This is a genomic window from Streptomyces sp. NPDC045967, from assembly GCF_056430495.1.
In genome coordinates, this window is sequence record NZ_JBWKLE010000004.1 from 509,252 (window position 1) to 564,725 (window position 55,474).

The window sequence follows — 55,474 nt, forward strand, 5'->3', positions numbered from 1 at the left end:
CATCATCATGCCGAGGCCGAGTCCGGTCAGCGCCATGTAGACCGCGATGTGCCAGTACGGGGTGTCGTACCGCAGGGTGCCCAGCAGGCCGAGTCCGGCGCTCAGCAGGACGCCGCCGGCGATGAGCCATGCCTTCCACTTACCGGTCTTGGTGATCACCTGACCGGAAACGGTGGAGGAGACGAAGAGTCCGCCGATCATCGGAATCGTGAGGATTCCGGACATCGTGGGGGACTCGTTGCGGGCCAGCTGGAAGTACTGGCTGAAAAACACCGTGCCGGAGAACATCGCGATGCCCACGAACAGCGAGGCGGCCGAGGCGAGCGTGATGGTCTTGTTGCGGAACAGGCGCAGCGGGATGATCGGGTCGCCGGCACGGGACTCGACGAGGACGAAGAGCAGACCGAGCACGACGGCGCCGCCGGTCATCGCCCAGGTCTGCCAGGAGACCCACGCGTAGGAGTCGCCGGCCTGGGTGACCCAGATCAGCAGCAGCGAGACGGCGCCGCTGATCAGGAAGGCACCCAGCCAGTCCACCTTGACGTCGCGGCGCACGACCGGAAGGTGCAGGGTGCGCTGGAGGACGATCAGCGCGATGATCGCGAAGGGCACGCCGACGTAGAAGCACCAGCGCCAGCCCAGCCAGTCGGTGTCGGTGATGACACCGCCCAGCAGCGGGCCGCCGACGGTGGCGACCGCGAAGACCGCGCCGAGGTAGCCGCTGTACCGGCCGCGCTCGCGCGGGGAGATCATCGCGGCCATGACGATCTGCGCGAGGGCGGACAGGCCGCCGACGCCGATGCCCTGGACCACGCGGCAGGCGATCAGCGTGCCGGTGTTCTGGGACATGCCCGCGACCACGGAGCCGAGGACGTAGATCACGAGGGCTATCTGGACCAGCAGCTTCTTGCTGAAGAGGTCGGACAGTTTGCCCCACAGCGGGGTGGCCGCCGTCATCGACAGCAGGGCGGCGGTGACCACCCAGGTGTACGAGGACTGCGTGCCGCCGAGCTCGCCGATGATCTGGGGCAGTGCGTTCGAGACGATCGTGGAGGACAGGATCGCCACGAACATGCCGAGCATCAGGCCGGACAGGGCCTTCATGATCTGTGCGTGGGTCATGGCCGGGGCCACGGATGATGTCGCGGACGTGGTCACGGACGGGGGCGGGTTGTCGGTCGTCGTCTCCGACTTGACCATGTCGTTCCTTTGCCTAGAAGCTTGATCGGAGCCGGGCCAGCAGCGAGTTCAGCGTGTCGACGTCCTCGGGGGACCATGCGGCCAGTGCTCTCTCCAGAGCGGCGGTGTAGCGGGTGCCGAGCTCCGCGAGGAGCGTCCGGCCGGCCGGCGTGAGCCGCAGGATCCGGCAGCGGCCGTCCCCCGGGTCCGCCTCGCGCCCGATCCAGCCGCGCTCGGCGACGTGCGTCACGTGCCGGCTGGTCACCGAGATGTCGACGGCCATGAGCTCGGCCAGCCGGCTCAGCCGCATCTCCCCGTGCCGGTGCAGCACAGTGAGGACGGCGGCGGCGCCGGGCGGGCAGTCCGGGGGCAGGATGCGGGCGAGGTCGCGTTTGACCACGCCGATTCCGGTGAGCTGGCGGGCCAGCTCCTCGTACCGGGTGGTCTCCGTCTGCGCCGTCTCCACCGTCTGTGTGGTCACCGGACAGCCCCCCAACTCGTTGCTTAGAGCAACCATAGGTTCGGATGGTTGCTACAGGCAAATGAATCCGGGGGGTGGGGCGGTAAAGGAATCGGAAAACCGGCTAGGGTCCTGCTCCATGGCTGCGAACCACAACTCACAGGGTCCCGAGGGCAACTACGACCCCGCGGGCAGCACCCAGATGTTCCGGGCGTTCGTCGAGGAGGCCGCACCGGCCCGGCAGGCGCCCACCCGCCGCCAGCTCCGGGAGGAGCAGCAGCAGGCCGGCGGCGCGAAGAAGGGCGCGTGGCTGGGGGTGGCCGTCGCGCTGGCCCTCATGATCGGTGCGGCCGTGTGGGTCGTCCTGCACTGAGCCGGGACCGCCCCCGCACGAGGCGGGGCACCCGGGTCGTCCCGGGGGTTGCGGAGCTCCCGGCGGCTCGGTCCGGCGGTTCGGTCCGGCGGCTCAGTTCCAGGTGGCCGTGACCCTGCGGGTCTCCACATGCATGCCCAGCGGCACCCGCCACGCCTCCACGCACACCGTGTAGCTCTGCGTCTTCGCCGTCCCGCCCCCGATGGGCGCGGGCAGCGGCTGGGTCGTGGTGATCGTGGCCCAGTCGACGCCGAGAGCGCCGATGATGTGCGTCGCGAAGCTGACCGTGCCCGAACGGGCTGCCGTGGTACCGGCGTTGCTGAAGGTGACGGAGACCTGCTCGCACCAGCGGTCGGCCGCGGCCGACCGGACGGGGGCGGAAAGCGTCAGCTTCGCGGGAGTGGCCGGCTGCGCCGGGGGCGTGGTGCCCGGCTTGGCGGGCGGGCTCGACGGCGGGGCCGGCGGGGCGGGCGTACCCGGGCTTCCCGGGCCGCTGGTGCCGCCGGAGCCCGCGGGTCGTCCGGAGGTGCCGGGTGCTTGGGTGGTCGGGCCGGATGCGGGGGAGGTGTCCGCCGGGTCTGCGGAGCCGCCCGGTCCGGTCGCCGGGGCTCCGCTCCGGGCGGAGCCCCCGGGGGCCCGGGACCCGGGCGCACTGGCCGACGTACTCGACGACGCGGAGGAGCTGCCCGCCGCTGACGGTCCGCCGAGCGGCTGGAACTCCACCCCGTCCTTCGGCGCCATGTTCTCCCCCGCGCCCCGTTCGGGGCCCGGGGCCGCGGCGCCCACGGCGAGATAGCCGTCCCGTGCGGGGCCGCCGCAGCCGGTGAGGCCGGCGGCGGCCGTGCAGCACAGGGCGAGGAGGATGGCCGCGCGGGATCCCTTTCGCATCGCGCCAGTGTTCCTGACGCGTCGTCAAATGGAAACCCCGTGCGCCGGGGTCACTCCCCGATCAGGCCGGCGCGCAGCTGTGCGAGGGTGCGGGTGAGCAGCCGGGAGACGTGCATCTGGGAGATGCCGACCTCCTCGCCGATCTGCGACTGCGTCATGTTGGCGAAGAACCGCAGCATGATGATCTGCCGTTCGCGCGCCGGGAGTTTGGCGAGCAGCGGCTTCAGCGACTCGCGGTACTCGACGCCCTCGAGCGCGGTGTCCTCGTAGCCGAGGCGGTCCGCGAGCGAGCCCTCGCCGCCCTCGTCCTCCGGGGAGGGCGAGTCGAGCGAGGAGGCGGTGTAGGCGTTGCCCACCGCGAGGCCGTCGACGACGTCCTCCTCCGAGACGCCCAGGACGGCGGCGAGCTCGGGGACGGTCGGCGAGCGGTCCAGCTTCTGCGCGAGCTCGTCGCTGGCCTTGGTCAGAGCCAGGCGCAGTTCCTGGAGCCGGCGCGGGACGCGGACGGACCAGGAGGTGTCCCTAAAGAATCGTTTGATCTCGCCCACGACGGTCGGCATCGCGAACGTCGGGAACTCCACGCCGCGTTCGCAGTCGAACCGGTCGATCGCCTTGATCAGGCCGATCGTGCCGACCTGGACGATGTCCTCCATCGGCTCGTTGCGGCTGCGGAAACGCGCGGCGGCGTACCGGACCAGGGGGAGGTTCAGCTCGATCAGGGTGTCGCGTACGTAGGCCCGTTCCGGACTGTCCACGTCCAGGGCGGCGAGGCGCAGGAAGAGGGAGCGGGACAGGGTGCGGGTGTCGATGGCTTCCGAGCGGTCGGACACTGGCGGTGCTGCCGGCGGCGCGCTCTTGACGAGCGTGAGCACCTTGGAGCTGCCCTGGTCTACGGACATGCCACCCCCTTGAGGTCGCGGACGGTCGCGTCAGGCGCGCCCGTCGGAAGAACGCAGCCTCCACCTGAATACCGGAGGCGGGGCTGCGGCAAACGCGGTTCAAGCAGAATGTCACATGTCGGCAACACGCTGTAGCGCCAAGTCGACATATATCTCCAGCGACAGACGGGGTTGGAGGGTGATCAGCCCGTTCTGTCGGGAATGGAGCGGATGATCTCCACTCGTTCCGGTTACGCCTCGATCCTGTTTGCGGATCTCAGTCGGGCGAAGCTCCGGGCGAGGAGGCGGGAGACGTGCATCTGCGAGACGCCGAGCTCCGCGCTGATCTGCGACTGCGTCAGGTTGTTGTAGTACCGCAGGAGGAGGATCCGCTGCTCGCGCTCGGGCAGTTGTACGAGCAGGTGGCGCACGAGGTCGCGGTGTTCGACCCCGGCCAGTTCCGGATCCTCGTAACCGAGGCGGTCGAGGAGACCGGGCATGCCGTCGCCTTCCTGCGCGGCCTCGAGCGAGGTCGCGTGATAGCTCCGGCCGGCCTCGATGCAGGAGAGGACCTCGTCCTCGCCGATGCGCAGCCGCTCGGCGATCTCGGCGGTGGTCGGGGTGCGGCCGTGCAGGGTGGTCAGGTCCTCGGTGGCGGCGTTGACCTGCACCCACAGCTCGTGGAGGCGGCGCGGTACGTGGACGGTGCGCACGTTGTCGCGGAAGTAGCGTTTGATCTCACCCACGACGGTCGGCATCGCGAACGTCGGGAACTGCACGCCGCGGTCCGGGTCGAACCGGTCGATGGCGTTGATCAGCCCGATGGTGCCGACCTGGACCACGTCCTCCATCGGCTCGTTGCGGCTGCGGAAGCGGGCGGCCGCGTACCGCACGAGCGGGAGGTTGGCCTCGATGAGGGCCCCGCGCACCCGGTGGTGCTCGGTGGTGCCCGGCTGGAGACCTTTCAGCTGCCCGAAGAGGACCTGGGTCAGCGCCCGGGTGTCCGCGCCGCGGCTCGGCGGTCTGGGGGGTGCGGGCGGGACGGGGGGCGGGCCCGCTTCCGGTGCGGAGGCGGCCGCCGGTACGGAGGCGCCGACCGCGGGCGGCGCGGCAGCCTGGGCCGATGCGGGCACCGGCCCCGGTGCCTCCTCGGCGGAGGGATCCCGGCGCGTTTCCCGGCACGGCCCCTGGCGCGACTCCTGCCGGGGCGGTACCGGCTGGTCCTGCTGCGGGTCCTGCTGGGGTGGCACCTGAGGCGCAGTACTGGCCGGCACGGTCACGCCACCCCTTCAGTCAACTCATCCGTCAAAAGCGGTCATAGCATCACAAGAGATGTGCACTGTGCGCAAGCACCGTATATCTCCGTGTTGAGGGCAAGTTGGGCATATCGGGGCATTATGCCTAGTAGTGGGTATGCAAAAAGCCCCCCACGCGTCGGAGTGGGGGGCGGGAAATCCGGAAGCCGCTTCAGCGTACGGGCTCAGCGCACCAGTTCGGTCATGAACTCGCCGATACCGGAGGCTGCGTCCGATATGCCTTGGAAGCCTATTCCCACCATCTCGGCAGCGCGCTTGGGCTGGGTGATGATCACGAAGAGGACGAAGATGGTGAGGGCACCCGTGATGAGCTTCTTGGTGTCCATGAGCGGTGACGGCCTCCCCAACCGGTCCTGCTGAGTCGGGTGAGTCTAACCGGTCAGATGTGGACACTCACCCGGCCTTTAAGGACCAATGACCCCGCACTCCGGGCCCTTTGGCGGTCGGCCCGGGGTTGCGGGAGGCGCAGGATTGATGTGAGCCCGCCGGTTCTGGCAGGAAACCGGTGGGTGAGGGACAGGACCTCACTGCGGGGTCCGAGCCGCAAGCATCCCCCTGACTGCGGCCCGGGCCGGCAGGTTCCGTCCTCTTCGGGGGAAGTGGCTTGTCCCCCTGATGCCACTTCCCCCGTCCCACACGTGGAAGGTCCCGACTCCGGTCGGGGCCTTCTTCGTTTCCCCGCCGCTACTGGATGGCGCCGGCCAGGTCCGTCAGGGGCTGTACGGGGGCGATCACGGGCGCCAGCTGGTTGGGCAGCTCCGTCAGCTGGTTGAGCTGGTTGGCGCCCTGGCTGAGCCGGCCGCCGATCTCCTGTACGGAGGTGGGCTGGGCGCCGGTGGGCATGCCCGGAGCGGCCGACGGGAGGTCCGGGAGGGTGAGGGGAGCCACGGGCGCGGCGGAGGCGGCGGGCGCGGCGAGTCCCGCGGCGGCCCCCGCGAGGGCGAAGGCGGCGAGCATGCGCTGGGTCTTGGTCATGCCGTGACAACGGCCGAGCGGGCGGGCGGTCACGCGGGCGTCATCCGCAGGGGCGCCCGGAGGCGACGCCGGAAGCCCTGGCGGCCGCACCGGAGACCAATCGGCGAAGCCGCCACCGCCGTGCCGCGGACCAGCCGGGGAAGCCGTGGCTGCCGTGTCGCGGACCGCCCGGAACCGCGCGGCACGGCTCGTCACGAACGCCGAGAGCCCCGACCCTTGCGGGGCGGGGCTCTCGATCGGAGCGGTAGTGGAGGGATTTGAACCCCCGATGGGTTGCCCCATACTCGCTTTCGAGGCGAGCTCCTTCGGCCACTCGGACACACTACCGAGATGGATCCTAGCCTAAGGAGCCGCGTTCGCCGAAATCGGAATCCGCCCGGCCGGTCACAGGTCGCGGAAGAAGCCGGTGAGCTGCCGCGCGCACTCGTCGGCGAGTACGCCGCGCACCACCTCGGGCCGGTGGTTGAGCCGGCGGTCCCGTACGAGGTCCCACAGCGAGCCCGCCGCGCCCGCCTTCTCGTCGTCCGCGCCGTAGACGACCCGCGCGACGCGCGCCTGCACGAGCGCGCCCGCGCACATCACGCACGGCTCCAGGGTCACCACCAGGGTGCACCCCGGAAGCCGCCATTCCCCGACCGCGGCCGCGGCCCGGCGCAGGGCCACGACCTCGGCGTGCGCCGTGGGGTCGCCGGTCGCCTCGCGCTCGTTGTGCCCGGTGGCGATGACCGTGCCGTCGGGCCCGAGCACGACGGCGCCGACCGGCACGTCGCCGGCCGGCACCGCCCGGGCGGCCTCCCGGAGCGCCAGGCGCATGGAGTCCCGCCACGGGTCCCGTACGGGATCGGGCTCGTACGGGTCGTGCGCGTGCGTGTCGTGCGCATGCACGTCGTGCGGGTGCGCGTCGTGCGTGTCGTGCGAAGGCGGCACTAGCGGACGGCCTCCAGGACCTCGGTGGCGCCGAGGGACTCGGCGATCTCCGTCAGGGCGTCCCCGTTCAGGGTCATCAGCTGCTTGTGGGTCACGCCGAGGTCGTCCAGCAACTGGGGGTCGCCGAGCGGACCGGACGGCACCGGTTCCGCGCCGGTCCCTCCCGGCTCGTCCTCGTCGTCGGTCTCGTCGGCGAAGGCGGGAAGGGCGTCCTCCTCGCCGTCCTCGGTGCCGTCCAGGTCCAGCTCGTCGAGTTCGTCGTCCTCCTCGTCGCTGCCCAGCAGCTCTTTGGTCAGCATCGAGCCGTAGGAGCTGCGGGCGGCCGCGGAGGCGTTCGAAACGAAGTACCGCGGGTCCTCCTCGCCGTCCACGCGGACGACGCCGAACCAGGCGTCCTCCTGCTCGATGAGGGCGACCACCGTGTCGTCGTCGACAGCGGCGGACCGGGCGAGATCGATCAGATCACTGAGGGACTCGACGTCGTCGAGTTCCATGTCGCTCGCTTCCCACCCGTCTTCGGTGCGCGCGAGCAGTGCGGCGAAGTACACCGTGACTCTCCCACTGGTCTTAGGCGTGCCGGTTGGAGGTCCCCCCGGCCGGAGGCCGGGGTCGAACGGCTGTGGTGCTCGCCGTACGGCCCCGCCCAATCGGCATCGTGGCAGAAACGGCGGCATTGCGAGAGGTCTTCCGCGCTTGCGTCGTCCCGCGCCGTGCCCGGCGCGGTCACCGCGGAGGGTGCGCGACGGCGGTGCCGCACGGGTCCGGGGCCGGTGCCGGGCCCGGGACCGGCACCCGTCCGCGCCGGGCGCGCCCCGGCGGCACGGGGAGCGCGCGCCGCGCACTCGGGCGGGCGCGGGCCGGGCCCACCGGCCGGGTCACCAGCGGAACGTACGCATCCGCATCTGTTGGCGCATCCGGGCCGCGCGGGCGCGGCGGGGCTGGACGCGGTCGCGCAGCGCCCGCGCCTCCATGAGGTCGCGCAGGAACTGCGCGCGGCGTGCTCGGCGCTGCGCCGGGGTCTCGGTCTCCGGCGCTTCGTCGCTCGGCTGCGTGTCGGGCATCGGCCACCACTCCGGGCTGGTCGGTCGTTCCCCCTCGACCCACCTTCCCCCGGTCAGCCCGTTTGATGCCACCCCGTCGCAGGTCAGAACGGTCAGGCGGGTCCGGCCGCCTCGGCGGGGAGGGTCGGGACGACGGCCACGGGGCCGTGCGCGTGCTGGAGCACGGCGTGGGCCACCGAACCGATCAGCAGCGCCATGGCCTTGCGCCGCGGATGGTGGCGGCCCACCACGACGAGCTCCGCCGAGCGCGAGGCGATGACGAGCCGGCCCGCCGCGTCCCCGGGCACGGCGGCCTGTTCCACCGGGACATCGGGGAACCGGGTGCGGAACGGCGCCAGCCGCTCGGTCTGGGACCGCAGCATCTCCCGCTCGGCCGGTACGGCGTCCCCGTCATCCGCCCGGCCCTCCGGCGGGATCACCGCGAACGGCGAGTCGATCGCCAGGGCCGGCGCGGGCGGTACGGCGTACGCGGACACCACCTGGACGGTGGTCCCCCGCACGGCGGCTTCCCTGAACGCGAAGGCCAGCACGTCGTCCGGGGTCTCCGCGGCGTGCAGCCCGAGCACCACCTTCCCCGCGGACTCCTCCGCCGTGGCGCCGGCGGCCCTCCGCTCCGCGTGGGGGATCACCACCACCGGGCACGGCGCGGTCGTCGCGACGGCGCGGCTGTTCGAGCCGAGCAGCAGGCTGGCGAAGCCGCCGCGCCCGCGGGAGCCCATCACGAGCATCAGGGCCTCCGCGCCGATCACCCGCAGGGCCTCGGGGACGGAGCCCTCCAGGGACTCGTACCGGATGCCTTCCGGCAGGCCGGGGCCGCCGCCCAGCAGGGCCCGGATCCGGTCGGCGACCGGATCGGCGAACTCCTCCGGCTGGGAGGCGTCGTGCAGGGAGGCCCGGCGGCCCGCGTACAACTGGGCGTGGTCGGGCAGGACGTGGGCGACCAGCAGCCCCGTGCCGTGGCGCAGCGCCGCGGCCCTGGCCCACTCCAGGGCGCCCAGACCGTGCTCGGATCCGTCGACGGCGGCGACCACCGGTGCGTTGCTCATCAGTCCAGCCTGGTGGGCTCCCGCGCGGGTCGCATCCCCAGACGGACGCGAAGGGGCCCGCTCAGCGCGTAGCCTTTTGCGTGCAGGTCGCGTCTCGCGGCCGTTTTCGCTGGTCGCAGGCCGAGTTTTGGAGGATGTTGTGCGTTTGCAGGTCGTCGATCACCCCTTGGTGGCGCACAAACTCACCACCCTGCGCGACAAGCGCACCGACTCCGCCACCTTCCGCCGGCTCGCCGACGAGCTGGTGACCCTGCTGGCGTACGAGGCCACCCGTGACGTGCGCACCGAGCAGGCCGACATCGAGACCCCGGTCGCCCCGACGACCGGCGTGAAGCTCTCGCACCCGCGCCCGCTCGTGGTGCCGATCCTGCGGGCGGGCCTCGGCATGCTCGACGGCATGGTGCGGCTCCTGCCGACCGCCGAGGTGGGCTTCCTGGGCATGGTCCGCAACGAGGAGACCCTGGAGGCCTCCACGTACGCCACGCGCATGCCCGAGGACCTCTCGGGGCGGCAGGTCTACGTCGTCGACCCGATGCTGGCCACCGGCGGCACGCTCGTCGTGGCGATCCGTGAACTGATCAAGCGCGGCGCCGACGACGTCACGGCCGTGGTGCTGCTGGCCGCGCCCGAGGGCGTGGAGATCATGGAGCGCGAGCTGGCGGGCACGCCGGTGACCGTGGTGACGGCCGCGGTGGACGAGCGCCTCAACGAGCACGGCTACATCGTTCCGGGCCTGGGCGACGCGGGCGACCGCATGTACGGCTCGGCCGAGTAGCCCGGGACGGACCTCGGGCGCGTCAGCACTTCCCGGCGGGCGCGGGCACGGGGTTGGCCAGGACGGCCAGCGCCTTGTCCGCGTCCTCCTTCGTGCTCAGCTCCGTGAAGGCATCGCCCAGGATCAGGTCGATGTCCGCGGTCGCACGGGTGTCGTTCTGCCGCGTGGTGCCGGCGAGCTGGGTGCCCAGCACGCTGAAGGCCTTCTCGTCGGTGGTGGGGGAGCCCAGCAGTATCCCGGTGCCGGGGACCTTCTTGTCGAAGTCCGCGGGGGCGTTGCCGACCTTGCCGACGGTGAAGCCGCGTTTGCGCAGCTCGTCGCCGACGGCCTTGGCAAGTCCCGCGCGCGGGGTCGCGTTGTAGACGTTGACGGTGATGTCGGCGGGCTGGGGCAGGACGACGGCGGGCTTCGGGGTGGCCGCTGCCGCGGGGCCGCGCCGGGCGGCGTTCTCGGCCGGCTTCGTCGGACAGTCCTTGGCGCCCGCGGCCGTGTTCCGCTTCGGGCCGTTGCCCTGGAACACGTCGATGAGCTGCAAGGCCCCGTAGCCGAGCAGGGCCAGTGCGAGGACTGAGCCGAGCACGGCGAAGACGATCCGACGGGGGCTCCGCTTACGGCTCATGCGGGGATAGGAGGCTCCCGTGACGCGGTACTTTCCGCCCATGCCGGGGGGAGTGAGCATGCTCATGGGCGCAGCGTAGTGCCGCCGCGTGGCGATGCCTACTAAATGATCTGCTGATAGGTCAATGGTGACCCGAAAGGCGCAATCCAGGCGAAATCGGCAGCGCGAGACCCAGGGCGCGGTGAGTGGGCGGGGGTGGGCGGAAGCGGGCCGGGCGGCCGGGCCGCGACCAGGGGCGCCGAAGCCGCCGCGGGCAGGCCGGGCGCGTCGGCCCTCGGGCGCGCCGATCTCGCGCTCGCGCGCCGCCCCCGAGCTCGCGCACGGAGCCGGTCTCGGGCGCCGAGCCGGGCGCGGGCGGCCGTGGTGGTCGAAGCCGGTGGCTCAGTCCATCTCGAGGACGCGGGCGTGCAGCACCTGGCGCTGCTGCAGGGCCGCGCGCACGGCGCGGTGCAGCCCGTCCTCCAGGTACAGGTCGCCCCGCCACTTCACGACGTGCGCGAAGAGGTCGCCGTAGAAGGTCGAGTCCTCGGCGAGCAGCGTCTCGAGGTCGAGCTGACCCTTGGTCGTCACCAGCTGGTCGAGCCGGACCGGGCGCGGCGCGACATCCGCCCACTGCCGGGTGCTTTCCCGGCCGTGGTCGGGATACGGCTTTCCGTTACCGATGCGCTTGAAGATCACACGGAAAGCCTACCGGGCCGGGCCCCGCCGGCGCAGCCTCGCCGCGATGGTGCAAAAGTGGCGAACAGTGCCAATTCGGGAGTGATGCATGAGCGAGAGCACCGACCCCGCCGCCCCGGCGGAGCAGGCGGGCCCGGCCGACGAGATCGCTGCCGGATACGCCTTCACCGGCCCCGCGCTCGACCTCGGAGCCCTGCTCTGGGACGGCGCCTGCCTGCCCGACCACCGGATCCGCATCCCCCTGCCGATGCTCAACCGGCACGGGCTGGTCGCGGGCGCCACCGGCACGGGCAAGACCAAGACCCTCCAGCTCATCGCCGAGCAGCTGTCGGCCAACGGGGTCCCCGTCTTCCTCGCGGACATCAAGGGGGACGTCTCGGGGATCTCGGCGCCGGGCGAGCCCCACCCGAAGGTCGCGGAACGGGCGAAGGACGTGGGCCAGCAGTGGGAGGCCACCGGATACCCCAGCGCGTTCTACTCCCTCGGCGGGATCGGACCCGGGATCCCGGTCCGGGCCACCGTCACGGGCTTCGGACCGGTCCTGATGTCCAAGGTGCTCCAGCTCAACCAGACCCAGGAGCAGTCCCTCGGCCTGATCTTCCACTACGCCGACACCAAGGGCCTGGAGCTGATCGACCTCAAGGACCTGCGCGCGGTCGTCGCCTTCCTCGTCTCCGACCAGGGAAGACCCGAACTGAAGGGCATCGGCGGGCTGTCCACGGTGACGGCCGGGGTGATCCTGCGGGCACTGACCGCCTTCGAGCAGCAGGGCGCCTCGGAGTTCTTCGGCGAGCCGGAGTTCGACACGAGCGAGTTCCTGCGGACCGCCGCGGACGGCCGCGGCACGGTCTCCGTACTGGAACTGCCCGCGGTCCAGGACAAGCCGCAGCTCTTCTCCACCTTCCTGATGTGGCTGCTCGCCGACCTCTTCTCCGACCTGCCGGAGGTCGGCGACCTGGAGCGGCCCAAGCTCGTCTTCTTCTTCGACGAGGCGCACCTGCTCTTCAACGGCGCCTCGAAGGCGTTCCTGGAGGCCCTCACCCAGACGGTGCGCCTGATCCGCTCCAAGGGCGTGGGCGTCTTCTTCGTGACCCAGACCCCCAAGGACGTGCCGGGGGACGTGCTGGCCCAGCTCGGCAACCGCGTGCAGCACGCGCTGCGCGCCTACACCCCGGACGACGCGAAGGCGCTGAAGGCGACGGTGCGGACCTTTCCCCGCTCCGGCTACGACCTGGAGGAGCTGCTCACCGGGCTGGGCACCGGCGAGGCGGTGGTCACCGTGCTCAGCGAGAACGGCGCCCCCACCCCGGTCGCGGCCACCCGGCTGCGGGCCCCGCAGTCGCTGATGGGACCGATCGACCCGGCGGCCCTGGACCGGGCGGTGACGTCCTCGCCGCTCTGGCCGCGCTACGCCGAGCCGGTGGACCGCGAGTCGGCGTACGAGAAGATCAGCGCCGAGCAGGCCGCCGCGGAGGCGCGGGCGGAGGCGGCAGCGGCGGCCGCGGAGGCGCAGAAGCAGGCCGAGGCGGCCGAGAAGCAGGCCGCGCGGGCCGGGCGCGGCGCCCCGAAGCCGGATCCCTCGCTGGCGGAGCAGGTGGTGGGGAGCGGGCTGTTCCGCTCGCTGACCCGGTCGATCGGGACGCAGCTGGGCCGGGAGATCTCGCGCTCGGTCTTCGGTACGGCCCGCAGACGGCGCTGAGTGCCGGGCCGATCGGCCGAGCGGGCCGGGAGGGGTGCCGTCCCCGCCCGTTCCAGGCGGAATCGAGCGCACCGGGTGACCGGATCCGGTCCGTCGCTGACAGACTCGTGGGATGCGGACCGAACTGACCGACACCACGTCCAGCAAGATCAACCGGGCGCTGCTCGCCGCCCGCCGGGCCATAGGAAGTCCCACCACGGGGCTGGTCCTGACCCTCCTTGTCGTCACCGACGAGGAGAACGCCTACGACGCCCTGCGCGCGGCCTCCGAGGCATCGCGCGAGCACCCCTGCCGCATCATCACGGTGATCAAGCGCACCTCCCGCGGCTCGCACAAGCTCCGCGCCGGCCGGCTCGACGCCGAGCTGCGGGTCGGCTCGGACGCCGGGACCGGGGAGACGCTGGTGCTGCGCCTGCACGGGGAGCTGACCGAGCAGGCCGGCTCGGTCGTCCTGCCGCTGCTGGTGCCGGACGCTCCGGTGGTGGCGTGGTGGCCGGCCGACGCCCCCGCCGATGTCGCAGGCGACTCCCTGGGAGCGCTCGCGCAGCGCCGGATCACGGACGCGGCCGCCGCCTTCGACCCGGTCGCCGTACTGGACGAGCGGGCCGCCGCCTACCGGCCGGGCGACACCGACCTGGCCTGGACCCGGCTGACGCCGTGGCGGGCGCTGCTGGCGGCCGCCCTGGACCAGAAGCCGCTGCCGGTGACCGGCGCGGTGGTGGAGAGCGAGCCCGGCAACGCCAGCGCCGAGCTGCTGGCGCGCTGGCTGGAGGACCGGCTCGCGGTGCCCGTCGACCGGGTGGCGAGCGAGGGCCCGGTGATCACCCGGGTGGTCCTGCGTACCACCGGCGGCGAGATCCGGGTGGACCGGCCCGCCGGCGCCCTGGCGACCCTGATCCTTCCCGGGAGCCCCGACCGCAGCGTGGCCCTGAAGATCCGCAGCGGCGCCGAACTGATCGCGGAGGAACTGCGCCGCCTCGACGCGGACGTGACCTACGGCTCGGCGCTGCGGCGGCGGCCGCTCCAGGCGGCGCTCTCCGCGTAGTGGTTGTCGTACGCGGCGGAGCTGTCCTTGATGTCCTGCACCGTGGCCTCGCCCGCGTGGACCCGGCCGAGCAGGCGGTAGTACTCGAAGCGGCCCATGCCGGGGGTGAAGCCGACGAACACGCTCGCGCTGTGGCCCGCGGCGGGGGCGAAGGCGTGCGCGACCCCGGGCGGGACCGCGAGGAAGTCACCGGCGCCGAGGGTGTGCACCTCGTCCCCGACCAGGACGTCCAGCCGGCCCGCGGTCACGTGGAAGAACTCGGTGGCCCTGGTGTGGAAGTGCACCGGGGCCCCGGCCGCGCCCTCCTCGAAGGTGGCGGTGTTGCAGGTGAGCTCGGGGGTGTCGGTGAGCAGCGTGATGAGGCTGCCGGGGGCGTCGTGTACGGCTTCGGCGGTGGCGGCGCGGGTCGCGATCTCTGTCATGTCTCCAACCTAGGACCGGGATAGACCGGTTCCAGGGGTCAATCAGGGCCCTATCCGGCCGGTCAATTCGCGTTCGCCTGCCTGCGGGGACCTTGCGGCCGCCCGGACGGTTCAGTCCGACCCCGTCGTGGCCGTCGTGGCCGTCACGTCCTTGGCCGCCTTCGCCGCCGCCTTCATCTCCTGCTTGTGCGCCCGAACCTTGGCCAGCGATTCGGGGCCGGTGATGTCGGCCGCCGAGCGGTAGACGTCCGCCGGGCCGTAGCCGCCCGCCGCCTCCCGCCAGCCCTTCGGGCGCACCCCGAGCCGCTTGCCCAGCAGGGCGAGGAAGATCTGCGCCTTCTGCTCGCCGAACCCGGGCAGCGCCTTGAGGCGCTCCAGCAGCTCCTGCCCGGTTGCGACCCCGGCCCAGACGGCTTCGGCGTCCCCCTCGTAGTGCTCCACCAGGTACGCGCACAGCTGCTGGATCCGCTTCGCCATCGACCCGGGGTAGCGGTGCACGGCGGGCTTGTCCGAGAGCAGCGCGGCGAACGCCTCCGGGTCGTACGCGGCGATGGCGTGCGCGTCCAGGTCGTCGGAGCCCAGTCGCCGGGCGATCGTCCACGGCCCCGAGAAGGCCCACTCCATCGGGACCTGCTGGTCCAGCAGCATCCCGACGAGGGCGGCGAGCGGGCTGCGGGCGAGCAGGGCGTCGGCCTCGGGCCGCTGCGCCAGCCGGATGGTGATGTCCTTGTCCATGCCTCCAGCCTCGCGCGCGGGCGCGCTCCCCGCGCGGCCGGCGCACCGCGCGCCTAGCGTGGTCACGACGACAGCTACGCGTCCGAGTCCGAGTCCGAGGAGTCGATCGACCATGGGTGAGTTCACCGAAGGCGCGCCGTGCTGGGTGGACGCGATGTTCGCCGACGTGGAGGCCGCCAAGACGTTCTACGCCGACGTGCTCGGCTGGACCTTCGGCGAGTCCAGCAGTGAGTACGGCAACTACACGCAGGCGTACTCCGACGGGAAGGCCGTCGCCGCCGTCGTGCCCCCGATGCCCGGCGCGGACGCCCCGTCGCAGTGGTGCCTGTACCTGCACTCGCCGGACGCCGGGGCCACGGCGGAGAAGGTCACGGCGCACGGCGGCGAGGTGCTGATGGGGCCCATGCAGGTGGGCACCTTCGGCTCGATGCTGATCGCCAAGGAGCCCAGCGGCGCGGTGTTCGGCGTCTGGCAGCCGGGCGAGCACAAGGGCTTCGAGAAGATGGGCGAGCCGGGCGCGTACGCCTGGGCGGAGGTCTTCACCCGGGAGCCCGACAAGCCGGACGCCTTCCTCCCGCAGGTCTTCCCGTACGCCACCCAGGAAATGGACGCCGGCGACGACCCGGACGAGTCCGACATGGACTTCAAGGTCTACAGCGTCGGCGGTCCCGGCAACCCGGTGCTGGGCCGGATGAGGATGGGCGACGAGTTCCCGCCGGAGGTCCCTTCGTACATCCAGGTCTACTTCGCCGTCCCGGACTGCGACGAGGCGATCGAGAAGGCCAGGAAGCACGGCGGGCAACTGCACTTCGGCCCGATGGACAGCCCGTTCGGCCGGTTCGCCGCGCTCACGGACCAGCAGGGCGCGGCCTTCGCGGTGATCGACCTGTCGACGACGGTCGGCGAGGTGCCGGAGTTCGCCTGAACGTAGAAGGCCCCGGCCGGTTTCCCGGTCGGGGCCTTCAAGTGCCCGGTGAGGCACTGGCGGAGGATACGAGATTCGAACTCGTGAGGGGTTGCCCCCAACACGCTTTCCAAGCGTGCGCCCTAGGCCACTAGGCGAATCCTCCGCCGCAAACAATACAAGACGTTGAGGGGTGCTCGCGAACGTGATCGTCTTCGGAGGGCGCGGCCGGGGCCCGGCTCGATTCCGGGGGCATCCATCCGCTAGGGTGGGCTCAGCCCCTCACGTGGCGCTATCTCACCCAACTCCCCCAGGGCCGGAAGGCAGCAAGGGTAAGTGGGCTCTGGCGGGTGCGTGGGGGGCGCTTTGCGTTCCGGGCGGGCTCGTGGGCCGCCGTTGTCGGTGGGCCCGGATAACCTCGTAGACGTGTCGTCCCTTGCGCTGTACCGCCGCTACCGCCCCGAGTCGTTCGCCGAGGTCATCGGGCAGGAGCATGTCACTGTCCCCCTGATGCAGGCCCTGCGGAACAACCGGGTCAATCACGCGTACCTGTTCAGCGGGCCGCGCGGGTGCGGAAAGACGACCAGTGCGCGCATCCTCGCCCGCTGCCTGAACTGTGAGCAGGGTCCCACTCCCACCCCGTGCGGGGAGTGCCAGTCCTGCCGCGACCTGGCGCGGAACGGCCCGGGCTCCATCGACGTCATCGAGATCGACGCCGCCTCGCACGGTGGTGTGGACGACGCCCGCGACCTGCGCGAGAAGGCGTTCTTCGGGCCCGCGTCGAGCCGGTACAAGATCTACATCATCGACGAGGCCCACATGGTCACCTCGGCGGGCTTCAACGCCCTGCTGAAGGTCGTCGAGGAGCCGCCGGAGCACCTCAAGTTCATCTTCGCCACCACCGAGCCGGAGAAGGTGATCGGCACCATCCGGTCCCGCACCCACCACTACCCCTTCCGGCTCGTGCCCCCCGGCACCCTGCGCGACTACCTGGGCGAGGTCTGCGGCCGCGAGGGCGCCCGGGTCGAGGAGGGCGTGCTGCCGCTGGTGGTGCGCGCCGGCGCCGGTTCCGTGCGCGACTCGATGTCCGTCATGGACCAGCTGCTCGCCAGCGCCGCCGACGAGGGTGTGACGTATGCCATGGCCACCTCGCTGCTCGGCTACACGGACGGCTCGCTGCTCGACTCCGTCGTGGACGCCTTCGCCGCCGGGGACGGCGCCGCGGCCTTCGAGGTCGTGGACCGGGTGGTGGAGGGCGGCAACGACCCGCGCCGCTTCGTCGCCGACCTCCTCGAGCGGCTGCGCGACCTGGTCATCCTGGCGGCCGTGCCGGACGCCGCGGAGAAGGGGCTGATCGACGCCCCCGTCGACGTCGTGGAGCGGATGCAGGCCCAGGCGTCCGTGTTCGGGGCCGCCGAGCTGTCGCGCGCCGCCGATCTCGTCAACACCGGCCTCACCGAGATGCGCGGCGCCACCTCGCCGCGGCTCCAGCTGGAGCTGATCTGCGCCCGCGTGCTGCTGCCCGCGGCCTTCGACGACGAGCGGTCCTTCCAGGCGCGGCTCGACCGGCTGGAGCGCAGCGGGGCCGCCGCCTTCGCGTCCGCGCCCGGCGTGCCCGCCATGGGCTACGTGCCCGGGCCGGAGGCGCACCCGATGGCGCCCGCGGGTCCCGGTGGCGGGGTGGCCGCGGCGCGTGCCGCCGCAGGCGCCGCGGCCGTGCAGCAGCCCGCCGCGCCGGTGGCGGTGCCCGAGCCGGTACGGGCTCCCGCGCGGCCGGAGGCGCCGGTTCAGGCCGCGCCCGCCGCCCCGGCCCCCGCCGAGCCCCCCGCCCCCGCCGGGCCCGCGCCCGGAGCGTGGCCCGGCGCCGCGCAGCCCGGCGGCGCCGCCGCGGCCCGGCCCGCGGCCGCCGCGCCCGGTGCCTGGCCCAGCGCGGCCGCCCCCGGCCAGGGGACCCCGGCCCCGGCGGCGCCCGCACCGGCCGCCCAGGCCCCGGCCTCCGCCGGCCCGTCTCCGGCCGCCGCCCCCGCGCCCTCCCCCGGGATGGCCGCCGGGGCCGGGCAGGTGCAGGCGATGTGGCCCGGCGTCCTCGAGGCCGTCAAGAACCGCCGCCGCTTCACCTGGATCCTGCTCAGCCAGAACGCCCAGGTCACCGGCTTCGACGGAACCACCCTCCAGCTCGGCTTCCCCAACGCCGGAGCCCGCGACAACTTCGCGAGCAGCGGCAGTGAGGACGTGCTGAAGGCCGTCCTGTCCGAGCAGTTCCAGGTCAACTGGAAGATCGACGCCGTGGTGTCCGGGGCGGCTCCGGCCCCGCTCCCCTCCTCCTCGTACGGCGCCCCGGCGGCCCCCGCCCCGGCCTACAGCCCCCCGCCGCAGGCGCCGGCCCCGTCCGCTCCTGCCCCGCAGTACCCCTCACAGCAGCCGCAGCAGTCCCAGCAGCCCCAGCAGTCGGGCTCCGCCCAGCAGCCCCCCGCACGGCAGGCGCCGCCGCCGGTCGCCCCGGAGGACGACGTCCCCGAGGAGGACGATCCGGACCTCGTCGAGAGCGCGCTGACCGGACACGACCTCATCGTGCGCGAGCTCGGAGCCACGGTTGTGGAGGAATACACGAATGAGTAGCACCGCCTGATTGGGGTGGCCGCACGAAGCCGGCTGCGCCGTCCGGGCTAGGCTGAGCAGCGTGAAGGTCCTCGTCATCGGCGGCGGCGCCCGCGAACACGCCCTGTGCCGCTCTCTGTCCCTCGACCCCGACGTCTCCGCGCTGTACTGCGCTCCCGGCAACGCCGGCATCGCCGAGGTGGCCGAACTCCGCCCGGTCGACGCCCTCGACGGCGCGGCCGTCACCGCCCTCGCCACCGAACTCGGCGCCGACCTGGTCGTCGTCGGTCCGGAGGCCCCGCTGGTCGCCGGGGTCGCCGACGCCGTGCGCGCCGCCGGCATCCCCGTCTTCGGCCCGTCGGGCGAGGCGGCGCGGCTGGAGGGCTCCAAGGCCTTCGCCAAGGACGTGATGGCCGCGGCCGGGGTCCCGACCGCGCGCAGCTACGTCTGCACCACCCCGGAGGAGGTGGACGCGGCCCTCGACGCCTTCGGCGCCCCGTACGTCGTCAAGGACGACGGTCTGGCCGCCGGGAAGGGCGTCGTGGTCACCGACGACCTCGCCGCCGCCCGCGCCCACGCACTCGGCTGCGACCGCGTGGTCATCGAGGAGTACCTCGACGGCCCGGAGGTCTCCCTCTTCGCCATCACCGACGGCGTCACCGTCGTCCCGCTCCAGCCGGCCCAGGACTTCAAGCGGGCGCTGGACGGCGACGAGGGCCCCAACACCGGCGGCATGGGTGCCTACTCCCCGCTGCCGTGGGCCGACCCGAAGCTGGTCGACGAGGTCATGGAGCTGGTCCTCCAGCCGACCGTCGACGAGCTCCGCCACCGCGGGACGCCCTTCTCCGGTCTGCTCTACGCCGGCCTGGCCATCACCAGCCGCGGTACCCGGGTCATCGAGTTCAACGCCCGGTTCGGCGACCCGGAGACCCAGGTCGTCCTGGCCCGGCTGCGCACCCCGCTCGCCGGCGTGCTGCTGAACGCCGCCAACGGCACCCTGGACGCCCAGCCCGCGCTCCGCTGGAGCGAGGACGCGGCCGTGACGGTGGTCGTCGCCTCGCACAACTACCCCGAGACCCCCCGCACCGGCGACGTCATCGAGGGGCTGGACGAGGTGGCGGCGAAGGACGCGCCCGACGCGTACGTGCTGCACGCCGGGACCCGCCGGGAGGGCGGCTCCGTGGTCAGCGCGGGAGGCCGCGTGCTCTCCGTGACGGCGACCGGTTCCGATCTGGCGCAGGCCCGCGAGAAGGCGTATAAGGCTGTCGCGCGGATCCGGCTGGACGGCTCGCAGCACCGTACCGACATCGCGGCGAAGGCGGCCGAGCGCCCCTGAGCCAGGGCTGAGCAGTCCCCGCGGGCCCGGTGCGCAGGAGGTGCGCCCGGGCCCGCGGGCGTGTTCGCGTGCGACTGCATCCGGCCGCGTTCGAACACACCCACCTTTACCCAAAGCCATTCCATCGGGTGATCGTCCCCCGGTCCGCCTGACGCCCGGGCGCGCCCCAACTAGGGTGCGGCGCAAGCATTCCGGCACTCGTTCCGGCACATGGCCCACCGGCATTGCGATGTCAGTGGCGGGTGTCACAGTGGGGGAGTGAGCAAAGCCGCCGCAGGGCAGAGGGGGTGAGGTCCGGCCGTGTCCGGAAACGGTTCGATCATGGAAGTGGGCGTGCCGTCCGCGCGTTCCCGCGCCCTGGCCGTGCTGCGCGTGCGCAGCAGGGCCATGGCCGCCGCGCTGCTGCCCGCCGCCTTCGCGGTGGTGCTGGTGGCCGCCCGGATGACGGGCCGGCTGGCCGGTGACCCCTGGCCCGCGGTGACCCTCGCCGTCTGTGTGTTCGCCGCCGTCGTGCTGCTCGTCGGCGGGATCTTCGGCGCGGTGGTCCTGCGGGCGAGCCCGGCCGTCACGCCGACGGTCCCGCTGTCCGAGACGGCGGCCCCCGACCTGTACCGGCTGGTGCGGGACCTGGCCGACCGGATGAAGGTGCCGGCGCCCTCCGCGATAGCCCTCACCCCGGACTGCGACAGCTGGCTGGAGGACCGCAGCCACACGGCGCACCGCCGCGGCGGCATATCCGCCGGCCCGGAGACCGAGCCCGGGGCCGCCCCGGTGCTGGTCATCGGCTCGCCGTTCCTGTGGTGGATGCGGGTCGCCGAGCTGCGCGCCGTCCTCGCGCCGGTCGTCGCCGGCACGGGCCCTTCGGCGCACCCGGACATAGCCGACGCACGCGGGTTCGTACGGGGCTTGGACGCGGCCGTGGATGTGGGCGGCCGTCGCGGCCTCGGCTGGATCGCCGCTCCGGCCCGGCTGCTGCTGCGGCTGTGCCGGGCGGACGCCGCGGAGATGGAGCGCGGCGTGGCCGCCGCCGCCGCGGACCGCGCCCAGGGCGTGGACTACGGGCTGCGCATCGTCGCCCAGGAACAGGTCGGCCTGGCCTACGCGGGCTGGGACCGGCTGCTGACCCGGGTCGCCCTGCCCGCCTGGCGGATGGGCCGCTGGCCGGCGCACCTGGACGCCGGGGTGGTCTCCGCGCTGACCGAGCTGTCCCGGCGGGACAGGCTGGCCGACGAGTTCACCTCGCGCCTCGGCGAGCGGCCCGCCTGCGACCTGCTGGAGCGGCCAGGAGCGGTGGACGAGGCGGTGTCGCTGCTGGCGGCACGGCTCTTCCACGGCGGTCCGGCCGAGACCGGGCCCGAGTGGTCGCCGGTGGACTGGGCGGCCTATCCGGAGGAGGTCGTGGACCGCAAGTGGCGCATCGAGGCGGCCCGCCTGCACGCGGCACTGGACGCGCTGACCGTCACCCCCGCCCCGCCCGCCACGGCGGCCCCCGCACCCTCGGCGGTCACGGCCCCACCCGCCACGGGAACCCTCGCCCCCGGGACCCCCGGGACCGCGGCCCCCGGAACCGCCGCCCCCGCCGACCGCTTCGCCGGCCCGACGCTGGAGCGGGTGCTGGACTACCTCACCGACCCCATCGGCGCGGGCACGGCCGGAGAGGCGCTGGCCGGACGGCTCAGCGGCGACCTGGCCCGCGAGGAGCGCGCCACCGGCCCGGCCGCCGGGACCGGAAAGGCCCGCGGTGCGGACGCCGTACCCCTCTTCCCGCTCCAGCCCCCGCGCACCGGCCGGGACCTGCTCGCCGACCACGTGACGGCGATGGTGTGCTGCGCGGCCGTCGACTCCGTCGGCGCCGCCCCCGGCCTGGACTGGCTCGACGGTCCGGTGCTGCTGGTCGGCGGCGACCGCCGCTCCGACCTCGCGCCCCGCGTGCTGTGCCTGGTGGAGGACGGTGACCCGGAGCCCCTGCGCGACTGGCTCGCGGACCTCGGCGTCCGCCCCGACAAGCCGGTCCGCCTCGTCTGACGGCGGCTGCGGCGAACCTGGCGGCTCCGGCTGCCCCACCAGCCCTCCCGGCCCGATCCCAGGCGCCCCAACGGGCTACGGCTCGCACACGCAACCGGAGCCGCATGTTCCGATCACGTCAATTCGCGACGAACGGTGACGGACTGCGTGCGTTATGTGATGTGCTGGGACCGGCTCGAAAAACAGTGCCCGTTCGGGGGAGCGAGGGAGGGGAACGGTATGGGTGCGGACCAGATCCGGCGGTGGGAGTCAGGTGCGCTCGCACACGCGGTCAACGACCCCTTCGGACAGGGCCCCCTACCTTGGTTCCGCGGCAGTGAACTCTACGTGGACGACACCGGCCAGGTCCTCCCCTGGTACGTGGAGCCGTCGCTCGTTCCCGGCCAGCTCCCGCGCGCCCGCGGCACCGGCGGCGGCCCCCGCACGGCCGACGACGTGCACGGGCAGATCAAGGGCTTCGCCTCCACCGGCGCCGTGGCCCCCGGTGAGGCCATCGACTTCCACGTCACGGTCGACCCGCCCCAGCAGTTCTCGGTCGACGTCTACCGGATCGGCCACTACGCCGGCGACGGCGCCTCCAAGATCACCACCAGCCCCCGGCTGTCCGGCATCGTCCAGCCGGCCCCCCTCGCCGCCGGCCGCACCGTCTCCTGCCACCACTGGTGGCTGTCCTGGCGCCTGCAGGTCCCCTCCTACTGGAGCATCGGCGCGTATGTGGCCGTCCTCACCACCGCCGACGGCTACCGCTCCCACATCCCCTTCACGGTCCGCGACGACCACCCCGCCGACCTGCTGCTCCTGCTCCCCGACATCACCTGGCAGGCATACAACCTCTACCCCGAGGACGGCCGCACCGGCGCCAGCCTCTACCACGCCTGGGACGAGGACGGCCGGCTGCTCGGCGAGCAGGACGCCGCCCACACCGTCTCCTTCGACCGCCCCTACGCGGGCGCCGGCCTGCCCCTGCACGTCGGGCACGCCTACGACTTCATCCGCTGGGCCGAGCGCTACGGCTACGACCTCGCCTACGCCGACGCCCGCGACCTGCACGCCGGGCGCGTCGACCCCACCCGCTACCGCGGCCTGGTCTTCCCCGGCCACGACGAGTACTGGTCCGCCCCCATGCGCCGCACCGTCGAACGCGCCCGCTCGCACGGCACCTCCCTCGTCTTCCTCTCCGCCAACACCATGTACTGGCAGGTCGAACTCGCACCCTCCCCCTCCGGGGTCGAGGACAGGCTCCTGACCTGCCGAAAACGCCGTGGCCCGGGCCGCCCCGCCCTCTGGCGCGAGGTGGACCGCCCCGAGCAGCAACTGCTCGGCATCCAGTACGCCGGCCGCGTCCCCGAACCCGCGCCCCTGATCGTGCGCAACGCCACGCATTGGCTCTGGGACTCCACGGGGGCGGCGGAGAACGACGAGCTGCCCGGCCTGGTCGCGGGCGAGGCCGACCGGTACTTCCCGCGCACCCAGCTCCCCGCGCACCAGGAGCGCATCCTGCTCGCGCACTCCCCGTACCTGGACACCGAGAACCACCGCCGCCACCAGGAGACCTCGCTCTACCGGGCGCCCAGCGGGTCCCTGGTGTTCGCGTCGGGCACCTTCGCCTGGTCCCCGGCCCTCGACCGGCCCGGCCACGTCGACGAGCGCGTGCAGCGCGCCACCGCCAACCTCCTCGACCGGATCTGCAAGCGGGACTGAGACCGGGACTGAGACCGGGGCTGAGGCCGGGACGAAGATCGGGGCCTGAGACCGGGACCGAGAGCAGGCGCCGGGCCCGCATGACACCCCGCGGGACCGGGCATGCGACCCGGTGCGGGAGAATGGGTTTGCGCTTGTACAGACCCACAGGGAGACCCCGTGTCCGGATTCGTCGAAAAGCCCGAGCCGGTTGAGGTTCCCGGCCTCGTCCACCTCCACACCGGCAAGGTGCGCGACCTCTACCGCGACGAGGACGACCGCCTCGTCATGGTCGCCAGCGACCGCATCTCCGCCTTCGACTGGGTGCTGCCCACCGTGATCCCGGACAAGGGCCGCGTCCTCACCCAGCTCTCCCTGTGGTGGTTCGACCAGCTCGCGGACCTCGTCCCGAACCACGTCATCTCCACCGACCTGCCCGCCGGCGCCCCCGCCGACTGGGCGGGGCGCACCCTGGTCTGCCGCAACCTCGACATGGTCCCCGTCGAGTGCGTGGCCCGCGGCTACCTGACCGGCTCCGGCCTCGCCGAGTACCGCCAGACCCGTACGGTGTGCGGGCTGGCCCTGCCCGAAGGCCTCGTGGACGGCTCCGAGCTGCCCGGCCCGATCTTCACCCCGGCGGCCAAGGCGGCGGTCGGCGAGCACGACGAGAACGTCAGCTACGAGGAGGTCGCGCGCTCCCAGGGCGCCGAGACGGCGGCGCTGCTGCGCCAGACCACCCTCGCCGTGTACAGCCGGGCCCGGGACATCGCCCGGGAGCGCGGGATCATCCTGGCCGACACCAAGTTCGAGTTCGGCTTCGACCCGAAGGACGGCACGCTGGTCGCCGCCGACGAGGTGCTGACCCCGGACTCCTCGCGCTTCTGGCCCGCCGACCTGTGGGAGCCGGGCCACGCCCAGCCCTCCTTCGACAAGCAGTACGTCCGCGACTGGCTGTCCTCCCCGGACTCCGCCTGGGACCCCAAGGGGGAGCTCCCGCCGCCGGCCCTCCCGCAGGAGGTCGTCGAGCGGACCCGCGCCAAGTACATCGAGGCCTTCGAGCGGCTCACCGGCCTGCCCTGGTCGTAGGGCGCCCGGGGCGCCCCGGGCGCCGCGCAACGACGAAGAAGCCCCCGGTCGTGAGACCGGGGGCTTCTCGCCTGCAGAGCGGACAACGAGACTCGAACTCGCGACATCCACCTTGGCAAGGTGGTGCTCTACCAACTGAGCTATGTCCGCATGCGCCGTAGCGCGGGACCTACTATACCCAACCCCGCTCCCGGGCGAGACGCACCGCCGTGTGCCGGTTCTCGGCCCCCAGCTTGGTCGCCGCCGAGGACAGGTAGTTGCGCACCGTCCCCTGGGAGAGCCGGGCCCGCTCGGCGATCTCCGCGACCGGCGCCCCGTCCGCGGCGAACTCCAGCACCTCCGCCTCCCGGGCGGTCAGCGGCGAGTCCCCGGCGCTGATCGCGTCGGCCGCCAACTCCGGATCCACGTACCGCCCCCCGGCGTGCACGGTCCGGATCAGCTCCGCCAGCCGCTGCGCCGAGACGGTCTTCGGCGCGAAGGCCCGCACCCCCGCCGCCAGCGCCCGCTTCAGGTGCCCGGGACGGCCGTGACTGGTCACGATCATGCTCTTGCAGTCGGGCAGTTCGGCCCGCAGCGAGGTGGCGACGCTCACCCCGTCCGCCCCCGGCATCTGCAGGTCCAGCACCGCCACGTCCGGCCGGTGCGCCCGCGCCATCGCCAGGGCCTCCGGTCCCGAGGCCGCTTCGGCGACCACCAGCAGGTCGTCCTCCAGGGCCAGCAGCGCGGCCAGGGCCCCGCGGATCAGGTGCTCGTCATCGGCGAGCAGTACGCGTACGGGGCTCACACCCGCACCTCCAGTCCGTTTGCGTGGGCACTCGGTATCTCGGCGCACAGCCGGAAGCGGCCGCCGGCCACCGGCCCCGCCCGCAGCGTCCCGTCCAGCACGGCGAGCCGCTCGCGCAGGCCCGCGAGCCCCGAACCGGGCGGTCCGGCGGGACACTCGGGCGCCCCGTCGTTCTCCACCACCAGCGTCACGGCCCCGGACTCCGGCGCGGTCAGCCGGATCAGGCAGTTCTGGGCGTCCCCGTGCCGCAGGACGTTGGTGGTCGCCTCGCGCACCACCCAGCCGAGTGCGGACTGCACCTCGGCGGGCAGCGCCCGGCCGGCCGCGACGTCGACCCGGCAGTCCATTCCGGCCGCGCTCAGCACCCCGCGCGCACCCTCCAGCTCCACCGACAGGTCCGCCTCCCGGTAGCCGCGTACGACGTCCCGCACCTCGCGCTGGGACTCCTGGGCGATCCGCTGCACCTCGATCATCTGGTCCACCGCCTCCGGGCGTTCGCGCCGCGCCAGCTGGACCGCCAGCTCGCTCTTGAGCGCGATCACCGCGAGGTTCCGGCCCATCACGTCGTGCAGGTCCCGGCCGAAGCGCAACCGCTCCTCGGCGACCGCGAGCCGCGACTGGGCCTCGCGGGAGCGGTCGAGCTCCCACACGGTCTTCAGCAGCCAGGTGGTGAACCCGCAGGCCATGGAGAAGAAGACGGTGGAGATCAGCACGCCGACGACGTATCCGAGGGCCTCCCGGGCCGGCAGCCCGAGGGCGAGCACCACCAGCCCCGTGCCGCCCGCGTAGGCCGGGCCCACGTACCGCATCTGCCGCACCGAGGGCAGGCACATCACCAGGGCGCCGCTGCCGAATCCGGCCACCCCGGCGATCAGCTGCGGGGCCACCGCCGGGTCGGAGAACACCCCGGAGCGGCGCAGCACGAGCACCGCCACCACGAAGACGGCCGTGACGGCGGCGACGGTGAGCGCGAGCCGCGCCGGGCGCTCGCGCCGGTCGACCGCCCAGTCCATGGCCCGTGAATACACGAAACCGCAGAGCACCGCGTGCACGCACACCAGCAGCAGGAGGGCCAGGGCCACCAGGGGCTGCTCGGGCGCTTCCACGACCACCGGGAGCAACCCGAACGAGAGGATCTCCAGGAGGATGAAGAGATGGCACGACCAGCGCGTGTACAACTCGACCTTCTCCGCACTGCTGCGGTTCCTCCACCACCCCGTCAGTTTCGACACGGCCCCGTCCCCCTGGTCCCCTCGCGGCGCGGTTCCCCGCGGAACCACTTCTGCACAGCAAACACGGTGATCACGACCCAGGCCAGCGTCGGGAGCGCGGCCCCAGCGGGTCGCAGGTCCGTGCCCCGGCGCTCCAGCCGGCTCTCGGTGCCGGTCATGCCCCCAGCCTCGTGGCTCCGGGCCGGTCGGGGCAGTGCAGCCCGTCATGATCCGCGATGACATTTGTAAGGCGGGGGCAGGGCAGGGGGAGGGGCAGGAAAGGGACCCGGCCCGGGGCTCCGGAACACGAGAAAGGCCCCGGTCGTGATGACCGGGGCCTTTCCCTGATGGAGCGGACGACGCGACTCGAACGCGCGACATCCACCTTGGCAAGGTGGTGCTCTACCAACTGAGCTACGTCCGCAGGGTTACTGCGTGCACTGCGAGCAGTGCGTGCATCACTCTACCCGATCCACCGTGGTGGTTCGGACAGCCGATGCAGAGCGGGTGACAGGGATCGCACACTGCGCCTTCCCTCTGGAAGAGGGATGTTCTACTACTGAACTACACCCGCACGACTTCGGGGCCCTGACCTGCGGTCTGGCCCCTCGGCGTGATCCACACATTAGCCGACGGAGGGGGGTGGATGGCAAATCGGCCCTCAGTGGGCCGCGTTGTAGGCCTCGTAGATCTTCTTGGGGATGCGGCCGCGGGGCGGCACGTCGTACTGGTTGGACCGGGCCCAGGCCCGGACGACCGCGGGGTCCGGCGCGACGGACGTGTGCTTGAAGGTCTTCCCCGAGCGCGACTGGCGGCGCCCGGCGGCCACGAAGGGGGCGAGGCCCTTCCGCAGTTTCTTTGCGTTGGCCGCATTGAGGTCGATCTCGTACGACTTTCCGTCCAGAGCGAACACGACCGTTTCCGCCGCTTCTCCGCCATCGATGTCATCGGAGAGCGTGACTACTACGCGCTGCGCCACGGATATCGGTCCCTTCGTGCGATCCGCTCCGCGCTGACGTGGAGCGATGTCGCCTGTGTGGATGTTTCGGGGCAATGCATCATTCAACCGGAATCCCGGGTGATTCCTTTGTACCCCGATTCTCATTGCAATGCGAAGCCCAGTTAATTCTCTCCGCGTGTCCCGCCGCAATGCCGGGCACGTGGTTTTCCGGCGGATTTTGCGAAGCGTTGGTGAAGTCGAAACGGCCCGGTGATCACGCCGCCCCGATATCTACCCGCGTAGAAATTTCGGGCGGGTACGCTGAGGGAACCGCCTTCGCACCAACCACACACGGGAGTGCCCGATGGCACGCGTCGTAGTCGACGTCATGCTCAAGCCGGAGATCCTCGACCCCCAGGGCCAGGCGGTGCAGCGTGCACTGCCGCGCCTGGGCTTCGAGGGGATCGCGGACGTCCGCCAGGGGAAGCGTTTCGAGCTCGAGGTGGAGGGACCGGTCGACCAGGCCGCCCTCGACCGCATCCACAAGATGGCCGAGACCTTCCTCGCCAACACCGTCATCGAGGACTTCACCGTGAAGGTCGAGGCCTGACGGTGACCACTCGCATCGGAGTCGTCACGTTCCCCGGAACGCTCGACGACCGTGACTCACTGCGCGCCATCCGCCTCGCGGGGGCCGAGCCGGTTTCGCTCTGGCACCGCGACAAGGACCTGCACCAGGTCGACGCGGTCGTCCTCGCGGGCGGCTTCTCCTACGGGGACTACCTGCGCGCCGGAGCCATCTCCCGGTTCTCGCCGGTGATGGACACCATCATCGAGCAGGCCAAGGGCGGCATGCCCGTCCTCGGCATCTGCAACGGCTTCCAGGTCCTCACGGAGGCCCACCTGCTGCCGGGGGCGATGCTCCGCAACAACCACCTGCACTTCATCTGCCGCGACCAGAAGCTGCGGGTGGAGAACGCGGAGACCACGTGGACCGGCGACTACAGCGCTGGCCAGGAGATCTCCGTGCCGCTCAAGAACATGGACGGCCGCTACACCGCCGACGAGCGCACGCTCGACGAACTGGAGGCCGAAGGCCGAGTGGCCTTCCGGTACGTCGACGTCAACCCCAACGGGTCCCTGCGCGACATCGCCGGAATCACCAATGCCGCGGGCAACGTCCTCGGCCTGATGCCGCACCCCGAGCACGCGGTCGAGCCGCTGATCGGAACGGGCGGCACCGACGGCCTCCCGTTCTTCACGTCGGTCCTGAAGAAGCTGGTCAGCGCATGAGCCTCGACACGGTCAAGAACGCCACCGACACCCCGGACGCGGCGCAGCCCTGGAGGGAACTCGGCCTCAAGGAGGACGAGTACGCCCGCATCCGGGAGATCCTCGGCCGCCGCCCCACGGGCGCCGAGCTCGCCATGTACTCGGTCATGTGGTCCGAGCACTGCTCGTACAAGAGCAGCAAGGTCCACCTCGCCCAGTTCGGCAAGAAGGCCCCCAAGAACGACGCCATGCTGGTCGGCATCGGCGAGAACGCCGGCGTCGTCGACGTGGGCCAGGGCTACGCGGTCACCTTCAAGGTGGAGTCGCACAACCACCCCTCCTACATCGAGCCCTACCAGGGCGCGGCCACCGGCATCGGCGGCATCGTCCGCGACATCCTGGCCATGGGCGCCCGCCCGGTCGCCGTCGTGGACCCGCTGCGGTTCGGCGCGGCCGACCACCCCGACACCAAGCGCGTCCTGCCGGGCGTCGTCGCGGGCATCGGCGGCTACGGCAACTGCCTGGGCCTGCCGAACATCGGCGGCGAGGTCGTCTTCGACGCGTGCTACCAGGGCAACCCGCTGGTCAACGCCGGCTGCATCGGCGTGATGAAGCACGAGGACATCCACCTCGCCAAGGCCTCCGGCCCCGGCAACAAGGTCATCCTCTACGGCGCCCGCACCGGCGGCGACGGCATCGGCGGCGTCTCGGTCCTCGCGTCGGAGACGTTCGACGACACGAAGCCGACCAAGCGCCCCGCCGTCCAGGTCGGCGACCCCTTCCAGGAGAAGCTCCTCATCGAGTGCACCCTGGAGATCTTCAAGGAGAAGCTGGTCGCGGGCATCCAGGACCTCGGCGGCGCCGGGCTGTCCTGCGCGACCTCCGAGCTCGCTTCCGCCGGTTCCGGCGGCATGCGCGTGGAGCTGGACTCCGTCCCGCTGCGCGACGCGACGCTCTCGCCCGAGGAGATCCTCATGAGCGAGTCGCAGGAGCGCATGTGCGCGATCGTCGAGCCGCAGCACGTCGCGCGCTTCATGGAGATCTGCGAGAAGTGGGACGTCATCGCCACCGTCATCGGTGAGGTGACCGACGGCGAGCGCCTGGAGATCTTCTGGCACGGCGAGCAGATCGTGGACGTGCCCCCGGGCACCGTCGCCCACGAGGGCCCGGTCTACAACCGCCCGTACGCACGCCCCTCCTGGCAGGACGCGCTGCAGGCCGACGACGCGGGCAAGCTGCCCCGCCCGGCGACTTCCGCCGAACTGCGGGCGCAGGTCCTGGCGCTGGTGTCCTCCCCGAACCAGGCGTCGAAGTCGTGGGTCACCGACCAGTACGACCGCTTCGTCCAGGGCAACACGGTGCTCGCGCAGCCCGAGGACGCGGGCATGGTCCGCATCGACGAGGAGTCCAACCTCGGCGTGGCCATGGCCACCGACGGCAACGGCCGCTTCGCCAAGCTCGACCCGTACACGGGTGCGCAGCTGGCGCTGGCCGAGTCGTACCGCAACGTGGCCGCGACCGGCGCGAAGCCGCTCGCGATCTCCGACTGCCTGAACTTCGGCTCCCCCGAGGACCCGGACGTGATGTGGCAGTTCGCCGAGGCCTGCCGCGGGCTCGCCGACGGCTGCCTGGAGCTGGGCACCCCGGTGACCGGCGGCAACGTCTCGCTCTACAACCAGACCGGTGACATCGCCATCCACCCGACCCCGGTCGTGGCGGTCCTCGGTGTGATCGACGACGTCAACCGCCGCACGCCGATGGCGTTCTCGGAGGCCGGCCAGCTGCTGTACCTGCTGGGCGACACGGCCGAGGAGTTCGGCGGTTCGGCCTGGTCCCAGGTCGTCCACGACCACCTCGGCGGCATGCCGCCCAAGGTGGACCTGGGCCGCGAGAAGCTGCTGGGCGAGATCCTGATCTCCGCCTCGCGCGACGGCATGATCGACGCCGCGCACGACCTGTCCGACGGCGGTGTGATCCAGGCGCTCACCGAGTCCTGCCTGCGCGGCGGCAACGGTGCGCGGATCGTGGTCCCCGAGGGCCTGGACGCCTTCACCTTCCTGTTCTCCGAGTCGGCGGGCCGGGCCATCGTGTCCGTCCCGCGCAGCGAGGAGCTCCGCTTCACCGACATGTGCGGGGCGCGCGGCCTGCCCGTCGCGCGCATCGGCGTGGTGGACGGCGATGAGATCGAGATCCAGGGCGAGTTCACCCTCCCGCTGGCCGAGCTCCGCGAGGCCCACGAGGCGACGATCCCGGCCCTGCTGGCCTGATCGCCCGCTGTGCGCCCGAGCCCCCGGCTGGATTTCCCCCCGGCCGGGGGCTCACCGCGTCGGCCCGGCTGTCCGACCGGGCCGCAGGAGTGCCGCGGGCACCGGCGGCCCGGGAGGAGGGCTGCCTGCTCGCGGTGGGGCGCGCCCGCTCGTACTTCCGTGACGACGCGGCCGCGGTCGCGGTGGACGGCCCCGGCTCCGGCAGCCCGCGCCCGGTGAACTCCGGCACGGCGGGCCGCGGGTCGACGACCTGCGCGGGGCGGCCGGCCACGCTGACGATGACCGTGCCCCACCGGCACCGGTCGGTCCTCGGCCCGCGCTTCGACGAGCTGTCCCACGCCCGCGCCACCGACGTCGCGACGCGCCGCGGCTGCACCGGCCTCACCCTTCCCGGATAGGGTCACCGCATGCCGCCCGGGAAGAAGAAGCCGCGTACCTACGACGATGCCAGGATCCGCGCGGCCGTCACCGCGCAGTTCGCGCATGTGGCCCGCGGTGTGCGGGAGTTGGGGCCTGAGCAGCTCGGCCGGCCCAGCGGGCTCGGCGAGTGGACCGTCGCCGACCTCGCCGCGCACATCGCGTGGATCGCCGACTCCCTCGCCGTCGGCCTCGCGCGGCCGCCCGCCGCCGCCGCCGAACTGACCGCCGCCGAATGGCCCTTCGCGACCGCGTCCCTCGCCGGGAGGATCTCCGACGCCGCCCGCGAGACCCTGGCCGGAGCCCCGCTCCCCGAGCTCTACGACCGGGCGGCCGCCCGGCTGGCCGCGGCGCTTCGGGCCCACACCGGGGAGCGCGTGCTGCACCTGTGGATCGGGGACATGACCCTCGCCGACTTCCTGGTCACCCGGACCGTGGAACTGGTGGTGCACACCGACGACCTGAACCGGGCCGCCGGGGTCGAGATCCCCGTCGAGCGCCAGGCCCTGGCCGCCTGCACCCGGCTGCTCGCCGACGCCCTCGCCCTGAAGGCGCCGGGCGGTTCGGTCGAGGTGCGGATCCCGCCCTTCGCGGTGGTCCAGTGCATCGAGGGCCCCCGCCACACCCGCGGCACCCCGCCCAACGTGGTCGAGACCGACCCGCTGACCTGGATCCGGCTCGCGACGGGCCGTACGCGGTGGGCCGCCGCCCTCGACGAGGCGCAGGTCAGGGCCAGCGGCGAGCGCGCCGACCTGTCCGGCCTGCTCCCGCTGATGAGCTGAGCGGAACCACCCGGGCCGTTCGTCCGTCCCATCCGCATGCGTACCCTCAGGCACCTTCCGACCGGCCTGGCCCTCCTCCTCGCGCTCGCCGCGTGCGCGCGGTCCGGGGACAGCGGGAGCAGCGCGCTCCCCGACCCCCGGGGCTCCTGGGCCGTGGAGTCCGTGACCACCGGCGGCCGCACCCTGCACGCGCCACCGGTCGCCCGCGTCGACCTGAAACCGGACGAGGCCACGGGCCACTACGGCTGCAACGGCTTCACGGCGAAGGTCGTCTTCGAAGGCTCCTCCGCCCTGACCGTGACCCCCGGCACCAGCACCACCATGGCCTGCGAGGACCAGGAGTTCGAGATCGCGTTCTCCCGGCTGTTCCAGGGCCGGCTGACCATCGACCGGGGCCCCGACCGGCTCACGCTGAAGACCGCCGACGGCGGCACCATCGCCCTCACCGCCCAGCCCCAGGCCCCGGACGCCCCGCTCGCCGCCACCGAGTGGATCGTCGACTCGCTGGTCGACGGCGCGACGGTGTCCTCCGTCCCCGCCGAGGCGGCCGGGCGCGCCCGGTTCAGCCTGACCGCGGACGGCGCGGCGAGCGGCAGCCTCGGCTGCAACCGGTTCAGCGCCAAGGCCGTCGTCGAGGGCTCCTCGGTCACCTTCGGACCGCTCACCGCGACCCGGATGGCCTGCGAGGGCCCGGCCGGCGAGGTGGAGCGGAGCCTGACCGCGCTGCTCGGCAGCGGCCCGCTCACCTGGAAGATCCAGGGGCAGGACCTCACCCTGACCGCCGCCGACGGCAAGGGCCTCACCGCGAAGGGAGCCACGGCGGCCGAATGACCCCCCGCCGCCTCAGGCCGGATAGGGCAGCAGCGTCGCGTCCACCGCCTCCCAGGCGGCGCGCAGTTCCGCCAGCCGGGCCGGTTCCACCGCGGCCTTGTCGGCCTGCTCACGGACGTCCCCGGCCAGGTCGAACAACTGGTCGCGGCCCGCCCTGCCGCGGTAGTACTTCCAGGAGCCGCGCCGCAGGGCCCGCTCCCCGCGCACCCGCCAGAACAGGTCCCGCTCGCGGGGCTCCTCGCCCCGCAGCAGGTACCCGGCCAGGCTCACCCCGTCCAGCGGGTAGGCGGGGTGGGGCCGTGCCCCGGCCACCTCCAGCAGCGTCGCCGTCCAGTCCGGGCTGAACACCGGCAGGCGGCTGACCTGCCCGCCGTCCAGCCGCGCGGGCCAGCGCGCGACGGTGGGCACCCGGATCCCGCCCTCCTGCAGCGATCCCTTGCTGCCCGACAGCGGCCAGCTGTAGGAGAAGCGCTCGCCGCCGTTGTCGCTGGCGAACACCACCAGGGTGTCCTCCTCCTGGCCGGAGCGCTTCAGCGCCTTCAGCACCTCGCCGACCGAGCGGTCCAGGTCCTCGACCAGCTGCCGGTACTTGCCGACCGAGCCGCCGTCCTGGTGCCACAGTGCGCGCCCGTCGCCCGCCTTGATGCGGCGGACGATCTCGGCGCTCTCCTCGGTGTCCCCTTCGGCGATCCAAGGCCAGTGCGGAGTGGTGTAGTTCAGGTTCAGCAGCCACGGCGTGCCGCCGTGGTCGCGCGAGACGTACTCGCTCGCCCGCTCGGTGATGATCCGGGTGTAGTAGCGCAGGTCCCGGTAGGTGGCGTCGCCCTCGTAGAGGTCGTACTCGCCGCCCAGCCCGAGCTTCGAGTAGTACTCCAGGGCGCCGCCGAAGTTGCCGAAGAACTCCTGCCAGCCGGACTTCGTCGGGCCGTAGTCCGGCAGGTGGCCCGCGTGCCACTTGCCGATCAGCGCGGTGGAGTAGCCGGAGTCCCGCAGCAGCGAGGCCAGCGTCGGATGGGTCGGCTCCAGGCCCACCGACCTGTCGGCGATCGGCTCGGCCAATCCGCCCCGGGTGCGCGCCGGATAGCGGCCGGTGTACAGGCTGAACCGGGTCGGCGAGCAGGTCGCCGAGCCCGCGTAGGCGTCGGTGAACCGGACGCCCTGGCGGGCGAGCCGGTCCAGGTTCGGGGTCCTGATGTCCGGGGACCCGTAGGAGGACAGGTCCGCCCAGCCCAGGTCGTCGCCCAGGATGAACAGGATGTTGGGACGGCGCGAGCGGCGTCCGCGCGCAGCGCGGAACTCCCGCTCCGGTCCGGACTCGGCGGCCCGCGCGGGGGCGGCGGCGCCCAGCCCCGCGGCCGCCGCGGCGGCGCTCACGCCGACCGCCCCGCCGAAGGCGCGTCGGGACATCAGGGGTTCGTACGAGGTCACAGCTACTCCAGGGCACGGCCCGGCGCCCGGCAGCGCGGGGCATGCCGGGGCGGGGGTGGAGGAAAAGGGAAAGGAATGTGCGGCGTGTGACTACGCGGAACAGCGACAGATGGCGCTCGCGACACGGACCAGGTCCACGTGCCGGCGCTCGACGAGGGTGACGGTGCGGTCACCGAGAGGCTGCATGGGGCGAGAGCCTGTACGAAAGTCCGTACGGCTGTCAACAAAGGAATCCGGATACCGGGACGCAGCGGCCCGGTCACCCTGTGTGCTGTGACATTTCCCGAGCATCCCGAATTCGGACCAGTGGTCGACCTCGCCTACACTCGTAGTGTGCCTCGTGGTGATGGACGACTCAACCACGACCTGCTCCCCGGAGAAAAGGGCCCCCAGGACGCTTGCGGCGTCTTCGGTGTCTGGGCTCCGGGTGAAGAGGTCGCCAAGCTCACCTACTTCGGACTGTATGCGCTACAGCACCGCGGACAAGAGTCCGCGGGAATCGCTGTGAGCAACGGTTCCCAGATCCTCGTCTTCAAGGACATGGGCCTTGTGTCCCAGGTCTTCGACGAAACCTCTCTCGGCTCGCTCCAGGGTCATATCGCGGTCGGTCACGCCCGCTACTCGACCACCGGGGCCTCCGTCTGGGAGAACGCCCAGCCGACCTTCCGCGCGACCGCCCACGGCTCCATCGCCCTGGGTCACAACGGCAACCTGGTGAACACCGCCGAGCTCGCCGAGATGGTCGCCGACCTCCCCCGCCAGGACGGCCGTGCCACGCAGGTGGCCGCGACCAACGACACCGACCTGGTGACCGCCCTGCTCGCCGGCCAGACCGACGACGACGGCAAGCCCCTGACCATCGAGGAGTCGGCCGCCAAGGTCCTCCCCCAGGTCAAGGGCGCCTTCTCGCTGGTCTTCATGGACGAGGGGACCCTCTACACCGCCCGCGACCCGCAGGGCATCCGCCCGCTGGTCCTCGGCCGCCTCGAGCGCGGCTGGGTGGTCGCGAGCGAGACCGCCGCCCTCGACATCTGCGGCGCCAGCTTCGTCCGCGAGGTCGAGCCGGGCGAGCTCATCGCGATCGACGAGAACGGCCTGCGCACCTCCCGATTCGCGGAAGCGAAGCCCAAGGGATGCGTCTTCGAGTACGTCTACCTGGCGCGCCCGGACACCGACATCGCCGGCCGCAACGTCTACCTCTCGCGTGTCGAGATGGGCCGGCGCCTGGCCAAGGAAGCCCCGGTCGAAGCCGACCTGGTCATAGCGACGCCGGAGTCGGGCACCCCCGCCGCCGTCGGATACGCCGAGGCCAGCGGGATCCCGTACGGCGTCGGCCTGGTCAAGAACGCCTATGTCGGCCGGACCTTCATCCAGCCCTCGCAGACGATCCGCCAGCTCGGCATCCGCCTGAAGCTCAACCCGCTCAAGGAAGTCATCCGGGGCAAGCGCCTGGTGGTCGTCGACGACTCGATCGTCCGCGGCAACACCCAGCGCGCCCTGGTCAAGATGCTCCGGGAGGCCGGCGCGGCCGAGGTCCACATCCGGATCTCCTCGCCGCCGGTGAAGTGGCCGTGCTTCTTCGGCATCGACTTCGCCACCCGGGCCGAGCTGATCGCGAACGGCATGACCGTCGACGAGATCGCCACCTCCCTGGGCGCGGACTCGCTCTCCTACATCTCGCTCGACGCGATGGTCGAGGCGACGACCATCCAGAAGCCCAACCTCTGCCGTGCCTGCTTCGACGGCGAGTACCCGATGGAGCTGCCCGACCCGCAGCTCCTGGGCAAGCAGCTTCTGGAGACCGAGCTCGCCGGCGGCACGGACGCCGCCGACGCGCTGCGCCGTCCCTGACCTCCCCCGGACTCCTCCGCCAGCCACCGCTGGGAGGTGCCCACCGGGGGACCCCCACGCTCCACCTGCGCCGGGCCCTGTCTTTGAGGCTTCTCCCAGGGCCCGGCACCACACGCAGTAACGACACGAAAGCTCTCCCTGTCATGACAGAGAAGACCACCGGTGCCAGCTACGCAGCCGCAGGCGTGGACATCGAAGCGGGAGACCGCGCCGTCGAGCTGATGAAGGAGTGGGTGAAGAAGACGCAGCGCCCCGAGGTCCTCGGCGGCCTCGGCGGATTCGCCGGCCTCTTCGACGCCTCCGCCCTCAAGCGCTACGAGCGGCCGCTGCTCGCCTCCGCCACGGACGGGGTCGGCACCAAGGTCGACGTCGCCCGCCGGCTCGGCGTGTACGACACCATCGGCCACGACCTGGTCGCGATGGTCATGGACGACATCGTCGTCTGCGGCGCCGAGCCGCTCTTCATGACCGACTACATCTGTGTCGGCAAGGTGCATCCCGAGCGTGTCGCGGCCATCGTCAAGGGCATCGCCGAGGGCTGCGTCCTCGCCGGCTGCGCCCTGGTCGGCGGCGAGACCGCCGAGCACCCCGGCCTGCTGGGCCCGGACGACTTCGATGTGGCGGGCGCCGGTACCGGCGTCGTGGAGTACGACCGGCTGCTCGGCGCGGATCGCATCCGTACGGGTGACGCCGTGATCGCGATGGCTTCGTCCGGCCTTCACTCGAACGGGTACTCGCTGGTCCGCCACGTGCTCTTCGACCGCGCCGGGATGTCCCTGGAGCAGGAGATCGCGGAGCTCGGCCGGACGCTCGGCGAGGAGCTCCTGGAGCCCACCAAGATCTACTCGCTGGACTGCATGGCCCTCACCCGTGCGGCCGAGGTGCACGCCTACTCGCACATCACCGGCGGCGGCCTGGCGGCGAACCTGGCCCGGGTCATCCCGGACCACCTGCACGCCACGGTCGACCGTTCGACCTGGGCCCCCGGCGCGATCTTCGACCTGGTCGGCAAGGCCGGCCGGGTCGAGCGGCTGGAGCTGGAGAAGACGCTGAACATGGGCGTCGGCATGATGGCGGTCGTGCCCGGCGAGTCGGTGGACGTGGCCCTGACCGCGCTGGCCGACCGGGGCGTCGACGCCTGGGTCGCCGGTGAGATCGTCGAGCGCGGCGAACACACCGAGGGAGCGACCCTGACCGGGTCCTACGCGAGCTGAGCAGCACTGAAACCCGGCCCGGGGCGATGCCCTGGACCGGGTTTCAGTCTGTGACCTTGTCGTGCAGACGCTTCTGGGAAAGCGTCAAGCGCCGCGACGCCGTGCCGACGGACCGGACTCTTCGTCCTCGTCGTCGTCATCGCTGTTGTACAGCTCCGCGTACTTGGCGTACGGGTCGTCGTCGTCATCCAGATCGTCATCGACTTCGACCGGCTTGCTGACAGGCAGCAGCGGATCCGTCGGCGATGCGCCCAGCTCATTGGCCAGACGCGAGAGGTCAGTCCCGCCGCTGTTGTACTTCAGCTGGCGGGCGACCTTTGTCTGCTTGGCCTTGGCCCGGCCGCGCCCCATGGCTCGACCCCCTCGGTGACGGGGCTCGACGGCCCCAGAGTCTGACACGCGTTCATGGTTCGGAGCGGGCTCTCCGTGAAGAGACCGTCCGTAGGGGTTTAACGGTACCTGCTTCCGCGGCCATACGGTACGCCGCCCGCATGACGCGCCCCGGTGCAGTACCAACGAGGCGCCCCGTCCCCGCTGGTCACCGCGATTTTAACGCTTTCCCGGCCCGCGACCCGCCGAAGTGCAGTGAGTTCCGTCTCCCCGCACCCCGGCGGGCGCACCCGGATGCCCCGGAGGGGCCGCCGGCTAGCGGGCGGAGCGGGCGTCCGCCATCCGCTGCTCGGCGATCCGGTCGGCTGCCGCGGCCGGCGGGATGCCATCCGACTTCGCGCGAGCAAAGATCTCCAGGGTGGTGTCGAAGATCTTCGCGGCCTTCGCCTTGCAGCGGTCGAAGTCGAAGCCGACCAGCTCGTCGGCGACCTGGATCACCCCGCCCGCGTTCACCACGTAGTCCGGGGCGTAGAGGATCCCGCGGTCCTGCAGGTCCTTCTCGATGCCCGGGTGGGCGAGCTGGTTGTTGGCCGCGCCGCAGACGATCGTGGCGGTCAGGGCCGGCACGGTGTCGTCGTCGAGGGCCCCGCCGAGCGCGCAGGGGGCGTAGATGTCCAGGCCCTCGACGCGGATCAGGGCGTCCGTGTCGGCGACCGCGGTGACCTTGCCCGGGTGCTTGTCGAGGATCCGCCGCACGGACTCCTCGCGGACGTCGGTGATCACGACCTCGGCGCCGTCCGCGAGCAAGTGCTCGACCAGGTAGTGGCCGACCTTGCCGACTCCGGCCACGCCGACCTTGCGACCGCGCAGGGTCGGGTCGCCCCACAGGTGCTGGGCACTGGCGCGCATGCCCTGGAAGACACCGAAGGCGGTGAGCACCGAGGAGTCGCCCGCGCCGCCGTTCTCGGGGGAACGGCCGGTGGCCCACCGGGTCTCGCGCGCCACGACGTCCATGTCCGCGACGTAGGTGCCGACATCGCAGGCGGTCACGTAGCGGCCGCCGAGGGACTCCACGAACCGGCCGTAGGCCAGCAGCAGTTCCTCGCTCTTGAGCACGTCCGGGTCACCGATGATGACGGCCTTGCCGCCGCCGAGGTCGAGACCGGCGAGGGCGTTCTTGTACGACATGCCGCGCGAGAGGTTCAGCGCGTCGAGGACGGCCTCCTCGTCGGAGGCGTACGCGTGGAAGCGCGTGCCGCCGAGGGCGGGGCCCAGGGCGGTGGAGTGGATCGCGATGACGGCCTTCAGGCCGGTGGCTCGGTCCTGGCACAGCACGACTTGCTCGTGACCGCCCTGCTCCGTACGGAACAGGGTGTGCAGGACGCCGTCGGTCATTTCGGTCACGGTGGTGACTCCCATGGAAGAGATGCGGCGCGGAAACAACGCCCGCCCTGCGGGTGGGGGAGGGCGTGCTGGGAGCAGCGTAAGACCTGCGGGGGGCGCGGGGACCGCCTGTCCGAGGATCGGAACACTCCCGTGTCACTGGCGGGCCGGAGGTAGCGCGGCCGCAAAAAGGGGAGTACGAGAGCGTGAGCGAATCCCCCGAACCCCTGCTGCCCTCCGCGCGCTCGGCGCCGGCCGTCCCGTACGCCTCCTACCTGCGTGTCTACGAACCCCTGGCGGCCTTCGCCGAACCGGAGCGCGCGCACTGGGCGGACTACGCCCGGCGCGGTGCGGCTCCCACCGCGCAGGACGAACTGCGCCGGTCGCTCACCGACTTGGTGCGGGTGCCCGTGGTGGGAGTGCCGGCCCACGAGAGCGCGGACGCCTTCACGGCCGAGGTCGACGGGGTGCTGCTGGTCTGCCCGTGGCGCACCCGACTGCGCGGCTGGCTGGCGCTCGAGGAACTGGTCGGGTGGTTCCCGCTGCCGGTGCTGGACGCGGCGCTGCCCCCGCCGGTGCGCCGGCGGGCGGCCGAGGAGTACGAGCGCTGGCGTGAGCGGAACCCGGACGCCCGGCCGTGGATCCGGACGGCGGTGTGGCAGGTCCCGCTGCGCTGGTTCGTACTGGTGGCGGACCAGGAGCGGGAGTACGTGCCGGGCGAGCGGCTGCGCTACCGGACGCCGATGGTGCAGGCCCGGCGGCGCCTGGCCCGCGCCCTGCGGACCCTGCGGGAGGCGGAGGGCTACGGGATGCTCGCCGAGGGGCTGGTGGAGGTCGGGAGCTGGCTGGAGGAGTTCCACCCGCGGTCGATGGTCGAACTGGACTACGGCGGGCTGGTGCACGCGCTGCCGGCGGACCGGCTGGCCGCGGACCGCTCGGCCGCCGATCTGGCGGAGGGGATCGCTGCCTTGCGGGCGGGGGACGAGGACGGCGCCGCCGGGCTCTACGAGGAACTGGCGGAGCGGTGGAGGGCGGTCCGGGAGAGACTGTTCGCGAATTAGTCCTCGGGGGCCCGGCTGCCCCCGATCGCCCTGCAAGGCACCCGTACGTACCCGTCCCTATCGGTCTTTCGGTCATAAGTGGCTGATCAGGGGCTTGATCATCTCTTTAGGGACGTTGTGCCGGGACCTACGTCCCGATACGGGCCATTGGCCCAAGCGTGACGGACCGCACTAACCACACCCTTGCGCCCATCCCCTAGCCTCGTGCCAAAATAGGACAAGGAGTCCGGGGAGGGTTCCTTCCGTCCAAGTAAGGGCGGAATGCTCGGCATTGCGCTCTACGGGGGGTCTGACGACTCCTGATCGCTCTGTGACTGATCGTCACAGTGGGGTGACTGTCCGTTATGGGGCGGTCCATCGGCTTCCGCCGCTGATGAACACCTCGGAGGGCAATTCCGTCGGTTTGGCCCTTCGGGCTGGACGGATGGTGTAGTTGTAGTGCCGAGGACAAGCCGTTCGTCCTATAACCGACTCGGCCCGCGTATGTCCATTTCGGGCAACGCGGGCCAAGGTGCAGAATTTAGAGGAAAGAACCGAGATGGTTCGGTTCTCCCGAGGAGGCCGCTCATGACCGCTCGCACCCCTGATGCCGAGCCGCTGCTGACCCCGGCTGAGGTCGCCACGATGTTTCGCGTGGACCCGAAGACGGTCACCCGCTGGGCCAAGGCTGGCAAGCTCACGTCCATCCGCACCCTGGGTGGACACCGCCGTTACCGCGAGGCCGAGGTTCGCGCACTGCTCGCGGGAATTCCGCAGCAGCGCAGCGAGGCCTGAGGTCGCGCAAGCACCCCTGTTTTAACGGGTTCGTATCGGGTCCCCCAATCCGATGAAACCCACACTGCTTCATACGGCCCGGGCCTGCCCCAACAGGTTCACACGCCGTCGATCGCGCTGGACTCCGCCGGGTCCAGCGCGATCTTTTTTATGCCCGGGTCGGGGCGGAATCGGGCTGGTGTGCGGTGGTCGCCGAGGCAGGTGCCATTGCACATATTAAATCGAGCGGGTGTATGGGTGCGATAAACGTACACATCGCAAAAACTCATACGGTGACTCCCGTCACAGATGATCACTCTTGTATTCACGGGAATGCACCCCGTAAGGGGACGACCGCCCCACAGCGCCTCATGCGAACGGGGGATTCTCGCGGGATGGGCGGCCGGACGGGCGTCCGGTCGGCCGGATGGGTGAGGATCGGGGCGTGGAATGCGGCGGGCGGTTTCGCAGTCGTCAGGGGCGCCCCGGGGCGCTCCACGCCGCTCCGCGCCGGTCCCAGGTCGCTCCAGGCCGCTCCGAGCCGCCTCCAGGCCGCTCCGAGCCGCTCTGGTCCGCCCTGAGGCACCTCTGAGCCGCCGAACCGCGCGGCAGGCTCCCGAAGTCGCCGGTGGGCCTCGGTGGGCCCCAGGAGCCGCCGGGGGATCCGTCTCGGGCCAGGCCGCGCGGCGGAGTGCCCCGCCAACGCGTCAGGGCCCGCAATCCCCGGGGGGATTGCGGGCCCTGACGTTGTTGCGATCCTGACGGGACTTGAACCCGCGACCTCCACCTTGACAGGGTGGCGAGCTAACCAACTGCTCCACAGGACCTTGCTCCGCAGCCTTTTCGGCGGGCTGCGAATCAGACTGTACAGCAGCTCAGGGGGTGCGGTCGAACCCGAGCGTTCCCGGTCACGGGGCCGCCGCGTCCACCGCCTTCACGATCCGCTTGTCGGAGATCGGGTAGGCCGTGCCGAGCGCGTGGGCGAAGTAGCTGACGCGCAGTTCCTCGATCATCCAGCGGATCTCCCTGACCTCCGCCGGCACCGGGCGGCCCTTCGGCAACTGCTCCAGCAGCCAGGCGTACTCGTCCTGCATCTCGTGCACCTTCTCCATGCGCGTGGTGTCGCGCTGGACGCCCGTGGGCATCTGCTGGAGGCGCCGGTCCACCGCCACCAGGTAGCGCATCAGGTCCGGGAGCCTGCGCAGTCCGGTGAGCGTCACGAAGCCGGCCGGCATCAGGGCCGCCAGCTGCGTCTTCACGTCCTGGAGGTTGGCGACCAGCGCGAGGCTGGTCGTGGCCTTCCACCGGCGCTCGCAGGCCTGCCAGGCCGCCAGCACCTGCTGCACCTGGCCCACCGTGCGCACGGTGGTGTCCACCAGGTCGGCGCGGACGGCCTCGTAGAGCTTGCGGAAGCCCGCCTCGTCCCACGCCGGGCCGCCGTGGTCGGCGATCAGCTTGTCGGCGGCCGCGGTCGCGCAGTCGTCGAACAGCGCCTGGATGGAGCCGTGCGGATTCCTGGAGAGGGCCAGCTTCTGCTGGTTCGTCAGGTGGTCCGAGGCGAACTTGGCCGGGTTCACCGGGATGTTCAGCATGATCAGCCGCCGGGTGCCCAGCCACATCGCCTGCTGCTGCTCGGCCTCGGTGTCGAAGAGCCGTACGGAGACGGTCGAGCCCTCGTCCACCAGCGCCGGGTACGCCTTCACCGGCTGGCCGGCCCGGCGGGTCTCGAACACCTTGCTCAGGGTCCCGATGCTCCAGTCGGTCAGCCCGGTGCGTTCCACCGACTCCCCGCCCGCCCGCTCGGCGGTGGCCGCGGCGGCCTTGGACAGCGCCTGGCGGGCCTTCGGCCTCATCCGCAGCCGCAGGGCCTCCAGGTCCTTGTCCTCGGCGAGGTTGCGGCGGCGCTCGTCAACGATCCGGAACGTGATCTTCAGGTGGTCCGGGATCCGGGTCAGGTCGAAGTCCTCCGCCGAGACCGGCACCCCGACCATCCGCTGGAGCTCGCGCGCCAGCGTGACCGGCAGCGGCTCCTGGAGGGGCACCGCCGTGTCCAGGAAGCGGCCGGCGAAGTTCGGTGCCGGGACGTAGTGGCGGCGGATCGGCTTCGGCAGCGACCGGATCAACTCGGTGACGACCTCCTCCCGCAGGCCCGGGATCTGCCAGTCGAAGCCCTCGTCCCGGACCTGGTTCAGCACCTGGAGCGGGATGTGGACGGTGACGCCGTCGGCGTCCGCGCCCGGCTCGAACTGGTAGGTCACGCGGAACGACAGCTGCCCCTGCCGCCAGGTGTCCGGGTAGTCGGCCTTGGTGACCCCGGCCGCCTTCTCGGTGAGCAGCATCTCCCGCTCGAAGTCGAGGAGTTCGGGCTCCTCGCGCTTCTTGTGCTTCCACCAGGAGTCGAAGTGCGCCCCGGAGACCACGTGCGCGGGGATCTTCTGGTCGTAGAAGTCGAAGAGGGTCTCGTCGTCCACCACGATGTCGCGGCGCCGGGCCCGGTTCTCCAGCTCCTCCACCTCGGTGAGGAGCTTGCGGTTGTCCGCGTAGAACTTGTGGTGCGTGCGCCAGTCGCCCTCGACCAGCGCGTTGCGGATGAACAGCTCGCGCGAGACCTCGGGGTCGATCCGCCCGTAGTTGATCTTCCGCTGCGCCACGATCGGCACGCCGTACAGCGTGACCTTCTCGTAGGCCATCACAGCCGCCTGGTCCTTCTCCCAGTGCGGCTCGCTGTAGGTGCGCTTGATCAGGTGCTGGGCGAGGGGCTCGACCCACTCGGGCTCCACCTTGGCGTTGACCCGGGCCCACAGCCGCGAGGTCTCCACCAGCTCCGCCGACATCAGGAACTTCGGCTGTTTCTTGAACAGCGCCGAGCCCGGGAAGATGGCGAACTTGGCGGACCGGGCCCCCAGGTACTCGTTCTTGTCGGTGTCCTTGAGCCCGATGTGCGAGAGCAGGCCGGCCAGCAGCGAGATGTGGATGCTCGTGTCGGGCGCGTCCGCACCCGCCGACGGCTCCTCGACGTGGAATCCCATGGTCCGGGCGACCGTGCGCAGCTGCGAGTAGATGTCCTGCCACTCGCGGATCCGCAGGAAGTTCAGGTACTCCTGCTTGCACATCCGGCGGAACGAGGACGAGCCGCGCTCCTTCTGCTGCTCGCGCACGTAGCGCCACAGGTTCAGGAACGAGAGGAAGTCGCTGGTCTCGTCCTTGAAGCGGGCGTGGTTCTGGTCGGCCTGCGTCTGCTTGTCCGAGGGCCGCTCGCGCGGGTCCTGGATGGACAGCGCGGCGGCGATGACCATGACCTCGCGGACGCAGTTGTTCTTGTCCGCCTCCACGACCATGCGGGCCAGCCGGGGGTCGACCGGGAGCTGGGAGAGCTGGCGGCCCATGGGCGTGAGCCGCTTGGTGTGGTCCTTCTCCGCCGGGTCGAGCGCCCCGAGCTCCTGGAGCAGCTGCACGCCGTCGCGGATGTTGCGGTGGTCCGGCGGGTCGATGAAGGGGAACTTCTCGATCTCGCCCAGCCCGGCGGCGGTCATCTGGAGGATGACGGAGGCCAGGTTGGTGCGCAGGATCTCGGCGTCCGTGAACTCCGGGCGGGCCTCGAAGTCCTCCTCGGAGTAGAGCCGGATGCAGATGCCGTCGCTGGTGCGGCCGCAGCGGCCCTTGCGCTGGTTGGCGCTGGCCTGCGAGATCCGCTCGATGGGCAGCCGCTGGACCTTGGTGCGGTGGCTGTAGCGGGAGATCCGGGCGGTGCCCGGGTCGATCACGTACTTGATGCCAGGGACGGTCAGGGAGGTCTCGGCGACGTTGGTGGCGAGGACGATCCGGCGGCCGGTGTGCTGCTGGAAGACCCGGTGCTGCTCGGCGTGGGAGAGGCGTGCGTAGAGGGGGAGGACCTCGGTCGAGCGGAGGTTGCGCTTGTTCAGGGCGTCCGCGGTGTCGCGGATCTCGCGCTCTCCGGAGAGGAAGACCAGGATGTCGCCCGGGCCCTCGGCCTGGAGCTCGTCCACGGCCTCGCAGATCGCGGTGATCTGGTCCCGGTCGCTGTCCGCCGCGTCCTCGTCGTCCTCCTCCAGCAGCGGCCGGTAGCGGACCTCCACCGGATACGTCCGCCCGCTGACCTCGACGATCGGCGCGTCCCCGAAGTGCCGGGAGAACCGTTCCGGGTCGATGGTCGCGGAGGTGATGACCACCTTCAGGTCGGGGCGCTTGGGCAGCAGCGTGGCCAGGTAGCCGAGCAGGAAGTCGATGTTCAGCGACCGCTCGTGGGCCTCGTCGATGATGATCGTGTCGTAGGCGCGCAGCTCGCGGTCCGTCTGGATCTCGGCGAGCAGGATGCCGTCGGTCATCAGCTTCACGAAGGTCGCGTCCTGGTCCACCTGGTCGGTGAAGCGGACCTTCCAGCCGACCGTCTGGCCGATCTCGGACTTCAGCTCCTCGGCGATGCGCTCCGCGACCGTACGGGCGGCGATCCGGCGGGGCTGGGTGTGCCCGATCATGCCCCGGACGCCGCGGCCCAGCTCCATGCAGATCTTGGGGATCTGCGTGGTCTTGCCGGAGCCGGTCTCGCCCGCGACGATCACGACCTGGTGGTCGCGTATCGCCTCGGCGATCTCGTCCTTCTTCTGGCTGACGGGCAGGTTCTCGGGATACGTGACCTCCGGCATCCGCGAGGCACGGCCGGCCAGTCGCGCGGCGGCCTTCGCGGCCTCCGCGGCGATCTCGTCGAGCACGGCCTGCCTGGCCTCGGGCTTGCGGATACGGCGGGCGCCCTCGAGGCGGCGGCCGAGGCGGTGCGCGTCGCGGAGGGAGATCTCACCGAGAAGCGTCTGCAGGGCGGCGAAGGAAGTAGACATACCTGGTCGAGGATCTCACCCGGGGCCGCCGGGTGGCGAACGCATTTGTGGGGCGGACCCGTACCATTTCGGGACGAGTCCCCCGGCCGTACGAGTGAGAGGCAGGCCACCTTGTCCCGCCGCAGCCGGCGCCGGGTCCGGTGGAGCTCTCCGTGCCGCGCGTCCAGAAGGCATTCTCCGACCGGCCCGCCTCCCCGACCCCGCACGCCTGGAGCACGCACGCATGCCCACTCCCCAGCCCGGCCGACCCGCCCGACCCGCCGAGCCCGCCGAGCCCGCCCAGCCCGGCAAGACCGCCGCGCCCGGCCGGCCCGGCGCGAAGTCCACCCGGGCCCCGCACATCGCCGCCGGTGTCGTCCTCGCAGCGCTCACCCTCGGCCTCGTCTCCTGGCAGGCGTCCACCGCCTCCACGGACGCGCCCTCCGCGGGGTCCGGCTCCGGATCGGGCGCGTCCGCGGCCCCCCGTACCGACCCGTCCACCGAGTTGACGGCGCTGGCCCGCCGCGAACCCGGCGACAAGCTCGCCGTCGGCCGCGCCGACGCCCCCGTCGTACTGATCGAGTACTCCGACTTCAAGTGCGGCTACTGCGGCAAGTTCGCCCGGGACACCGAGCCCGAGCTCGTCAGGAAGTACGTGCGGGACGGCACCCTGCGCATCGAGTGGCGCAACTTCCCGATCTTCGGCGCCGAGTCCGAGGCAGCCGCCAAGGCCGCCTGGGCCGCCGGGCAGCAGGACCGGTTCGCCGCCTTCCACGCCGCCGCGTACGCCGAGGGCGCCAAGGAGAAGGGCTTCGGCGAGGCCCGCCTCCTGGAGCTGGCCGGACAGGCGGGCGTTCCCGACCTCGAGCGCTTCAGGAAGGACATGGCGGGCGAGCAGGCCGCGGCGGCGCTGAAGCGGGACCGGGAGGAGGGCTACCGCATCGGCGTGACCTCCACCCCGTCGTTCCTGGTGAACGGGCGGCCCCTCGCCGGCGCCCAGCCCCTCGGCGCCTTCACCGCCGCCATCGCCGAGGCCGCGGCGGCGGCCCGCCCGTGACCGGCATCGGATACCTGGCCGCCCTGCTCGGCGGCCTCCTCGCGCTGCTCAGCCCGTGCAGCGCGCTGCTGCTGCCCGCCTTCTTCGCGTACTCGATCGACTCCGCGTCCCGGCTGCTGGCGCGCACCGGGATCTTCTACGCCGGCCTGGCGACCACGCTCGTACCGCTGGGGGCGGCCGGCTCGTACGCCGGCCGGTTCTTCCACGGCAACCGCGACGCGCTGGTCCTCGCCGGCGGCTGGCTGATCATCGCGCTGGGCCTCGCCCAGATCCTCGGCCTGGGCTTCGCCTCCCGGCGCGCCGCCGAGCTGTCGGGGCGGATCCGGCCGACGACCGCCCTGTCGGTGTACGCCCTTGGCGCGGTCTACGGACTGGCCGGCTTCTGCGCGGGCCCGATCCTCGGCAGCGTGCTCACCGTGGCGGCGGTCAGCGGCAGCCCCGTCTACGGAGGTGTGCTGCTGGCCGTCTACGCCCTGGGCATGGCGGTGCCGCTGTTCCTGCTGGCCCTGCTGTGGGAGCGGTTCGACCTCGGCGGACGGCGCTGGCTGCGCGGGCGGGCCGTCACGGCGGGCCGCTTCCGGCTGCACACCACCTCACTGCTGTCCGGGCTCTTCTTCATCGCCCTGGGCACGATGTTCCTGGTCTTCGACGGGGCCGGAGCCCTGCCGGGGCTGCTGGACGTGGACGACTCGTTCGCCGTGGAGCAGTGGGTGCGGTCGGTGTCGGCCGAGGTCCCGGACGGGGCGCTGCTCGGCCTGATCGCGGCGGGGGCGGCGATCGTCGGGCTGGCGCGGTGGCGCCGCGGCGTCCGGACGGCGCGCGAGGCGGAGTGACGAGAGAAGGCCCCGTCCGATGGACGGGGCCTTCTCGATGGTGGCTGGGGCCGGGGTCGAACCGGCGACCTATCGCTTTTCAGGCGATCGCTCGTACCAACTGAGCTACCCAGCCACGAAACCGTTTCCGGCTTCAGCGATCCTGACGGGACTTGAACCCGCGACCTCCACCTTGACAGGGTGGCGAGCTAACCAACTGCTCCACAGGACCTTGCAGTGTGCGAGACCAAGTCTTGCACACGGTAATGCGTACCCCCAACGGGATTCGAACCCGTGCTACCGCCTTGAAAGGGCGGCGTCCTGGGCCACTAGACGATGAGGGCTAAAGGCCCGCCGGGCACTTTCCAGCGCGTCGGGGACGTGAGAAGCATATGGGATCCGGGGAGCTATCGCCAAAACGGTTTCCCGCGGCAAGCGGCGGGTGCCCCCGCCGGGGGGACAATGGCCCGGTGCTGGAGATGACGCGCGAGGAGTTCGAGGAGCTCGTCGCAGAGGCCCTGGACCGGATCCCGCCGGAGCTGACGCGGCTGATGGACAACGTGGCGGTGTTCGTCGAGGACGAACCGCCCGCCGACGACCCCGAGCTGCTCGGCCTGTACGAGGGGACCCCGCTGACGGACCGCGGCGAGTGGTACGCCGGGGTCCTGCCGGACCGGATCACGATCTACCGGAACCCCACGTTGCGGATGTGCGAGGACCGGGAGAGCGTGGTCGCCGAGACGGAGGTCACCGTGGTGCACGAGATCGCCCACCACTTCGGGATCGACGACGAGCGGCTGCACGCGCTGGGCTACGGATGACCCGTCCGGCCGTCCCCGGCGGCGAGGGCGTCGACCCGGACGTCGACCTGCGGGTCCCCGCGCAGGCCGCCGAGCCGCAGGGCCGCGTGCTCGCGGCGGTGGCGGCGGGCGGGGCGGTCGGCGCCTCGGCGCGGTACGGGATCTGCCTGCTGTGGCCGGCCGGCCCCGGGGCCTTCCCGTGGGCCACGCTCGTGATCAACGCGGGGGGCAGCGCGCTGATCGGCGTCCTGATGGTGCTGATCGGCGAGGGCGGCCGGACGCCGCCGCATCCGCTGCTGCGGCCCTTCGCCGGGGTCGGGGTCCTGGGCGGCTTCACCACCTTCTCGACGTACGCGCTGGACGTCTCGCGGCTCCTGGACGAGGGGGAGGCCGCCGCCGCGCTCGCGTACGCGGGGCTCACGCTGCTCGCCGCGCTGGGCGCGGTGTGGGCGGCGGCAGCGGTGACGCGCCGCGCGGTCCGCGGGCGGGCGGCCCCCCGGTGAACTGGCTGCTCGTGGTGGCGGGCGCGGTGGTCGGGGCGCCGCTGCGGTACCTGACGGACCGCGCGGTGCAGGCGCGGTGCGACGGGCTGTTCCCGTGGGGCACCTTCGCGGTCAACGCGGCCGCCTGCCTGCTGCTGGGGGCGCTGACCGGGGCGGTGCTGGCCGGGGCCGCCTCCGGCCGGCTGGAGCTGCTGCTCGGTACCGGGCTGTGCGGGGCGCTGAGCACGTACTCGACGTTCTCCTACGAGACGCTGCGGCTGGCCGAGCGCGGCCGGACGTTCCTCGCGGCCGCGAACGTGGCGGCATCGGTGCTGGTGGGGCTGGGCGCCGTGCTGCTCGGCCGGCGGCTGGCGGAGGGGCTGTTCGGCTGAGGGCGTGTCCCTCGCGGCTCCAACGGAGTTGGGCTGTTTGACCCGCACATGCGGACCGCTCATCCCACAGGCTCGGAGGTGCCCTCGTGCGCCAGTTGTCCGCTTCCCTCCGACTGGCCGTCACCGCGCTCGCGGTCGCGGCGACGGCGGGCTGCATGAGTGTCGGCGAGGACTCGGCGAAGCCCGGGCCCTCCTCTTCGTCCGACGGCCGCGGCGCGGCCGCCGGCGGGGGGTCCGCGGCCGGACGGGGATCCGGGGTGCACGGCAACGGGCACGGCGCGAAGGAGGGTGGGGGCGGCCAGGACGGCAGGCCGAAGGAGGACGGCAAGGCATCCGGCGCGACCGGGGCCTCGCCGAGCCCGGGCACCACCAACGGCAAGCCGGGAGTGCCCTCGCCGTCGGCCGGACCCGGCGGCGGGGCGGGCGGCCAGGGGCCGCAGGAGCCCCCCGGGGGCGGCCCGGCGGGGTCGGGCGGCTCCGGGGGCTCGGGAGGCTCCGGCGGGTCGGGCGGCTCCGGCGGCTCCGGTTCCGGTGGCACGGGCGGCGGGCAGCAGTCGCCCACCCCGGCCCCCGAGCCGTCGGCCACGACGCCCCCTGTGACGGAACCCACGCTGCCGCCGCCCACCTCGGAGCAGCCCGACCCGGGGTCGGGGTCGTAGCGCGGGGCGCCGTTCCGGCGTCCCGCGCGCTGCCGTTCCCGCCTCGTCCCGCCCCCGAGCTCAGGCAGTCTCCGCAGGTCAGCGGGGTTCCCGAGCGAGTGACTTGCCAGACCCGGGGGAGGGTGCGTATGGTTATAGATCGTTTGATCCCATTGCCCGGCGCCGAATCCGAAGAGCGCCGTGTGGCGCGTACTCTCCCTAGCCGTGGCTGACCGCATTGAGGCGGTCGATTTGCGATTCACGGAGTTTGGGCGCGTGCCGAGACTCCGGAAGGTTTCGCATTTCGCATGTCCATTTCCAGTTCTGACCGTGCCGTCATGCCCGAGAACGACTCGAACGAGATCGTCGACGCCGTGGAGGCCCTCGTGGTCGACGAGACCATCGAGGCCCTCGAGGCCGACGTGACGGCCGACCAGTCCCTCGACTCCCTCGACGACCTCGCGTCCCTCGACGGCGAGTCCGACGCCGACGCCGAGCCCACGATCACCTTCGGCGACCTCGGTCTGCCCGACGGCATCGTGCGCAAGCTCGCGCAGAACGGCGTCACCGCCCCCTTCCCGATCCAGGCCGCGACCATCCCGGACGCCCTGGCCGGCAGGGACATCCTCGGCCGCGGCCGCACCGGCTCCGGCAAGACCCTCTCCTTCGGTCTGCCGACCCTGGCCTTGCTGGCGGGCGGGCACACCGACAAGAAGAAGCCCCGCGCGATCATCCTCACGCCGACCCGTGAGCTCGCGATGCAGGTCGCGGACGCCCTCCAGCCCTACGGTGACGTCCTCGGCCTGAAGATGAAGGTCGTCTGCGGCGGTACCTCGATGAGCAACCAGATCTACGCCCTCGAGCGCGGTGTCGACGTCCTCGTCGCCACCCCGGGCCGTCTGCGCGACATCATCAACCGCGGCGCCTGCTCCCTCGAGAACGTCAAGATCGCCGTCCTCGACGAGGCCGACCAGATGGCCGACCTGGGCTTCCTGCCCGAGGTCACCGAGCTGCTCGACCAGATCCCCGGCGGCGGCCAGCGCATGCTCTTCTCCGCCACCATGGAGAACGAGATCGGCACCCTGGTCAAGCGCTACCTGTCCAACCCCGTCACGCACGAGGTCGACAGCGCGCAGGGCAACGTCACGACCATGACGCACCACGTGCTCGTCGTGAAGCCGAAGGACAAGGCGCCGGTCACGGCCGCCATCGCCGCCCGCAAGGGCCGCACCATCATCTTCGTCCGCACCCAGCTGGGCGCCGACCGCATCGCCGAGCAGCTCGTCGAGTCCGGCGTGAAGGCCGACGCGCTGCACGGCGGCATGACGCAGGGTGCCCGTACCCGCGTCCTCGCCGACTTCAAGGACGGCTACGTCAACGCGCTCGTCGCCACCGACGTCGCCGCCCGCGGCATCCACGTGGACGGCATCGACCTGGTCCTGAACGTGGACCCGGCCGGCGACCACAAGGACTACCTGCACCGCTCGGGCCGTACCGCCCGCGCCGGCAAGTCCGGTGTCGTGGTCTCGCTGGCGCTGCCGCACCAGCGCCGCCAGATCTTCCGCCTGATGGAGGACGCGGGCGTCGACGCCACGCGCCACATCGTCCAGGGCGTCGGCGCCTTCGACCCGGAGGTCGCCGAGATCACCGGTGCCCGTTCGCTGACCGAGGTCCAGGCCGACTCCGCGAACAACGCCGCCAAGCAGGCCGAGCGCGAGGTCGCCGAGCTCACCAAGCAGCTCGAGCGCCTGTCGCGCCGTGCCGTGGAGCTGCGCGAGGAGGCCGACCGCCTGGTCGCCCGCTCCGCCCGTGAGCGCGGCGAGGACCCGGAGGCCGCTGTCGCCGAGGTGGCCGAGGCCGCCGAGGCGGAAGTCGCGGCTGCCGCCGCGGCCGCTGCCGCCGAACTGGCCGCGCAGGAGCGCCGCGAGGAGCAGCGCGCCCAGCGCGACGACCGCGGCAACTTCGAGCGCCGCGACAACCGCGGCGGTGACCGTGGTGGCGACCGCGGCGGTGACCGCGGCGGCTTCCGCCGTGACGACCGCGGCGACCGCGGCGGCCGTCCGTCCGGTGGTTTCAACCGTGATGACCGTGGTGGCGACCGTGGCGGCTTCCGCCGTGACGACCGTCCGTCGGGCGGCTTCCGCTCCGGTGGCGACCGTCCCGCGGGTGGCGGCTTCCGTCGCGACGACCGCCCCTCGGGTGGTTTCAACCGTGATGACCGTGGTGGCGACCGTGGCGGCTTCCGCCGTGACGACCGTCCGTCCGGTGGCTTCCGCTCCGGCGGCGACCGTCCGGCCACGGGCAACGGCACCTACAACCGTGACGACCGCACCTCCGGCGGCGGCTTCCGCTCCGGCGGCGGCGACCGCCCGTTCAACCGCGACCGCCGTGACGACCGACCCACGGGTGGCTTCCGCTCCGGCGGCGCCGGCGACCGCCCGTACGGCCGCCGTGACGACCACCGCCCGTCGGGCTCCGGCTCGACCGGCTCCTTCGGTGGCCGCCGCGACGACAAGCCGCGCTGGAAGCGCAACGGCTGACACCGGCTGACCCGCTGAACCCCTGACAGGGCCCCCACGACTCCGGCCGTGGGGGCCCTGTCGCGCGTTTCAAGTTTCCCCGACGCCCCGCCGACAGGCCGGGCGCCCGATACCCGATCGGCTGACCGGCGCTGTCCGGCTATGCTCTGGGGTGAGCACGCCGAGGGCCATTAGCTCAATTGGCAGAGCAGCGGACTTTTAATCCGTTGGTTGTCGGTTCGAGTCCGACATGGCCTACTGCTCACGGCCGCGGGGGCGACTCCGTCGGCCCGTTGGAGAAGCGCCCCACCCGAGCACCTCGGGTGGGGCGCCTCTGCGTGCGGGGTGAGGACCGGTCAGGTGGTGCGGTCCGGCGCCCGGCTTTCAGGCGATACACCGTGCTGACCTGCGGTTATAGAGGCTGCGGGGGTGGGCGGGCGGTTAATTGGCGCACGTGTCCCCGCAGATGGCGTAGAGTTGTGTTTACCGACGCGGGGTGGAGCAGCTCGGTAGCTCGCTGGGCTCATAACCCAGAGGTCGCAGGTTCAAATCCTGTCCCCGCTACTCAGTACGAAGGCCCGGTTCCCCTTGGGGAGCCGGGCCTTCGTCGTGTTCAAGTCCGCCATCTCACGCGCCGTCACCCGGACGGCGGACGCCGGGTCGCCGTACGGGCCCCCGGACCGCGATCTTCGGGGGGGCGAGGCGGTGGCCGGGCCGCACCCGTGCGAGCGACCGGGCGGCGGGAGATCAGCGTGCTGCTGCTGCCCGTCTACCACGGCACGAACGGGCGGGTGGAGGCGCTGACCGAGCTGGTCACGTCCTGACTGTGTCCGGGCTGGCACTGCTCAGCAACCGGGTGGTGCAGCGCAGCGGGAAGCGGCTCACCTCCGCGCGCGGCATTGCCGAGGCGGTGCTGCGCGCGGTGTGCCCACGCCCGCGGAGCGGATCGGCGGCCTGCACGTCTCCGTCCGGTACGAGGCGGCACATGCGGACGCCTTCATCGGCGGGGACCTGTACGCCGTCCAGGAGACCCCGTAAGAGTGCGGTTGGCGGTGGGAGACGTACGGGGCAAGGGGATCGGCGCGGTGGAAGCCGTCGCGGTGGTGCTCGGGGCCTTCCGGGAGGCTGCGGCAGACCGAGCCGGCGCTCGAGGGCCTGGCGCGGCGGCTGGAGCGGGCCCTGGCCGGGGAGGGCACCCGGCGCGACGGCCTGGACGCGGTGGAGGGGTTCACGACCTGCGTGCTCCGGGAGGTCCCGCCGGGGGCGCGTGTGCTGCGGCTGCTGAACCGGGGACATCCCGGCCCGCTGCTGCTGCATGCCGACGGGCGGTTGGTCGCACTCGACCTGCGGGAACCGGCCGCACCGCTTGGCCTGGGCGAGCCGGCCGGCCGGACCGGGCCGAGGAGTGGGGCTTCCCGGCGGGCGGGCCGGTGGTGCCGCGCGACGACCGCAGTGACCGAGGGTGAGCGGAAAGGTGCTCTCCGCAAGGAAGGTGACGGGTCGTCATGATCCTGCTGTGGCTGAAGTGGTGACGAACATACCTGGAACTCGCCCGAGTTGGTCCGGTTATCGAGTGAAAAGGACGGGCCAAAGCGCGCCAGGCAGTGGCCGTTGGGCCGGAACGATCCAGCGCAACAGCTTGGAATCACTCCCCTCTGTCTATTACCTTTCGATAACGCAGTGCGGTCTTCCCAGCCGTCGCAAGAGACGGCGCCGTGCGCGGTCGCGTCAATGAGGAGTGTGCCCTGGTGGCCTCCAACTTGCCTGCCCACGAAGGCGTCGAGAACCAGGAGCCCCCGACGGCCGGAGCCTGGGGCGAGTGGAACCCCACCGAGGATTCGGTGCGTTCGGTCCGCGGCAAGCACCGCGTGGCCAAGCAGCGCGGCGGACTCGCCCGCAGCTCCACCGTGCTCGGCGTCGGCGTGATCGCGGCGGTCGGTGCGAGCGGCATCGCCACCGCCCAGGACCGGCCCCAGGTCGCGATATCCCTGCCGTCGCTGCCCGACATGGCGCCCGGCGGCGCGGGCGCGGGAATCACCGGCGACACCGTCCGGCAGGCGGAGGCCGGTCACGGTGAGGCGGCCGCGGCGGCCGCGCGGACCGGGATCATCCCGCAGCAGGCCGACCGCCGCGCCGACCCGGGCGAGGTGCTGCGCAACCGCATCCTCCAGCAGGCCGATGCGCAGCAGACCGCCGCGGCCGACCAGGCGCGGGCCGACGCCGAGCGGGCCGCACGGGAGGGCGCCGCGCAGGAGGCCAAGGACAAGCTGGAAGCCGCACGGCAGGCGGCCGAGGAAGCCAAGGCGGCCGCCGAGGCGAAGGCCGCGCAGGAGGCCGAGGCCGCCGCGGAGGCCACCGCGGAGAAGGCCCGGCAGGCGCGCGCCACCCAACTGGCCGGCAGCTACTCCCTGCCCACCTCCGCCTACACCCTCACCTCGCACTACGGGGTCGCCGGCTCCATGTGGTCCTCCGGTCGCCACACCGGCCTCGACTTCGCCGCCCCCACCGGCACCCCGGCCAAGGCCGTGGCCGCCGGGAAGATCACCTCCGCGGGCTGGTCCGGGGCCTACGGCTACCGGATCGTGCTGCAACTCGAGGACGGAACGGAGGTCTGGTACTGCCACCTCTCCTCCATGTCGGTGACCTCCGGCACGGTCGCCCCGGGCGAGACCATCGGCCGCGTCGGCGCCACCGGCAACGTCACCGGGCCCCA

The 55,474-nt window shown here is 72.2% G+C and carries 50 protein-coding genes, 11 tRNA genes, 1 other RNA gene and 2 pseudogenes (2 of these 64 cut by a window edge); 32 read left to right on the forward strand and 32 right to left on the reverse strand.

Features of this window, described 5'->3' with window-relative positions; all coding sequences use genetic code 11:
* Positions 1-1,122, reverse strand: a pseudogene (locus AC07FY_RS12370) (MDR family MFS transporter); its annotated part reaches 447 nt to the left of the window's first position; the annotation flags it as partial.
* 91 nt (positions 1,123-1,213) lie between these two features.
* Positions 1,214-1,696 carry a MarR family winged helix-turn-helix transcriptional regulator gene (locus AC07FY_RS12375; RefSeq protein ID WP_479004375.1) on the reverse strand — a complete coding sequence of 161 codons (483 nt, stop codon included), beginning with the start codon at positions 1,694-1,696 and terminating at the stop codon, positions 1,214-1,216.
* A gap of 82 nt (positions 1,697-1,778) precedes the next feature.
* Here AC07FY_RS12375 and AC07FY_RS12380 point away from each other — a divergent pair, with 82 nt between their 5' ends.
* Positions 1,779-2,012 carry a hypothetical protein gene (locus AC07FY_RS12380; protein ID WP_479004378.1) on the forward strand — a complete coding sequence of 78 codons (234 nt, stop codon included), beginning with the start codon at positions 1,779-1,781 and terminating at the stop codon, positions 2,010-2,012.
* Positions 2,013-2,105: 93 nt separating this feature from the next.
* Here the strand turns inward: AC07FY_RS12380 and AC07FY_RS12385 are convergent, their stop codons facing one another.
* The 10 genes from AC07FY_RS12385 to AC07FY_RS12430 all read right to left on the reverse strand — a co-directional run bounded on the left by AC07FY_RS12385 (position 2,106) and on the right by AC07FY_RS12430 (position 9,103).
* Positions 2,106-2,900, reverse strand: a complete 795-nt coding sequence (locus AC07FY_RS12385) for a hypothetical protein (protein WP_479004381.1) — start codon at positions 2,898-2,900, stop codon at positions 2,106-2,108.
* Between the two features lie 50 nt (positions 2,901-2,950).
* Entirely contained in the window at positions 2,951-3,799 is an 849-nt protein-coding gene (locus AC07FY_RS12390) for an RNA polymerase sigma factor SigF (protein WP_479004384.1), read from the reverse strand.
* Between the two features lie 230 nt (positions 3,800-4,029).
* The gene (locus tag AC07FY_RS12395; RefSeq protein WP_479004385.1) at positions 4,030-4,911 is read right to left on the reverse strand and encodes an RNA polymerase sigma factor SigF; all 882 of its coding nucleotides are present in this window, start codon (positions 4,909-4,911) and stop codon (positions 4,030-4,032) included.
* 347 nt (positions 4,912-5,258) lie between these two features.
* Positions 5,259-5,420: a hypothetical protein gene (locus AC07FY_RS12400; RefSeq protein WP_167739582.1), complete on the reverse strand. Its 162-nt coding sequence runs from the start codon at positions 5,418-5,420 to the stop codon at positions 5,259-5,261.
* Positions 5,421-5,778: 358 nt separating this feature from the next.
* Positions 5,779-6,069 (reverse strand): hypothetical protein, encoded by a 291-nt coding sequence (locus tag AC07FY_RS12405; RefSeq protein ID WP_479004388.1) that lies wholly within the window; start codon positions 6,067-6,069, stop codon positions 5,779-5,781.
* 242 nt (positions 6,070-6,311) lie between these two features.
* A tRNA-Ser gene (locus AC07FY_RS12410) sits at positions 6,312-6,396 on the reverse strand.
* A gap of 57 nt (positions 6,397-6,453) precedes the next feature.
* Positions 6,454-6,882 carry a tRNA adenosine(34) deaminase TadA gene (tadA, locus tag AC07FY_RS12415; protein WP_479004568.1) on the reverse strand — a complete coding sequence of 143 codons (429 nt, stop codon included), beginning with the start codon at positions 6,880-6,882 and terminating at the stop codon, positions 6,454-6,456.
* 113 nt (positions 6,883-6,995) lie between these two features.
* Positions 6,996-7,544 carry a tRNA adenosine deaminase-associated protein gene (locus AC07FY_RS12420; RefSeq protein WP_479004391.1) on the reverse strand — a complete coding sequence of 183 codons (549 nt, stop codon included), beginning with the start codon at positions 7,542-7,544 and terminating at the stop codon, positions 6,996-6,998.
* Between the two features lie 327 nt (positions 7,545-7,871).
* On the reverse strand, positions 7,872-8,057 hold the full coding sequence (locus AC07FY_RS12425) for a hypothetical protein (protein ID WP_479004394.1): 186 nt from the start codon (positions 8,055-8,057) through the stop codon (positions 7,872-7,874).
* 92 nt (positions 8,058-8,149) lie between these two features.
* Positions 8,150-9,103: a universal stress protein gene (locus AC07FY_RS12430; RefSeq protein ID WP_479004397.1), complete on the reverse strand. Its 954-nt coding sequence runs from the start codon at positions 9,101-9,103 to the stop codon at positions 8,150-8,152.
* A 139-nt stretch (positions 9,104-9,242) separates the two neighbouring features.
* Here AC07FY_RS12430 and upp point away from each other — a divergent pair, with 139 nt between their 5' ends.
* Positions 9,243-9,878 (forward strand): uracil phosphoribosyltransferase, encoded by a 636-nt coding sequence (upp, locus tag AC07FY_RS12435; protein WP_479004400.1) that lies wholly within the window; start codon positions 9,243-9,245, stop codon positions 9,876-9,878.
* Between the two features lie 22 nt (positions 9,879-9,900).
* Here upp and AC07FY_RS12440 read toward each other — a convergent pair whose 3' ends face one another.
* Together AC07FY_RS12440 and AC07FY_RS12445 are read right to left on the reverse strand one after the other, a co-directional pair.
* Positions 9,901-10,563: a LytR C-terminal domain-containing protein gene (locus tag AC07FY_RS12440; RefSeq protein WP_479004403.1), complete on the reverse strand. Its 663-nt coding sequence runs from the start codon at positions 10,561-10,563 to the stop codon at positions 9,901-9,903.
* A 315-nt stretch (positions 10,564-10,878) separates the two neighbouring features.
* Positions 10,879-11,175, reverse strand: a complete 297-nt coding sequence (locus tag AC07FY_RS12445; protein WP_017240525.1) for a type II toxin-antitoxin system VapB family antitoxin — start codon at positions 11,173-11,175, stop codon at positions 10,879-10,881.
* A gap of 88 nt (positions 11,176-11,263) precedes the next feature.
* Between AC07FY_RS12445 and AC07FY_RS12450 the strand changes: the two genes are divergently transcribed.
* Both AC07FY_RS12450 and opcA read left to right on the forward strand, forming a co-directional pair.
* Complete coding sequence (locus tag AC07FY_RS12450; RefSeq protein WP_479004406.1) at positions 11,264-12,874, forward strand: helicase HerA-like domain-containing protein; 1,611 nt, start codon at positions 11,264-11,266, stop codon at positions 12,872-12,874.
* A gap of 112 nt (positions 12,875-12,986) precedes the next feature.
* Positions 12,987-13,919, forward strand: coding sequence for a glucose-6-phosphate dehydrogenase assembly protein OpcA (opcA, locus tag AC07FY_RS12455; RefSeq protein ID WP_479004409.1), 933 nt, complete (start codon positions 12,987-12,989; stop codon positions 13,917-13,919).
* On the opposite strand, the gene AC07FY_RS12460 is transcribed toward opcA, so the two are convergent.
* Together AC07FY_RS12460 and AC07FY_RS12465 are read right to left on the reverse strand one after the other, a co-directional pair.
* On the reverse strand, positions 13,868-14,341 hold the full coding sequence (locus AC07FY_RS12460; RefSeq protein WP_479004412.1) for a cupin domain-containing protein: 474 nt from the start codon (positions 14,339-14,341) through the stop codon (positions 13,868-13,870). The two genes, opcA and AC07FY_RS12460, sit on opposite strands and share 52 nt — an antisense overlap.
* Positions 14,342-14,452: 111 nt before the next feature.
* Positions 14,453-15,076, reverse strand: coding sequence for an HhH-GPD-type base excision DNA repair protein (locus tag AC07FY_RS12465; RefSeq protein WP_479004414.1), 624 nt, complete (start codon positions 15,074-15,076; stop codon positions 14,453-14,455).
* A gap of 112 nt (positions 15,077-15,188) precedes the next feature.
* On the opposite strand from AC07FY_RS12465, the gene AC07FY_RS12470 reads away from it, so the two are divergent.
* Positions 15,189-16,001, forward strand: coding sequence for a VOC family protein (locus tag AC07FY_RS12470; protein WP_479004417.1), 813 nt, complete (start codon positions 15,189-15,191; stop codon positions 15,999-16,001).
* Between the two features lie 57 nt (positions 16,002-16,058).
* Here the strand turns inward: AC07FY_RS12470 and AC07FY_RS12475 are convergent.
* Positions 16,059-16,146, reverse strand: a tRNA-Ser gene (locus tag AC07FY_RS12475).
* A 107-nt stretch (positions 16,147-16,253) separates the two neighbouring features.
* Between AC07FY_RS12475 and ffs the strand changes: the two genes are divergently transcribed.
* From ffs to AC07FY_RS12505, 6 genes are all read left to right on the forward strand, one after another.
* An RNA gene (gene ffs, locus AC07FY_RS12480) (signal recognition particle sRNA small type) lies at positions 16,254-16,352 on the forward strand.
* Positions 16,353-16,406: 54 nt separating this feature from the next.
* Complete coding sequence (locus AC07FY_RS12485) at positions 16,407-18,599, forward strand: DNA polymerase III subunit gamma and tau (protein ID WP_479004419.1); 2,193 nt, start codon at positions 16,407-16,409, stop codon at positions 18,597-18,599.
* 61 nt (positions 18,600-18,660) lie between these two features.
* On the forward strand, positions 18,661-19,914 hold the full coding sequence (gene purD, locus AC07FY_RS12490; RefSeq protein ID WP_479004422.1) for a phosphoribosylamine--glycine ligase: 1,254 nt from the start codon (positions 18,661-18,663) through the stop codon (positions 19,912-19,914).
* 321 nt (positions 19,915-20,235) lie between these two features.
* A complete protein-coding gene (locus AC07FY_RS12495; RefSeq protein ID WP_479004423.1) occupies positions 20,236-21,939 on the forward strand; it encodes a M48 family metalloprotease in 1,704 nt (567 codons plus the stop codon).
* Between the two features lie 219 nt (positions 21,940-22,158).
* On the forward strand, positions 22,159-23,640 hold the full coding sequence (locus tag AC07FY_RS12500; protein WP_479004426.1) for a N,N-dimethylformamidase beta subunit family domain-containing protein: 1,482 nt from the start codon (positions 22,159-22,161) through the stop codon (positions 23,638-23,640).
* A 159-nt stretch (positions 23,641-23,799) separates the two neighbouring features.
* The gene (locus tag AC07FY_RS12505; RefSeq protein ID WP_479004429.1) at positions 23,800-24,705 is read left to right on the forward strand and encodes a phosphoribosylaminoimidazolesuccinocarboxamide synthase; all 906 of its coding nucleotides are present in this window, start codon (positions 23,800-23,802) and stop codon (positions 24,703-24,705) included.
* Between the two features lie 77 nt (positions 24,706-24,782).
* On the opposite strand, the gene AC07FY_RS12510 is transcribed toward AC07FY_RS12505, so the two are convergent.
* The 6 genes from AC07FY_RS12510 to AC07FY_RS12535 all read right to left on the reverse strand — a co-directional run bounded on the left by AC07FY_RS12510 (position 24,783) and on the right by AC07FY_RS12535 (position 27,679).
* Positions 24,783-24,855: transfer RNA gene (locus AC07FY_RS12510), tRNA-Gly, on the reverse strand.
* 22 nt (positions 24,856-24,877) lie between these two features.
* Complete coding sequence (locus tag AC07FY_RS12515) at positions 24,878-25,489, reverse strand: response regulator (protein WP_469290394.1); 612 nt, start codon at positions 25,487-25,489, stop codon at positions 24,878-24,880.
* Positions 25,486-26,721, reverse strand: coding sequence for a sensor histidine kinase (locus tag AC07FY_RS12520; protein ID WP_479004433.1), 1,236 nt, complete (start codon positions 26,719-26,721; stop codon positions 25,486-25,488). Before AC07FY_RS12520 ends, AC07FY_RS12515 begins: the two co-directional genes overlap by 4 nt.
* A 327-nt stretch (positions 26,722-27,048) precedes the next feature.
* Positions 27,049-27,124 (reverse strand) — tRNA-Gly (locus AC07FY_RS12525).
* 78 nt (positions 27,125-27,202) lie between these two features.
* Positions 27,203-27,274: transfer RNA gene (locus tag AC07FY_RS12530), tRNA-Gly, on the reverse strand.
* Between the two features lie 87 nt (positions 27,275-27,361).
* Entirely contained in the window at positions 27,362-27,679 is a 318-nt protein-coding gene (locus AC07FY_RS12535; protein ID WP_479004435.1) for a histone-like nucleoid-structuring protein Lsr2, read from the reverse strand.
* A gap of 325 nt (positions 27,680-28,004) precedes the next feature.
* Between AC07FY_RS12535 and purS the strand changes: the two genes are divergently transcribed.
* The 6 genes from purS (at position 28,005) to AC07FY_RS12565 (ending at position 33,209) form a co-directional block, all read left to right on the forward strand.
* A complete protein-coding gene (gene purS / locus AC07FY_RS12540; RefSeq protein ID WP_030009438.1) occupies positions 28,005-28,250 on the forward strand; it encodes a phosphoribosylformylglycinamidine synthase subunit PurS in 246 nt (81 codons plus the stop codon).
* Between the two features lie 2 nt (positions 28,251-28,252).
* A complete protein-coding gene (purQ, locus tag AC07FY_RS12545; protein ID WP_479004437.1) occupies positions 28,253-28,933 on the forward strand; it encodes a phosphoribosylformylglycinamidine synthase subunit PurQ in 681 nt (226 codons plus the stop codon).
* Positions 28,930-31,179, forward strand: a complete 2,250-nt coding sequence (purL, locus tag AC07FY_RS12550; protein ID WP_479004440.1) for a phosphoribosylformylglycinamidine synthase subunit PurL — start codon at positions 28,930-28,932, stop codon at positions 31,177-31,179. Before purQ ends, purL begins: the two co-directional genes overlap by 4 nt.
* Positions 31,180-31,268: 89 nt before the next feature.
* Positions 31,269-31,577 (forward strand): hypothetical protein, encoded by a 309-nt coding sequence (locus tag AC07FY_RS12555; RefSeq protein WP_479004442.1) that lies wholly within the window; start codon positions 31,269-31,271, stop codon positions 31,575-31,577.
* Between the two features lie 9 nt (positions 31,578-31,586).
* On the forward strand, positions 31,587-32,378 hold the full coding sequence (locus tag AC07FY_RS12560; RefSeq protein ID WP_479004445.1) for a maleylpyruvate isomerase family mycothiol-dependent enzyme: 792 nt from the start codon (positions 31,587-31,589) through the stop codon (positions 32,376-32,378).
* 36 nt (positions 32,379-32,414) lie between these two features.
* Entirely contained in the window at positions 32,415-33,209 is a 795-nt protein-coding gene (locus AC07FY_RS12565) for an META domain-containing protein (protein WP_479004448.1), read from the forward strand.
* 12 nt (positions 33,210-33,221) lie between these two features.
* Here the strand turns inward: AC07FY_RS12565 and AC07FY_RS12570 are convergent, their stop codons facing one another.
* Both AC07FY_RS12570 and AC07FY_RS12575 read right to left on the reverse strand, forming a co-directional pair.
* Complete coding sequence (locus AC07FY_RS12570) at positions 33,222-34,616, reverse strand: sulfatase-like hydrolase/transferase (protein ID WP_479004450.1); 1,395 nt, start codon at positions 34,614-34,616, stop codon at positions 33,222-33,224.
* A 111-nt stretch (positions 34,617-34,727) separates the two neighbouring features.
* Positions 34,728-34,928 (reverse strand): putative leader peptide, encoded by a 201-nt coding sequence (locus tag AC07FY_RS12575; protein WP_479004571.1) that lies wholly within the window; start codon positions 34,926-34,928, stop codon positions 34,728-34,730.
* Between the two features lie 42 nt (positions 34,929-34,970).
* On the opposite strand from AC07FY_RS12575, the gene purF reads away from it, so the two are divergent.
* A complete protein-coding gene (gene purF / locus AC07FY_RS12580; RefSeq protein ID WP_479004452.1) occupies positions 34,971-36,488 on the forward strand; it encodes an amidophosphoribosyltransferase in 1,518 nt (505 codons plus the stop codon).
* A 143-nt stretch (positions 36,489-36,631) separates the two neighbouring features.
* On the forward strand, positions 36,632-37,702 hold the full coding sequence (gene purM / locus AC07FY_RS12585; protein WP_479004455.1) for a phosphoribosylformylglycinamidine cyclo-ligase: 1,071 nt from the start codon (positions 36,632-36,634) through the stop codon (positions 37,700-37,702).
* A gap of 84 nt (positions 37,703-37,786) precedes the next feature.
* On the opposite strand, the gene AC07FY_RS12590 is transcribed toward purM, so the two are convergent.
* The gene (locus AC07FY_RS12590; protein ID WP_479004457.1) at positions 37,787-38,053 is read right to left on the reverse strand and encodes a DUF3073 domain-containing protein; all 267 of its coding nucleotides are present in this window, start codon (positions 38,051-38,053) and stop codon (positions 37,787-37,789) included.
* Between the two features lie 294 nt (positions 38,054-38,347).
* The gene (locus AC07FY_RS12595; RefSeq protein WP_479004459.1) at positions 38,348-39,436 is read right to left on the reverse strand and encodes a Leu/Phe/Val dehydrogenase; all 1,089 of its coding nucleotides are present in this window, start codon (positions 39,434-39,436) and stop codon (positions 38,348-38,350) included.
* Positions 39,437-39,621: 185 nt separating this feature from the next.
* On the opposite strand from AC07FY_RS12595, the gene AC07FY_RS12600 reads away from it, so the two are divergent.
* Both AC07FY_RS12600 and bldC read left to right on the forward strand, forming a co-directional pair.
* Positions 39,622-40,476, forward strand: coding sequence for a DUF8083 family protein (locus AC07FY_RS12600; protein ID WP_479004462.1), 855 nt, complete (start codon positions 39,622-39,624; stop codon positions 40,474-40,476).
* Between the two features lie 567 nt (positions 40,477-41,043).
* The gene (gene bldC / locus AC07FY_RS12605) at positions 41,044-41,250 is read left to right on the forward strand and encodes a developmental transcriptional regulator BldC (protein ID WP_003949541.1); all 207 of its coding nucleotides are present in this window, start codon (positions 41,044-41,046) and stop codon (positions 41,248-41,250) included.
* 732 nt (positions 41,251-41,982) lie between these two features.
* On the opposite strand, the gene AC07FY_RS12610 is transcribed toward bldC, so the two are convergent.
* Both AC07FY_RS12610 and hrpA read right to left on the reverse strand, forming a co-directional pair.
* A tRNA-Asp gene (locus tag AC07FY_RS12610) sits at positions 41,983-42,056 on the reverse strand.
* 81 nt (positions 42,057-42,137) lie between these two features.
* Positions 42,138-46,082: an ATP-dependent RNA helicase HrpA gene (gene hrpA, locus AC07FY_RS12615; protein ID WP_479004464.1), complete on the reverse strand. Its 3,945-nt coding sequence runs from the start codon at positions 46,080-46,082 to the stop codon at positions 42,138-42,140.
* A gap of 223 nt (positions 46,083-46,305) precedes the next feature.
* On the opposite strand from hrpA, the gene AC07FY_RS12620 reads away from it, so the two are divergent.
* Together AC07FY_RS12620 and AC07FY_RS12625 are read left to right on the forward strand one after the other, a co-directional pair.
* Positions 46,306-47,118: a DsbA family protein gene (locus tag AC07FY_RS12620; RefSeq protein WP_479004467.1), complete on the forward strand. Its 813-nt coding sequence runs from the start codon at positions 46,306-46,308 to the stop codon at positions 47,116-47,118.
* Positions 47,115-47,951 (forward strand): cytochrome c biogenesis CcdA family protein, encoded by an 837-nt coding sequence (locus AC07FY_RS12625; protein WP_479004470.1) that lies wholly within the window; start codon positions 47,115-47,117, stop codon positions 47,949-47,951. The genes AC07FY_RS12620 and AC07FY_RS12625 overlap by 4 nt, the downstream gene beginning before the upstream one ends.
* Positions 47,952-47,989: 38 nt before the next feature.
* On the opposite strand, the gene AC07FY_RS12630 is transcribed toward AC07FY_RS12625, so the two are convergent.
* From AC07FY_RS12630 to AC07FY_RS12640, 3 genes are all read right to left on the reverse strand, one after another.
* Positions 47,990-48,066: transfer RNA gene (locus tag AC07FY_RS12630), tRNA-Phe, on the reverse strand.
* Between the two features lie 22 nt (positions 48,067-48,088).
* Positions 48,089-48,162, reverse strand: a tRNA-Asp gene (locus AC07FY_RS12635).
* Between the two features lie 39 nt (positions 48,163-48,201).
* Positions 48,202-48,274 (reverse strand) — tRNA-Glu (locus AC07FY_RS12640).
* A 126-nt stretch (positions 48,275-48,400) separates the two neighbouring features.
* Between AC07FY_RS12640 and AC07FY_RS12645 the strand changes: the two genes are divergently transcribed.
* From AC07FY_RS12645 to AC07FY_RS12685, 9 genes and pseudogenes are all read left to right on the forward strand, one after another.
* Positions 48,401-48,751, forward strand: coding sequence for a metallopeptidase family protein (locus tag AC07FY_RS12645; protein WP_030012899.1), 351 nt, complete (start codon positions 48,401-48,403; stop codon positions 48,749-48,751).
* Positions 48,748-49,233, forward strand: a complete 486-nt coding sequence (locus AC07FY_RS12650; protein WP_479004473.1) for a FluC/FEX family fluoride channel — start codon at positions 48,748-48,750, stop codon at positions 49,231-49,233. The genes AC07FY_RS12645 and AC07FY_RS12650 overlap by 4 nt, the downstream gene beginning before the upstream one ends.
* Complete coding sequence (locus AC07FY_RS12655; protein WP_479004476.1) at positions 49,230-49,604, forward strand: fluoride efflux transporter FluC; 375 nt, start codon at positions 49,230-49,232, stop codon at positions 49,602-49,604. The genes AC07FY_RS12650 and AC07FY_RS12655 overlap by 4 nt, the downstream gene beginning before the upstream one ends.
* An 86-nt stretch (positions 49,605-49,690) precedes the next feature.
* Complete coding sequence (locus AC07FY_RS12660; RefSeq protein ID WP_479004479.1) at positions 49,691-50,263, forward strand: hypothetical protein; 573 nt, start codon at positions 49,691-49,693, stop codon at positions 50,261-50,263.
* 287 nt (positions 50,264-50,550) lie between these two features.
* Positions 50,551-52,782 (forward strand): DEAD/DEAH box helicase, encoded by a 2,232-nt coding sequence (locus tag AC07FY_RS12665; protein WP_479004481.1) that lies wholly within the window; start codon positions 50,551-50,553, stop codon positions 52,780-52,782.
* A 164-nt stretch (positions 52,783-52,946) separates the two neighbouring features.
* A tRNA-Lys gene (locus AC07FY_RS12670) sits at positions 52,947-53,019 on the forward strand.
* A 232-nt stretch (positions 53,020-53,251) separates the two neighbouring features.
* Positions 53,252-53,325, forward strand: a tRNA-Met gene (locus tag AC07FY_RS12675).
* A gap of 188 nt (positions 53,326-53,513) precedes the next feature.
* Positions 53,514-54,197: pseudogene (locus AC07FY_RS12680) on the forward strand (PP2C family protein-serine/threonine phosphatase); the annotation flags it as partial.
* Positions 54,198-54,509: 312 nt separating this feature from the next.
* On the forward strand, positions 54,510-55,474 hold the 5' portion of the coding sequence (locus AC07FY_RS12685) for a M23 family metallopeptidase (protein WP_479004484.1). It continues 79 nt past the right edge of the window; the window shows 965 of its 1,044 coding nt (coding positions 1-965); its start codon is at positions 54,510-54,512; its stop codon lies beyond the right edge, outside the window.

Excerpts from the sequence above, each read along its gene's own strand:
- tadA (WP_479004568.1), bottom strand. The coding sequence starts at position 6,882 with ATGCGCCTGGCGCTCCGGGAGGCCGCCCGGGCGGTGCCGGCCGGCGAC.
- AC07FY_RS12495 (WP_479004423.1), top strand. The coding sequence starts at position 20,236 with ATGGAAGTGGGCGTGCCGTCCGCGCGTTCCCGCGCCCTGGCCGTGCTG.
- AC07FY_RS12565 (WP_479004448.1), top strand. The coding sequence starts at position 32,415 with ATGCGTACCCTCAGGCACCTTCCGACCGGCCTGGCCCTCCTCCTCGCG.
- AC07FY_RS12405 (WP_479004388.1), bottom strand. The coding sequence starts at position 6,069 with ATGACCAAGACCCAGCGCATGCTCGCCGCCTTCGCCCTCGCGGGGGCC.
- AC07FY_RS12470 (WP_479004417.1), top strand. The coding sequence starts at position 15,189 with ATGGGTGAGTTCACCGAAGGCGCGCCGTGCTGGGTGGACGCGATGTTC.
- purM (WP_479004455.1), top strand. The coding sequence starts at position 36,632 with ATGACAGAGAAGACCACCGGTGCCAGCTACGCAGCCGCAGGCGTGGAC.
- AC07FY_RS12430 (WP_479004397.1), bottom strand. The coding sequence starts at position 9,103 with ATGAGCAACGCACCGGTGGTCGCCGCCGTCGACGGATCCGAGCACGGT.
- AC07FY_RS12460 (WP_479004412.1), bottom strand. The coding sequence starts at position 14,341 with ATGACAGAGATCGCGACCCGCGCCGCCACCGCCGAAGCCGTACACGAC.
- AC07FY_RS12400 (WP_167739582.1), bottom strand. The coding sequence starts at position 5,420 with ATGGACACCAAGAAGCTCATCACGGGTGCCCTCACCATCTTCGTCCTC.
- AC07FY_RS12560 (WP_479004445.1), top strand. The coding sequence starts at position 31,587 with ATGCCGCCCGGGAAGAAGAAGCCGCGTACCTACGACGATGCCAGGATC.
- AC07FY_RS12500 (WP_479004426.1), top strand. The coding sequence starts at position 22,159 with ATGGGTGCGGACCAGATCCGGCGGTGGGAGTCAGGTGCGCTCGCACAC.
- AC07FY_RS12385 (WP_479004381.1), bottom strand. The coding sequence starts at position 2,900 with ATGCGAAAGGGATCCCGCGCGGCCATCCTCCTCGCCCTGTGCTGCACG.
- opcA (WP_479004409.1), top strand. The coding sequence starts at position 12,987 with ATGCGGACCGAACTGACCGACACCACGTCCAGCAAGATCAACCGGGCG.
- AC07FY_RS12380 (WP_479004378.1), top strand. The coding sequence starts at position 1,779 with ATGGCTGCGAACCACAACTCACAGGGTCCCGAGGGCAACTACGACCCC.
- AC07FY_RS12375 (WP_479004375.1), bottom strand. The coding sequence starts at position 1,696 with ATGGTTGCTCTAAGCAACGAGTTGGGGGGCTGTCCGGTGACCACACAG.
- AC07FY_RS12575 (WP_479004571.1), bottom strand. The coding sequence starts at position 34,928 with ATGCTCGGGAAATGTCACAGCACACAGGGTGACCGGGCCGCTGCGTCC.
- hrpA (WP_479004464.1), bottom strand. The coding sequence starts at position 46,082 with ATGTCTACTTCCTTCGCCGCCCTGCAGACGCTTCTCGGTGAGATCTCC.
- AC07FY_RS12665 (WP_479004481.1), top strand. The coding sequence starts at position 50,551 with ATGTCCATTTCCAGTTCTGACCGTGCCGTCATGCCCGAGAACGACTCG.
- purL (WP_479004440.1), top strand. The coding sequence starts at position 28,930 with ATGAGCCTCGACACGGTCAAGAACGCCACCGACACCCCGGACGCGGCG.
- AC07FY_RS12465 (WP_479004414.1), bottom strand. The coding sequence starts at position 15,076 with ATGGACAAGGACATCACCATCCGGCTGGCGCAGCGGCCCGAGGCCGAC.
- AC07FY_RS12440 (WP_479004403.1), bottom strand. The coding sequence starts at position 10,563 with ATGAGCATGCTCACTCCCCCCGGCATGGGCGGAAAGTACCGCGTCACG.
- AC07FY_RS12650 (WP_479004473.1), top strand. The coding sequence starts at position 48,748 with ATGACCCGTCCGGCCGTCCCCGGCGGCGAGGGCGTCGACCCGGACGTC.
- AC07FY_RS12390 (WP_479004384.1), bottom strand. The coding sequence starts at position 3,799 with ATGTCCGTAGACCAGGGCAGCTCCAAGGTGCTCACGCTCGTCAAGAGC.
- AC07FY_RS12590 (WP_479004457.1), bottom strand. The coding sequence starts at position 38,053 with ATGGGGCGCGGCCGGGCCAAGGCCAAGCAGACAAAGGTCGCCCGCCAG.
- purS (WP_030009438.1), top strand. The coding sequence starts at position 28,005 with ATGGCACGCGTCGTAGTCGACGTCATGCTCAAGCCGGAGATCCTCGAC.
- bldC (WP_003949541.1), top strand. The coding sequence starts at position 41,044 with ATGACCGCTCGCACCCCTGATGCCGAGCCGCTGCTGACCCCGGCTGAG.
- AC07FY_RS12570 (WP_479004450.1), bottom strand. The coding sequence starts at position 34,616 with ATGTCCCGACGCGCCTTCGGCGGGGCGGTCGGCGTGAGCGCCGCCGCG.
- AC07FY_RS12620 (WP_479004467.1), top strand. The coding sequence starts at position 46,306 with ATGCCCACTCCCCAGCCCGGCCGACCCGCCCGACCCGCCGAGCCCGCC.
- AC07FY_RS12450 (WP_479004406.1), top strand. The coding sequence starts at position 11,264 with ATGAGCGAGAGCACCGACCCCGCCGCCCCGGCGGAGCAGGCGGGCCCG.
- AC07FY_RS12425 (WP_479004394.1), bottom strand. The coding sequence starts at position 8,057 with ATGCCCGACACGCAGCCGAGCGACGAAGCGCCGGAGACCGAGACCCCG.